This is a genomic window from Stenotrophomonas sp. 3(2025), assembly GCF_052665395.1.
Genome location: NZ_JBQOIF010000015.1, coordinates 1 through 56,429 on the forward strand (window position 1 = coordinate 1; position 56,429 = coordinate 56,429).

Genomic DNA, 56,429 nt, shown 5'->3' on the forward strand with positions numbered 1-56,429 from the left:
CCCCCCCCCCTGACCAGACCACCAAAATTATGCCCACGGATACGGCCCATAGCGCTACATTAACTGCATGACCCAAGTGGAAACCCGTGGTTCATACAGTCGCAGACTCAGCAGGGCAGAGCGCAACCCGGCCAACAAAAAACCCCGCTTGCGCGGGGTTCTCTGTGTACTGCGTGCAGCAGATGCTTACGGACGGCGCGCCAGGGCCTCGACGTCCTTGGCCTTGGGCAGCAGGTCCTGCTTGGTCACGCGCAGGGCACCCACGGTCAACATCGGCACCGCCACCAGGATCGAGGACAGCACCACGATCACCGCACCGATCATGTGCGTCTCGGCCAGGCCTTCCATCGAGCTGCCGCCGTACAGGTACAGGGCCAGTGCGGACAGGAAGAACATCACCGCGGTGATCACCGTACGCGACAGCGTCTGGTTGATCGAACGGTTCAGCACTTCCATCGGCTCCACGCGCAGGCTGCGGAAGTTTTCGCGGACGCGGTCGAACACCACGATGATGTCGTTGATCGCAAAGCCCATCACCGACAGCAGGCCGGCCAGCACGGTCAGGTCGAACTCACGGCCCAGCAGCGACACGTAGGCCACCGTCACGATCAGGTCGAACATCGCCACGATGCTCGCGGTGACCGCGAACTTCCATTCGAAACGCACCGCGATGTAGATCAGGAAGCCGGCCAGCATGAAGATGGTGGCGTACAGGCCATTCATCGCCAGGTCCTTGCCGATCTGCGGGCCAACAAACTCGTTGCGCAGCACGGTGGCCTGGTTGTCAGCCGAAGAGACCGCCTTGACCACGGCTGCGGCAGTCGCCTTGTCCTCGGCCGAAGCGCCGCCGGTACCCGGAGCATGCTCACCGTGCGGGGCCAGGCGGATCAGCAGGTCGGTGTTGCCACCCACGCTCTGTACCTGGGCGCCGTCGAAGCCGTTCTGCTCAAGTTTGCTGCGGACGTCCTCGACATCCACCGCGTGTTCGAAGCGGGCTTCGATCAGGGTGCCGCCGGTGAAGTCCAGAGCGTAGTTGAAGCCCTTGAAGCCGATGATGCCGATCGAGGCCAGGAACACGATGATCGTGACGACCATCGCGACATGGCGCCAGCGCATGAAGTCGATCTTGGTATCGTTCGGGAGGATGTGCAGCGGAAACAGTTTCATGTGCGTGTCGTCCCGTCAGATAGCCACGTTCTGGAGCTTCTTGCGACGGCCGTAGATCAGCGTCGCCAGTGCACGCGATACGGTGATCGCGGTGAACATGGAAGCGAAAATACCGATGATCATGGTCAGCGCGAAGCCCTTCAGCGGACCGGTACCGAATGCGAACAGCGCCACACCGACGATCAGGCCGGTCAGGTTGGCGTCGAGGATGGTGCCCGACGCACGCTCGTAACCGGTCACGATCGCGGTCTTGCCCGGCACGCCGGCACGCAGTTCTTCACGGATACGCTCGTTGATCAGCACGTTGGCGTCGACCGACAGACCGACCGACAAGGCCAGACCAGCGAAGCCCGGCAGGGTCATGGTCGCGCCGAACAGCGACATCACCGCCACCACGATCAGCAGGTTGAACAGCATCGCGATCGAAGTAATGAGGCCGAACATGCGGTAGTAGATGGTGAAGAACACCAGGGTGAACATGAACGCGTAGACCACCGCGGTGATGCCGTTCTTGACGTTCTCAGCGCCCAGGCTCGGGCCGACCACGCGCTCTTCGACGAAGTCCATCGGTGCAGCCAGCGAGCCCGACTTCAGCAGCTTGGCCAGGTCCTCGGCTTCCTTCTTCTGCAGACCGGTGGTCTGGAAGTTCTTGCCGAACACGCCGTTGATGTTGGCCACCGAGATCACTTCCTCGTTGACCTTGAAGCCACGCACTTCCTGGCCGTCGACGACGGTCACGGTCGGCACGCGCTCGGTGTAGACCACTGCCATCGGCTTGTTCACGTTGGCGCTGGTGAAGTCGAACATGCGCTGGCCACCGACGTTGTTCAGCGTCACGCTGACTGCCGGGGTGCCGCTGGTGGAGTCGGTCACCGCCTGCGCGGCCACCATCTGGTCACCGGTGACGATCACGCGCTTGTTCAGCAGCACCGGGCCGCCGTTGTCACGGCGCTGGTAGAGCTTCGCTTCCGGCGGAATACGGCCACTTGCAATTTTGTCCGCGACGCTTGTCGGATTACCGTCCACCACGGCCCGGTATTCCAGGGTGGCGGTGGCACCGATCATGCGTTTGGCTTCGGCCGTGTCCTGCACGCCCGGCAGCTGCACCACCACGCGATCAGCACCCTGGCGCTGGATGATCGGCTCGGACACGCCGAGCTGGTTCACGCGGTTGCGCAGGGTGTTGATGTTCTGCTCGATGGCGCCGTTGGCGATCTGCGCGATCTCCGCTTCCGGAATGGAGACCGTGATGCGGTTGCCACTGACGTCATAGCCGAGCGTCGGCTGCGCCTTGGCCAGCGCGGCGCGGGCTCGGGTACCGGCGTCTTCGCCGGCCGAGGGGCTCAGGTTGGCGACGATGGTGTTGTCGGCACGACGCTCGACCGACTGGTAGGCGATGCGCGCATCACGCAGGGTGCTGCGCACGTCCTCGGTGTAGGCGTCCAGGCGCTTGTCCAGCGCGGCTTTCTGGTCGACCTGCAGCACGAAGTGCACACCGCCCTGCAGGTCCAGGCCCAGCACCATCGGGCGGCCGCCGAGCTTGGCCAGCCAGTCCGGCACGGTCGAGGCCAGGTTCAGGGCAACCGTGTAGTTCTCGCCCACGCTGTCACGCAGCGTATCGCTGGCGGCAGACTGCGACTTCAGGTCCGACAGGCGGACGATCAGGCTATCCCCTTCCTTCTCTGCACCGATCGTGGTGACACCGGCCTTCTTCAGGTCGGCCAGCACACGGTCGCGCAGCGCATCGTCGATCTGCCCGCCACGGTTGGCGGTGATCTGGATGGCCGGGTCCTTCTGGTACATGTTGGGCAGAGCGTACAGCGTGCTGAGCGCCAGTACGATCACGATGACGACGTACTTCCAGCGTGGAAATTCGAGCATTGCTTGGGTCCCGCGCGGCGCCATCCCCGGCGCCGCGGTTGTGCTTCAGAAAGGGAGTGGCTTACTTGGCCGAATCCAGGGTGCCGGTCGGCAGCACGCTGCCGACAGCGCCCTTCTGCACGCGGATGCGCACGTTCTCGGCCACTTCGACGGTGACGAAGTTGTCGCCGATATCGGTGACCTTGCCGGCGATGCCGCCATTGGTCAGCACTTCGTCGCCGCGCTTGATCTTCTCCAGCATGGCCTTGTGCTCCTTCTGCCGCTTCATCTGCGGGCGGATCATCAGGAAGTACATGATGGCGATCAGGATGATCGGGAACAGCAGCGTGGTCAGGCCCATGCCCTGCGGTTGGCCGCCAGCGGCCTGGGCGTGGGCGGCGGGAATCAGGAAGGCAAGCAGGTTCATCGTTGGTCCTTTGGTTGGGCGGCGCTTCGGCCGTTTCACGGGCACGAGGTGTCGACCGCGGATCTGGGTCAGCCTTGAAGTATGCCACGGCCCCGGGCGTTCGTCCTTGGGCCGTTTGGCAGGGGGTGCTGCGGGTTTACAGGGGCGGCGCTACCGCCCCGCGTGCTGCGTAGAAGGACTCGCGGAAGGCCAGGAAGGTTCCCGCCTCGATGGCTGCGCGGATGTCAGCCATCAGTTTTTCGTAATAGAAGAGGTTGTGCTGGGTGCCCAGCATCGGCGCCAGCATCTCGTTGCAGCGGTCCAGATGGCGCAGGTACGAGCGGGTATAGCCGCCGGCACAGGCCACGCAGCCACAGCCCGGCTCGATCGGGTCCATGTCCCGCGCGTACTGCGAATTGCGGATGCGGACGGTGCCGAACGAGGTGAAATAGTGGCCGTTGCGCGCATTGCGGGTCGGCATCACGCAATCGAACATGTCCACGCCGCGGGCGACACCCTCGACCAGGTCTTCAGGGCGGCCAACGCCCATCAGGTAGCGCGGACGGTCGGCCGGCAGCTCCGGGTCCAGATGGTCGAGCATGGCGTTGCGCTCGTCTTCCGGTTCGCCCACGGCCAGGCCGCCAATGGCATAGCCGTCGAAGCCGATCCCCTGCAGGGCCTCGGCCGAACGGCTGCGCAGGTCGGTGTGCACCCCGCCCTGGACAATGCCGAACAGAGCCGCATCGTTGCCCAGTTCGTCATGCGCGTTGCGGCTGCGCTGGGCCCAGCGCAGGCTCAGTTCCATCGATCGGCGGGCGACGTCCTCGGTGGCCGGGTACGGCGTGCACTCGTCGAAGATCATCACCACGTCCGAATCGAGCACCTTCTGGATCTTCATGCTCTCCTCCGGGCCCAGGAACACCCGGGCACCGTCGGTCGGCGAGGCGAAGGTCACGCCCTGCTCGGTGATCTTGCGGCGGTGGGCCAGCGAGAACACCTGGAAGCCACCGGAGTCGGTCAGGATCGGGCCATCCCAGCGGCAGAAGCCGTGCAAGCCGCCGTGGTCGGCGATGATGTCCAGGCCCGGCCGCAGGTACAGGTGGAAGGTGTTGCCGAGAATGATCTCGGCGCCCAGCGCACGCACCTGGTCCGGCAGGATGCCCTTGACCGAGCCATAGGTCCCCACCGGCATGAAGGCCGGCGTTTCCACCGTGCCACGCGGGAAGGTCAGGCGGCCACGGCGGGCGCGGCCATCACGGGTCTGGAGCTGGAACTGCAATCGGGACATGGAGCGGTCGTTCGGGCAAATAGTCGCCCATTGTCTCCCAAAACCGCCTTTCCTGCTCCGGTAGCGCCGGTCCATGCCCGGCGGATGACCCGCAACTGCGCCCCGCCGGGCATGGCCCGGCGCTCCCCACCTCGCCCTACCCCGCCTGCGGGAACAGCAGCATCGCGTCGCCGTAGCTGAAGAAGCGGTAGCGCTGCTCGATCGCGTGCTGATAAGCCTCGAACACGCGCTCCTTGCCGGCAAACGCCGAGATCATCATCAGCAGCGTGCTTTCGGGCAGATGGAAATTGGTCACCATCGCGTCGACGCTGCGGATCCGGTAGCCGGGGGTGATGAAGATCTGCGTTTCACCCGCAAACGGCAGCAACTCCCCCTCACGCATCGCACTTTCCAGCGCGCGCACCACCGTCGTGCCGACGCCAATCACCCGGCCACCGGCCGCACGCGTGCGTCGCACCTGCTGCACCAGCTCGGCACCGACGTTCAGCCACTCGCGGTGCATGACGTGGTCCTTCAGGTCGTCGGCGCGCACCGGCTGGAACGTACCTGCGCCCACGTGCAGGGTGACGTGGCCGAAATCCACACTCTTGTCCTTCAGTGCTGCCAGCAGCGCCTCATCGAAGTGCAGGCCGGCGGTCGGTGCCGCCACGGCGCCCACTTCGCGCGCGAACACGGTCTGGTAGCGCTCGCGGTCGTCCACACCGGGCTCGCGCTGGATGTAGGGCGGCAGCGGCAGCCGCCCGGCGTGCAGCAGCCACTGCTCCAGCGATTCCGGCACATGGAACTGCAGCACGTAGAACTCGCCGTCGCGCCCCAGCACTTCGGCTTCGCCACCGGCATCCAGGGCGATGCGGCTGCCGGCCTTCGGCGACTTGCTGGCACCGACCTGGGCCCGCGCCTGCTGGCCGCCGAGCAGGCGCTCGATGAGGATCTCCACGCGGCCACCGCTGGCCTTCTGCCCGAACAGGCGCGCCGGAATCACCCGGGTGTCGTTGAACACCAGCAGGTCGCCCGGTTGCAGCAGCGATGGCAGGTCGCGCACCTGCAGGTCGGTGAAGGCAGCCGGCGCCGGCGGCACCAGCAGCAGGCGGCTCGCCGAGCGTTCGGCCAAGGGGGCCTGGGCGATCAGTTCGGCCGGCAGTTCGTAATGGAAATCGGACTTCTTCAAGGCAGTGGACGGCAACAGGTCGACAATGGCGCGCATTGTACGTCCAGCGTCTGCGAGCCGGCACGAGCGAGACCGAACGTCGCGCAAAATGCTGCTATGCAGCAGTCTTTTGCGGGGTTATCGCGCAAAAAAACAAGTGCTAGCATCGACGAGGAAGTCCGCTGCACGAGCCCGCCCCAAGCGCGCGTGAAGACGCGCGTTTTGCTTTTGAAGGCCCGTGCGACCCAACGTTTCAGGAGATCTGCAATGAGCTTCATCGAACGCCTCGCCCCCCTCCGCGCCCAGCCCGGCACCCGCCTCACCAACGGCCTGGATGACGCAACCCTGACCGCCCTCGCCGCCAACCACCCGCAGCTGGTCGCCGCGGTCGATGCCGCTGCTGCCGAATTCGCGCGCGTGCAGGCTGAGCTGGGGCCGCTGCTGGCACAGGATGAGCAGGCGCAGATCGATGCCATGCAGGACGGCTTCGTCAATTTCTACGCCGATGATGCGGTGACCCCGTACGTGGCGCTGGCCGCGCGCGGTCCGTGGGTGGTCACCCTGAAAGGCGCGGTGCTGTACGACGCCGGCGGCTACGGCATGCTGGGCTTCGGCCACACCCCGGACGCCGTCATGGAAGCGATGTCACGGCCGCAGGTGATGGCCAACATCATGACCCCCAGCCTGTCCCAGCAGCGCTTCATCACCGCGCTGCGGGCCGAGATCGGCCACCGTCGTGGCGGCTGCCCGTTCACGCGCTTCATGTGCCTGAATTCCGGCTCTGAAGCGGTTGGCCTGGCCGCGCGCATCGCCGACGTCAACGCCAAGCTGCAGACCGACCCGGGTGCCCGCCACGCCGGTGCGGCAATCAAGCGCGTAGTCATCAAGGGCAGCTTCCACGGCCGCACCGACCGACCGGCGCTGTATTCCGATTCCAGCCGCAAAACCTACATGCAGCACCTGGCCAGCTACCGTGGCGAGGAGTCGGTGATCACCGTCGCCCCGTACGACGAGGCCGGCCTGCGCAAGGTGTTCGAGGATGCCGCGCACAACAACTGGTTCATCGAAGCGGTGTTCCTGGAGCCGGTGATGGGCGAAGGTGACCCGGGCCGCTCCGTGCCGCCGGCGTTCTATGCGCTGGCCCGCGAACTGACCCGCGCCCACGGCAGCCTGCTGCTGCTGGACTCGATCCAGGCTGGCCTGCGCGCCCATGGCGTGCTGTCGGTGGTCGACTATCCCGGCTTCGAAGGGCTGGACGCGCCGGACATGGAAACCTACTCCAAGGCACTGAACGCCGCGCAGTATCCGCTGTCGGTGCTGGCCGTGACCGAGCACGCCGCGCAGCTGTACCGCAAGGGCATCTACGGCAACACCATGACCAGCAATCCGCGCGCGCTGGACGTGGCCTGCGCCACCTTGGCCCAGTTGACCCCGCAGGTCCGCGCCAACATCGCCGAGCGCGGTGCCGAGGCCGTGCGCAAGCTGGAGCAGCTGAAGAGCGAGCTGGGCGGCCTGATCACCAAGGTGCAGGGCACCGGCCTGCTGTTCTCCTGCGAACTGGCCCCGCAGTTCAAGTGCTATGGCGCCAATTCCACCGAGGAATGGCTGCGCCAGCACGGCATCAACGTGATCCATGGTGGCGAGAACTCGCTGCGCTTCACCCCGCACTTCGGCATGGACAGCAGCGAGCTGGACCTGCTGGTGGGCATGGTGGGCCGCGCACTGCGTGAAGGGCCGCGCCGCGAACAGGCGGCCGCTGCGTAATCCCAGACCCTCGTAGAGCCGGGCGCTGCCCGGCTGAAGGGCTGGCCGTGATCTGAACGAAATGCCGCCGGGCATGGCCCGGCGCTACAGAGAACAACGGCGAGGCCTCATAATTGCCCGGACACCCCGCCCTGCGACCGGCTTCACTGGTTGACCGCGGGGCGTTTTCGTTTCCGGCCAAGACAGGAAAGATCCATGAAGTCGATCTGTGTGTACTGCGGTTCCAACGCTGGCAGCAAGCCGGTCTACACCGAACGCGCCATCGCGCTGGGCGATCGCATCGCCCGCGACGGCATGCGCCTGGTGTACGGCGGCGGCAATGTCGGCCTGATGGGTACCGTGGCCAATGCCGTACTGGCCGCCGGCGGTGAGGTCACCGGCGTGATTCCGCGCCAGCTGGCCGACTGGGAAGTGGCCCATCGCGGCCTGACCGAACTGGAGATCGTCGGTTCGATGCATGAGCGCAAGTCGCGCATGTTCGATCTGTCCGATGGCTTCGTCGCCCTGCCCGGCGGCTTCGGCACCATGGAAGAGATCTTCGAGATGCTGACCTGGCGCCAGCTCGGCATCGGCAACAAGCCCTGCGCGTTCCTCGATGTGGACGGCTTCTACGCACCGCTGATCGGCATGATCGATCGCATGGTGGAAGAGCGCTTCCTGCACCCCGAGCAGCGCCAGGACCTGTGGTACGGCTCGGACATCGAAGAGATGCTGGCCTGGATGAAAAACTACCAGCCGGCCCAGGCCTCGAAGTGGATCGACGAGAAGCGCCGCGCGGCGCTGCGTTGAAGACTACGTGCGCGGTGGCTCAGGCTGCCGCGCGCGTCCACGGTGCCGGCCGGCCCAGCAGGTAGCCCTGGCCGTAGTCGCAGCCGAGCTCGAACAGCGTGTCACGCTGCGCCTCGGTCTCGATGCCTTCGCCGATCGTCTCGATGCCCAGCGTGCGTGCCAGTGACAGCACGCCTTCGACCAGCGCGCGCGTGCTCTGTGCCTCCGGGCCGTGCAGGCCGGCAATGAAGCTCTGGTCGATCTTCAACGTGCTGATCGGGAAACGGTGCAGGTAGGACAGCGCCGAGAAACCCGTTCCGAAATCATCCAGCTGCACCTGGATGCCACGTTCACGCAGGCCCTTCAGGATGCGCAGCGTGTGTGGACCATCGTCGAGCAGCGCCACCTCGGTGATCTCCAGGCGCAGCCGCCGCGGGTCCGCGTTGCTCGCCTCCAGCAGGCCATACAGGCGCCCGCTGAACTCGGCGGAGCGGAAATGCCGTGGCGACACGTTGACCGACACATAGCCACGCCCGCCGTCGGCAAGGCCGGCAATGACCTGCTCATAGATCAGCCAGTCGACCTGTTCGATCAGGCCACTTTCCTCGCCCAGTTCCAGGAACGCGCCCGGCAGCAGCAGTCCACGGCGCTCGTGCTTCCAGCGCAGCAGGGCCTCGTGGCCGACCACCTCGCCGTCGGAGAGGCGCACGATCGGCTGGTAGAACGGCACGAAATCACGGTTGTTGATCGCCCGCCGCAGGTCGGCCTCCAGATCCAGGCTGCGCAGCGCCTGCTCGCGCATTTCCTCATCGAAGATCGAGCAGCGGTCGTGGCCCTGCGCCTTGGCCCGGTACATCGCCGCATCGGCGTCGCGCAGCAGTTCCTCGCCGGTGCGATAGCGCGGGTTCCACAAGGCGATGCCCAGGCTGCCGGAAGGGAACAGCTCGCGACCGGCGATCCACATCGATTCCTGCAGCGCCAGCAACAGCCGCTGGCCGAAATCCAGAGCCTGCGCCAGGCCCTCCGGACAGTGCAGCAGCACGGCGAACTCATCACCGCCCAGGCGCGCCACCACATCATTGTCGCCGGCCATGGACACGATGCGCTTGGCCACTTCCACCAGCATGCGATCGCCGGCGGCGTGACCGATGCTGTCGTTGACCAGCTTGAAGCGGTCAAGGTCCAGGAACAGCACCGCGAACACCGGGCCACCTTCGCGCCGTGCCAGCGCCAGCGCATCCTGCAGCCTGTCCAGCAGGTGCAGGCGATTGGGCAGTCCGGTCAGCGCGTCGTGCATCGCCTGGTGGGTCAGCCGCTGCTCGGCGCGCAGGCGCTCGGCGATCTGGCCGAGCAGCTTTTCGTTCACCTCGCCCAGCTCGCGGGTGCGCTCCTCCACCCGCTTTTCCAGCTCGGCATGCGCCGAGCGCAGTCGTTGCTGGTCGCGCTGGCGCGCAAGGCCGGTGCCGATGTTCTGCGCAACGAAGATCAGCAGGCGCTGGTCATGCACGCTGAAGGCGATCTGCTCGGTGTAACTCTGCACCACGATCGCACCGACCACTTCGTCGTCGCGCAGCAACGGCACGCCGAGCCAGCACTGCGAACGTGCGCCGGATTCGCGCACCTCGCCGCTTTCCAGCAGCGCATCGATCTGCGCACGCGAGGCCAGCAGGGGCCGACGATGGCGGACCACATACTCGGTGAGGCCGCGACTGAACGCGCGCGGTGCACGGCTCGCGTTGTGCTCGTCGACCGAATAGACGAAATCCAGCCCATCGCCCTCGGCATTGACCAGCGCGATATAGAAATTGCGCGCATCCAGCAGGCGCCCGACCACGCCGTGCACCTGCCCGTAGAACTGCGCCAGGCTGTCGGCCGACATCGCCATTTCGGCGATGTTGTACAGGGCGGTCTGCAACTGCTCGGCGCGGCGGCGCTCGGCTACTTCATCCTGCAGGCTGAGATTGGCGCGCTGCAGTTCCTGCGTGCGCCGTTCCACCTGCTGCTCCAGCCGCACCTGCGCCTGGCGGCGGTCCATGGCGGTCTGCACGTGCTGGGCGACAAAACCCAGCAGGGCCCGTTCGGCCTCGCCGTAGCGGTCGGCATGCTCGTAGCTCTGCACCACGATCGCACCACACACGCGGCCATCGCGCAGCATCGGCACGCCCAGCCAGTCCAGGCTCTCCGGGCCGCGCTGCGGGTCGTGCTCCTGGTCTACCCGCGCCAGCAGTTCGCGCGAAGGCCCGCTCAACGGCCGGCCATGCCGCAGCAGCGCTACTGTCAAGCTGCGCGGCATCTGGTCGATGTCGTAGCCCTGGGCAGGATCGGCGACGAAATCATCGACCTGGTCGGCGAAGTACAGGAAGCGGATCTGCCGGCGGGCATCGTCATACTCGACGATGTAGCAGTTCTGCGCGTACATCAGCGTGCCCAGCACGCCATGCACGTGGCGCAGCATCTCGCTCATTTCCAGGTCGGCACCGGCCAGGTCGGCAATCTGGAACAGCGCCTGCTGCAACCGCTCAGCTTCTTCCAGCGCCTTGATCTGCCCCGCCTGGCGGCCCCGCTGCAGGGCCAGCTCCATGGCCTGCCGGGCCAGCCCCCACCAGGCTGGGGAAGGCGTCGCGCCGCGTACCGACAGCAGCAGCCGGGCGCCGTCGTATTCCCAGCCGTGGCGGCCTTCAGCATGGTCGGCCAGCGGCTGCCAGATGTCTTCCTCGCCACCGCCGATCGGCCAACCGCCCTGCCCGCTGCCGAGCTGCGGATCGTCCCAGCCGACGCGCACGATCGCCGTTTCCGGCAGCAGCGCATGCAGCGCGCGCACCAGCGCAGCGCTCAGCACGGGCTCGTTGTTTGACGCTTCCAGCGCGCGGTCGGCTTCGGTGGACAAATGACGTTCTCTTGGCGCCGCCTGAGCGCCGCCTCCCCTGAATTACCGAGCATAACGCGCCACCCGGGGGGCAATGGAAGCCCGGCAACCCCGAAACGTGCCCTCGAGCGTTTTTCCTGTCGATCCCCTCCCGGTTCCTGCCGTGACTGTCGCCCTGTCCCACCCCATCGCTGGCTATGCGCCACCGCCTGCAGGGCTTACCCTGTACGGCGTGGATGCCAGCGCCCTGCCAACCGATGAAGCCTTGATGCTGGCCTGGGCCGCCGGTGAAGTGCACGCGTTCGAAAGCCTGTATGCCCGTCATCGCAAGCGCCTGTTCGGCTTCCTGCTGCGGCAGCTGCGCGACACCGCGCTGGCCGAGGAGATGTTCCAGGACGTCTGGCAGCGGGTGATCAGCGCGCGTGCAGGCTGGCAGGCCGATGCAGCCTTCAGCACCTGGCTGTTCCGCATCGCCCACAACCGCCTGAACGACCACTGGCGCGCCGCCCGCCATCGCCCCCCTGCACCGGCCGATGCCGATCTGCGCTTGGCCGCGCTGGAAGATGGGCAGACACCGGAAGCGGAATTGTCCGAATTCGAGCAACGTCGCCGCATCCAGCTGGCGATGGAAGAACTGCCCGCAGAACAGCGCGAAGTGCTGCAGCTGCGGCTGGAACAGGAACTGAGCCTGGAGGAGATCGGCCAGATCACCGGCGTTGGCCGGGAAACCGTGAAATCGCGGCTGCGCTATGCGATGGACAAGCTGCGTGCGGGACTGAACGCATGAACCGAGACGATGCACTGACGCCGGAAGAACGCGAACTGGCACGCCTGCTTGGGCGCCGCACCGAACAGGGCCCTCCGCCGGCACTGGACGCGGCGATCCTCGCCGCTGCGCGTGCGGCCGTGGAGACGCCAGCACGCGAGGCAGCCCCAGCGCCGGCGGCACCGCGCACGCCGCGCCCGCGCCGCCGCTGGCCGGCCGTATTCGGCGTGGCCGCATCGACGGTGTTCGCCGTTGGCATCGCCTGGCAGATGCGTCCAGAGCCGCCCTCGGCCCCTGCCGAGGCAGTTGCCACCGCGCCGGCTGCGCAGGAAATGGCGGCCGATGCGAGCGCCGAAGGCACGGCCTACGACAGCGCGGCCGCCGATGTCGCGGCCACCGATGCCGCACAGCTACCTGCACCGGCCGCGGCACCGGCGCCTGCGCCGGCCAAGGCAGCACCGGCGCCGGCACCGGCCATCGCGGAGGTGGTGAAACCCGCGCCTGCCGCACCCCGGCAGGCACCTGCTCCGATGATGGCGCCGGCACCGCCACCTGCGCCTGCAGCCGACACAGCGTTTGCGCCGCCTCCGATGCCAGCGGCAGCGCCCCCCGCGGCCGAGGCCTATTCGGCACCTGCGCCTGCGGCCCCTGCCGCGGCGATGAGGGCCCGCAAGGCCACTGCGGCGACGGCCGAATCCATGCCCTCCGCACAGGCCACGGCCGAAGACCGCGTCGCGCTCACCGCGGCCAAGCAGGACGCGGCCGGCAGAACCGCGCCTGGCGTCATGCGCCGCGCAAGCGACGCGAACCTCAGCGCGGACGCGGTACAGGCCGAAGTGCAGGCCGATGCCGGGCTGCCACGCCGGCAATGGCTGCAGAAGATCCGCGAGCGCCGCGACGCCGGCCAGCGCGACCTGGCCCGGGCGAGCCTGGAGCGTTACCTGCAGACCTATCCAGAGGCGCGCCTGCCAAAGGATGTGCGGCCATTGCTGGACGACTGAAGCACGTCGGCGGCAAGCCCGTAGAATGAAGGGAATGCCCGACACCCTCGCCCAACCGGTCAACCACACCCTGGACGTCAAGCACAGCCGCTTCATCGCGCATGCCGCGCCGATCGAGAGCGCGTCTGCGGCGATGGCATTTCTGCAGGACGTATCGGTAGCCGATGCGACCCACAACTGCTGGGCCTACCGGCACGGCCAGGACTATCGCTCCAGCGATGACGGCGAGCCCGCCGGCACCGCGGGCCGCCCGATCCTGGCTGCCATCGATGGCCAGGGATTCGACCGGGTGATGGTGGTGGTCACCCGCTGGTTCGGCGGCATCAAGCTGGGCGCCGGCGGCCTGGTCCGGGCTTACGGCGGCGCCGCTGCCGAATGCCTGCGCACCGCGCCGCGCCTGCCACTGGTGGCGATGGCGCGGCTGCAGCTGGTGGCTGGATTCGAGGACCTGGGCGCGCTGCATGCGGCCCTGCCGGCCCACGCGGCCGAAAAGCGCGATGAACAGTTCGATGCCAATGGCGTGAGATTGCGGGTGGAATTGCCCGCAGACCAGGTCGACGCATTGAAAATCCGCCTGCGCGACGCCACCCGTGATCGTATCCGTATCCAAGATGACCCCCTCGATGACTGACAAGGACGCACCGGCGACCGACCCGGCCTCCCCGCCGCTGCGCCGCCTCGGCAGCCTGCGCACACTGTGGCCGTTCGTGCGCCGCCACAGCGGATTGTTCAGCGCCTGGCTGCTGGCCCTGGCCGTTTCGTCAGCGGCGACCCTGAGCCTGCCGCCGGCGGTGAAGCAGATGATCGACCACGGCTTCAGCAGCGGGGGCCAGATCAACCGTGCCTTTGCATTGCTGATGCTGGTCGCCGTGGTGCTGGCGTTGGCGACGGCGGCGCGCTTCTACTTTGTTTCGCTGCTCGGCGAGAAGGTCGTGGCGGATCTGCGCAGCCGGCTGTACGCGCACCTGATCCAGCTCGGCGCCGGCTTCCACGACCGCAGCCGCAGCGGCGAGCTGGTTTCGCGCCTGACCGCCGACAGCGAACTGCTGCGCAGCGTGGTCGGCTCGACCATGTCCGTGGCGCTGCGCAGCAGTGTCACCGTGGTCGGCAGCCTGGCGATGCTGTTCGTCACCAGTCCGCGGCTGGCCGCCTGGTCGCTGCTCGGCATCCCGCTGGCAGTGCTGCCGATCATCATCGGCGCGCGCAAGCTGCGTACCATCGCGCGCAGCAGCCAGGACCGCATCGCCGATGCCAACAGCCTGGCCAGCGAAACACTGGGCGCGGTGCGCACTGTGCAGGCGCATGCGCGCGAGCCCTATGAACGCGGCCGTTTCGACCATGCGCTGGGCGATGCGATCCGTGCCGCGCGCCGGCGCATCGGCGCGCAGTCGCTGGTGACCGCCAGCGCCATCCTGCTGGTGTTCGGTGCGATTGTCGGGGTGTTGTGGCTGGGCGCGCACGACGTCATCGACGGGCGGCTCAGCGCCGGTACGTTGGGCCAGTTCGTGCTGTACGCACTGATTGGTGGTGGTTCGGTCGGTGCGCTGGCCGAAGTGTGGAACGAACTGCAGCGCGCCTCCGGCGGCATGGGCCGCATCGGCGAGCTGCTGCAGGAAGACATCGAGATCCGTGCGCCGGCCAAGCCGCGTGCGCTGCCACAGCCGCTGCGTGGCGAGATCCATTTCGACGACGTGGTGTTCAACTACCCGCAGCGACCGGACCAGGCCGCGCTGGATCATTTCAACCTGCACGTGCGGCCGGGTGAAACCGTCGCCCTGGTCGGCCCGTCAGGCGCCGGCAAGAGCACGGTGCTGTCGATGCTGCTGCGCTTCCACGATCCGGCAAGCGGCCGCATCTGCGTGGACGGCATCGATGTGCGCGACGTCGATCCTGCCGAGCTTCGGGCGCACCTGGCGCTGGTGCCGCAGCAGCCGACATTGTTCGCCGCCAGCGCACGCGACAACATCCGCTATGGCCGGCTGGAGGCCAGTGACGCCGAGGTGGAGGACGCAGCCCGTGCCGCCGAGGCCGACGCCTTCCTGCGTGCTCTGCCAGAGGGCTACGACAGCGAACTGGGCGAGCGCGGTGCCCGCCTGTCCGGTGGCCAGCAACAGCGCGTGGCGATCGCCCGTGCCTTGCTGAAGGACGCACCGATCCTGCTGCTCGACGAAGCCACCAGCGCGCTGGATGCACAGAGCGAACATGGCGTGCAGCAGGCGCTGGAACGCTTGATGGCGGGGCGCACCACGGTGGTCATCGCCCATCGGCTGGCGACCGTGCTGAAGGCCGACCGCATCGTGGTAATGGACCATGGCCGTATCGTGGCCGAAGGCACGCATACGCAGCTGCTGGCTGAAGGCGGCCTGTATGCGGAGCTTGCACGCCTGCAGTTCATCGATTGATGACGGCCGGCTAACACCGGCCGGATCACTCTGGTGGCGTAGCGAAGAACCACTGAAGGAGGCCAGGCATGTCGTTCCGTCAGTTCCCTGCTGTCGACAGCAATGGCGAAAGCCACATCATCATCGAGTTCAAGCCCGAGGCCAGCGGCAGTGGGCATGGCTCCGAAGCGACGCCGCGTTATGAGCTTGATGACGGCCGCCAGCTGGTACGCAACGGCCGCGAGTTCACCACCAGCGGCGGCGAGGTCAGGTTGTCGATCTAGCGATGCACCGCAGAGCCGGGCATGCCCCGGCTCTACAGCTGTTACGGACAGAAAAAAGGTTGGTCATTTTTTGACCAACCATCTTGACAGCCTTGCACGCCAAGGCCTGCCGCCGGTTATCCACATGTTTGCGCAGAAGCCATCCACACGCCCTGTGGATGAATGGCGTTACGCCAGCACCCGGCCGATCCCGCTGGCATCCACTGCTGCCGCGGCTGCCGCGATAGCCCCTGGCTCGCTGCCGGCCACGAAACCGATGCGGAAATGCACTTCGCCGGCGGGCGTGCGCGAGGAGTGGATCGAGGCGAGGCTGATGCCATGCTGCTCGAACACGTTCAGCAGCTCACGCAACGAACCGGCGCGGTCTTCAGGCAGATGCACCGACAGTGCGTTGCGCTCGGTCAGGTCGGCCAGCAGATAGCCGACGCGCTCGAAGGTGTAGTTGCCCGCAGCCAGCGCCTGATCGCCGAAGGCACACCTGTTGGCCTCCAGCAGGTGATCGCGGAACGCGCCCCGCGCAGCTTCGTCGCCCTGCCCCACCTGCACCTGCAGCGTCTGCAGCTGGCCGATCAGGCGTTGCAGCATCGGCGCCACATAGGGATTGCCGAACTGGATGTCTTCGTAGATCGCCGGATTCAACGACAGGATGCGCGAGATGATCGCGGTATCCAGTTCGAACGAAGCCGATCGATACGGCAGCATCGCCGCCAACGTGCCCAGCTGCGGTTGGTACTCGCGCAGCACACCTGCCTGGGCCAGGTGGGTCGCATGCACCATCGCCTGCACCAGCGCCATCATCTGGTCATGGTGCTGCGGGGTGGCGCGCACGCATTCGGCCTGCAGTGCCAGGCACAGTGCGTCGACCCACGGCCGCCAATGCTGCAGCCTGGCCTCGCAGACCACCATCACCCGGCCCTTCAGGGTCGGCGCCTTGGGCGGCGCCGTCATCGGATGCAGGCCCACCACCTCGGCGCACGAGGCCAGCATCGCCTGCACCGGCGCTTCCTTAACCGAGGTCACATCCAGCCACAAGCGTTCCTGCTCGCGGCCCGCCGACAGGCGCACGTACTCGGCAATCAACGCGGAGGTGTGCCGGATCGGTGCGGAGAACACCAACACGTCGGCCTGTTCCAGCAACTGCTCCGGCGCATGCGAACCCGCATCGGCCGGATCGTGGCCGATCACGCGCACCTGCATGTGCTGTTCGAAGAACCGGGTCAGCCAGCGTCCATAGGCGCCGGCACTGCCGACGATGCCGACCGTGCGCGGCGTGCGTTCGTGCAGATCGCTCATGCCAGCCGTTCGGCGCGGAAGCGCATGCCATCGGCCAGTGCCGCCGGTGCGGCCGCGATCACGTCGAACTCTTCGAAGCCGTGGGCCAGGGTCGCCTCCAGCGCCGCATGGGTGCCGGCGATGGCCCGCGAGATGGCCATCTGCATCGGCTCACCACGCAACAGGAAGGACACCATCAGCGACATCAGCACATCGCCGGTGCCTGCCACATCCACCGGCAGCAGCGGCGAGGTCCAGCGCCAGGTTTCCTCGCGCCCCACAGCCAGCGTCACCAGCTCGCCCGGATTGCCGCCGACGCTGTGCGCCAGCACCCACTGCGGTCCCCGCGCCAGCAGCGCGCGCGAGGCAGCAATGGCATCGGCTTCGGCCAGCGCCGGCATGCCGGTCAGGCGACCGAGTTCGAAGGCATTCGGGGTAACCAGCCATGCATGCGGCAGCAGGCGCTCAGCGAAGATCGCTTCCAGTCCCGGCTCCACGTAGGGGCCGGTGTGGGTATCACCGATCACCGGGTCCAGGCAGTAGCGCAGCTGCGGGCACGCCGGCAGGATCCCGTCCAGCCAATCAGCAAACGCAGCACCATTGGCAGCGCTGCCGAAGTAGCCGGAGACCAGCATCTTCGCCCGCTGCGGAAGACCCCGTTCATGCGTGCCGAGCAGCAGATCGGCAAACCAGTCGCTGGGCAGCACACGGCCACGGGTGGTCTCGTAGAACGGTGCATTGCTCAGCAGCGTGGTCGGGATCGAGGCCACGCGCACGCCGAGCGCACGCATCGGCGGTAGCGCGGCGCTGTTGCCGGCATGGCCGTAGACCAGTTGTGATTGGACCGAAATGACATCGATCGGCGAAGGGCCGTCGGGCCGCTGGCGGCGGCCGTGGACCAGGTGGTTGTCGAGGGATTCGCTCATGCCCGCATTCTACGCCCAAGGGGGTTTTCGGCAGGGCTGCGCCCTGCACCTGCAGAGGCAACAGCCACAGCCAAGGCAACAGCAACAGCGGCACTCCTAGGGATGGCGGGGCACTGTGGGTTTGCGGGGCCGCCGCAAGTACGTCCATGTAGGCTTGGTCGCCGCATCCATGCGGCTCACACCCCGCAAACCCACAGTGCCCCGCCTTCGACAGTACCCCGCGAGCAGTAGATCCACGCCATGCGTGGATCAATCTCTGTCCAAATCGAATATTCAAATCCAAATCGAAAATCATCCACGCATGGCGTGGATCTACGTGTCGACCAAGGTCGACACCCACCAAGAGCAAGTCATGCCATCCCGACAGATTGCGAAAATCTGTCGAAGGCGGGGTGGGTCCGGTTGCGGGGGCGTGAGCGCCATGGATGGCGCGACCGAGCTTACAGGGACGTACTTGCAGCGTCCCCCGCAACCGGACCCACCCCGCCATCCCACGAAATGCACGCTTTTGCCGTTGCCGTTGCCGTTGCTCTGACCTCTGCAGGTGCAGAGCGCAGCCCTGCCGAAGAACACCCCTCAGTGCGCAACAGGCCTGGACGGCGGCAGCCAGGCCGCGACGATGCCCAGCAACGGCAGGAACGCGGTCAGCTGGTAGACGAATTCGATGCTGGTCTTGTCAGCCAGCAGACCGAGCACCGCTGCGCCGAGGCCGCCCATGCCGAAGGCAAAGCCAAAGAACAGCCCGGACACCATGCCGATGCGGTGCGGCATCATTTCCTGCGCATAGACCACGATCGCCGAGAAGGCCGAAGACAGCACGAAGCCGATCAGCACCGCCAGCACCGTCGTCCACAGGAGGTCGGCATGCGGCAGCATCAGCGCGAACGGTGCCACGCCCAGGATCGAGGCCCAGATGATCGGCTTGCGACCGATACGATCGCCCAGCGGCCCGCCGAAGAATCCACCCGCGGCGGACGCTACCAGGAAGGCGAACAGATGCAGCTGCGCCTGCGCCACCGGAATGCCGAAATGATGCATCAGGTAGAAGGTGAAGTAGCTGCCGATGCTGGCCATGTAGAAGTACTTGCTGAAGATCAGCACCAGCAGGATGGCCAGCACCCGGGCGATCGTGCGCGGCGGATGGCGCGCGGCAGTCACACCATGCGCTGCTGGCCGGGGCGCGCCCAGATGCAGCGAGTACCAGCGACCGACATAGGTCAGCAGGGCAATGCCGATCAACGCTGCACCGGCAAACCACGATGCGGAATGCTGGCCATAGGGCACGATCACCGCTGCGGCGATCAGCGGCCCCAGCGCCGTGCCGAAGTTGCCTCCCACCTGGAATACCGACTGCGCCAAGCCATGACGGCCGCCGGAGGCGAGGCGTGCGATGCGCGAGGCTTCCGGATGGAAGATGGCCGAACCGATACCGACCAGCGCGGCGGCCAGCAGCACCATCGCGTAGTTGGGCGCAAAGCCGAGCAGCAGCATGCCGCACAAGGTCGAGGCCATGCCGATCGGCAGCGAGTACGGGGCCGGCCGGCGGTCGGTGGCAAGGCCGACCAGCGGCTGGAAGATCGAGGCGGTGAGCTGGTAGGTCAGCGTGATCAGGCCGATCTGGGTGAAGCTGAGATTGAAGCCGCCCTTGATCACCGGATAGATGGCCAGGATCAGCGACTGCATCATGTCGTTGACCATGTGGGAGCTGGAGATCGCCGCCAGCACTCCGGGCGATACGGGGCGGGCGGATACGGCGGGAGAAGCCAGAGTCGACATTGCGCACGGTCAGGATGGGGGCGAGCCGTGCATGCTACGGTGGGCATCTACTCCCTTCTGCCGCGTTCTGGTCATGGCCTATCGCAAAAAGGACACCCCCTGCCCCGTCCGCGAAACCGCGCCGTGGAACGAGGTGCCGGTGCATCGCCCGGTCACCTGCCGCGCACGCGACTACCGCGCCGGCACCCACATCGCGGCGCACAAGCACCGGCGGCACCAGCTGGTCTATTCCATGTCCGGGCTGATGGTGGTGCGCTCGGAAGTCGGCCGCTGGGTGGTGCCCTCTACCCGCGCCATCTGGATGCCGGCGGGCATGGCCCATGCGGTGGACTGCATCGCCGAGGTGCACATGCGCAGCCTGTACATCGAACCGTCATTCGCCCCGCAGCTGCCCGCAGAGCCCTTTGCCGTGCAGGTGGCACCGCTGCTGCGCGAACTGCTGCAGGCAGCCATCCTGATCGACGGGCCGCATGAAGAAGACAGCCGCGATGGCCGCGTGGTGCGGCTGATGCTCGACGAACTGCACCGCATGGACGTACTGCCGTTGCACCTGCCCGAGCCCGTCGACCCGCGCCTGCACAGGATCTGCCAGCACATCCAGAAACATCCCGGCGACGAGGCGACCCTGCAGGACTGGGCGCAGGCGTTGGCGATCGACGTGAAAACCATCCAGCGCCACTTCGCCAGCGAGCTGGGCATGACGTTTGGCCAGTGGCGGCAGCAGGCGCGCCTGCTGGCCGCGATGGAACGGCTGGCCCGCGGCGAGAAGGTGATCGATGTTGCGCTGGCGATGGGCTACGACAGCCCCAGTGCATTCACCAGCATGTTCAAGCGCCAGCTGGGGCAGACGCCGGCGGCATTCTTCCGTTGATCCGTCGCACCGCGTCCACGCATGGCACGGATCTGCTGCGCCGGAAACGAAAACGCCGGGCATGGCCCGGCGCTGCCGTTCAACATTTCCCTCAAGGGATCAGGACGTCATCCGATCCCAGAAGCCCTTGACGCCGTCGATGAAGGTCGCCGACTTCGGCGAATGCTTGCGCGCGTCCTCGCCGTTGAAGGTGGCTTCGAACTGCTCCAGCAGTTTGCGCTGGTCGCTGGTGAGGTTGACCGGCGTCTCCACTACCACGCGGCAGTACAGGTCACCCTCGCTGCGGCTGCGCACCGAACGCACGCCCTTGCCACGCAGGCGGAACAGCTTGCCGGTCTGGGTCTCGGCCGGGATACGGATTTCCGCTTCGCCACCGAGGGTGGCCACGCGCACGGTATCGCCCAGTGCGGCCTGCGAAATGCGGATCGGCACTTCGCAGTGCAGGTCGTCGCCGTCGCGCTGGAAGATGTGGTGCTCGCGCACGCGCACTTCCACGTACAGATCGCCCGGTGGCGTCCCCGCAGGGCCGGCCTCGCCCTCACCCGCCAGGCGGATGCGGTCGCCGGTATCCACGCCCGCCGGCACCTTCACCGACAGCACCTTGTCTTCTTCGACACGGCCGTTGCCGTGGCAGGTCTTGCAGGGCTTGGCGATGATCTGGCCACGGCCACCACAGTTGTGGCAGGCCTGCTGCATGGCGAAGATGCCGCGCTGGATGCGCACCTGGCCACGACCATGGCAGACGTTGCAGGTCTCGACCTTGCCGTCTTCCGAGCCGCTGCCATCGCAGTCGCCGCATTCGGCCAGGGTCGGAATCTCGATGCGACGCTCGACGCCACGCACCGCTTCTTCCAGGTCCAGCTCCATCACGTAACCGATGTCGGCGCCGCGACGCGCCTGGCGCGGGCCACCACCGCCGGCACCACCAAAGATGTTGCCGAAGATGTCGCCGAAAATATCGTTCATGTCCGGGCCGCCCGGACCACCGCCACCACCGCCCATGCCGTGTTCGAACGCGGCATGGCCATGGCTGTCGTACATGCGGCGCTTGTTGCCGTCGGACAGGACTTCGTAGGCTTCCTTGCACTCCTTGAAGGAGGCTTCGGCCGCCGCATCACCCGGGTTGCGGTCCGGGTGGAACTTCATCGCGCAACGGCGGTAGGACTTCTTCAGTTCTTCGTCGGTGGCGGTGCGGGCAACGCCCAGCACTTCGTAGTAATCGCGCTTGCTCATATCGTGGATCGCATTCCGGAAAGTCGGGATTCGTCAAAGCGGAAGAGCGGAACCATGTCCGCTCTTGCGTCGGGCGCCCCGACACGCCAGAGGGCGGTCAGGACCCTGGTACGACAACGGGACGCTGGCAACCAGCGTCCCGTGTCGGTCCGGATCAGGACTTCTTGTCGTCCTTGACTTCGGTGAACTCGGCGTCCACCACGTCATCCTGCGCCTTGCCCGCATTGCCGGCGTCGGCACCCGGGGCGGCACCGCCCTGGTCGGCCGAAGCCGCAGCGAACAGCGACTGGCCAGCTTCTTCCAGCACCTTCGACTTGGCTTCGATCTGCGCCTTGTCGTCACCCTTCATCGCGGTTTCCAGATCGGCCAAGGCCGCTTCCACCTTGCCGATCACTTCGCCACCAACCTTGCTGCCGTGCTCGGTGATCGCGCTGCGGGTGCCGTGGATCAGGGCATCGGCCTGGTTGCGGGCCTGCACCAGCTCCTGGAACTTCTTGTCTTCTTCGCGGTTGGCTTCCGCGTCGGCGACCATGCGTGCGATCTCTTCCTCGGACAGACCCGAACCGGCCTTGATCTCGACCTTCTGTTCCTTGTTGGTCTTCTTGTCCTTGGCCGACACGTGCAGGATGCCGTTGGCGTCGATGTCGAAGGACACTTCCACCTGCGGCAGGCCGCGCGGGGCCGGCTCGATGCCGGACAGGTCGAACTTGGCCAGCGACTTGTTGAAGCGGGCCTGTTCGCGCTCACCCTGCAGAACGTGCACGGTCACGGCCGACTGGTTGTCCTCGGCGGTGGAGAACACCTGCGAGGCCTTGGTCGGGATGGTGGTGTTCTTTTCGATGATCTTGGTGAACACACCGCCCATGGTTTCGATGCCCAGCGACAGCGGGGTCACGTCCAGCAGCAGCACGTCCTTGACGTCGCCACCAAGCACGCCGCCCTGGATCGCAGCACCCAGTGCCACCGCTTCGTCCGGGTTGACGTCCTTGCGCGGTTCCTTGCCGAAGAACTCGGTGACAGCCTGCTGCACCTTCGGCATGCGGGTCTGGCCACCGACCAGGATCACTTCGCTGATGTCGCTCGAACGCAGGCCGGCATCGTTCAGGGCGACGCGGCACGGCTCGATCGACTTCCTGATCAGCTCTTCCACCAGCGATTCCAGCTTGGCGCGGGTCAGCTTGATGTTCAGGTGCTTCGGACCCGACGCGTCAGCGGTGACGTACGGCAGGTTCACTTCGGTCTGCTGGGCGCTGGACAGTTCGATCTTGGCGCGCTCGGCAGCATCCTTCAGGCGCTGCAGGGCCAGCGGATCCTTGCGCAGGTCGATGCCCTGGTCCTTGTTGAACTCTTCAACCAGGTACTCGATGACGCGGTTGTCGAAGTCTTCGCCACCCAGGAAGGTGTCGCCGTTGGTGGCCAGCACCTCGAACTGCTTTTCGCCGTCGACATTGGCGATCTCGATCACCGAGACGTCGAAGGTGCCGCCGCCCAGGTCGTAGACAACGATCTTGCGATCCTTGTTGTCGCCCTTGTCCAGGCCATAGGCCAGCGCGGCCGCGGTCGGCTCGTTGATGATGCGCTTGACGTCCAGGCCGGCGATGCGGCCAGCGTCCTTGGTTGCCTGGCGCTGGCTGTCGTTGAAGTAGGCCGGCACGGTGATGACCGCTTCGGTGACCTTCTCACCGAGGAAGTCCTCGGCGGTCTTCTTCATCTTCTCCAGCACCTTGGCCGAGATTTCCTGCGGTGCCATCTTCTTGGCATCGCTGGTGGCCACCCAGGCATCGCCATTGTCATGGGCCAGGATGCTGTACGGGACGTGCGCGATGTCCTTCTGCACTTCGGCGTCGGTGAACTTGCGGCCGATCAGGCGCTTCACCGCGTAGAAGGTGTTCTTCGGATTGGTCACGGCCTGGCGCTTGGCCGAGGCACCGACCAGGACTTCGCCGTCCTTGGTGTAGGCGACGATCGACGGGGTGGTGCGATCGCCTTCCGAATTTTCGATGACGCGGGCCTTGCCGCCGTCCATGATCGCCACGCACGAGTTGGTGGTGCCGAGGTCGATACCAATGATCTTGCCCATGGGGGAGACTCCTGAAGGATGTTGTTTTTGTCAGTCCGGCCGTTCGGCCGGTGGATGAATGGGATGTGGGGGAGGCTCGTGGAACATTCAAGCCATCCCCCGAACGCTGTGTTTCCGTTCGCCCAACACGTTCAGCGTCGGTCGTGCCGATGCCCCGGTCGCGGCGGGAAAACCCGCGCCAGGCCAGGCCCGGCGCCCGCGGTCAGTCGGCGGCAACCACCACCAGCGCCGGCCGCAGCAGGCGCTCGTTGAGCAGGTAGCCCTTCTGGAACACGGTCACCACGCTGCCCGGTGCGGCGCCGGGGGCAGCGACCTGGCTGATCGCCTGGTGGTGTTCGGGGTTGAACGGCTGCCCGGTCGGGTCCAGCAGCACCAGGCCGTTGTCACCAGCGACCTTCAGCAGCTGCTTGTAGGTCAGCTCCAGGCCCTCGCGAAGCGGATGGGCATCGTCGCCGGCGGCCTTGAGGCCGGCATCGAGGCTGTCGAATACCGGCAGCAGTTCGCCCAGCAGCTTCTCGTTGGCGAACTTGCGCGCCTGTTCGATGTCGCGGGCCACGCGCTTGCGCTGGTTGTCGAGGTCGGCGCGCTCACGCAGCGCTTCGGCCTTGACCTGCTCCACTTCGGCACGGAGCTGTTCGATCTGTTCGTTGACGCCCTCGGCGGCAGCTGCGTCGGCGGCGGCCTGCTGGGCGGCGATGTCTGGCTGATCTTGATTCATGTCTGGGTCCCTGGCGGTCACTCTCCGCCTCCACCCACCCTAGTGTGGGCGGGATGCTGCGTTTCAAGCGTCCGATGCACCCGGAGTTCGCCCGCCCGGCGAAAAGGCCGCGCCGAGCACATCGGCGGTGGCCTGGACCAGCGGAATCATCCGGTCGTAGGCCATCCGCTTCGGCCCGATCACGCCCAGCACGCCCAGTACCTGGCCGTTGGCGGTGTACGGCGCGGTGACCAGCGAGACGCCCTGCAGGGGTACCACGCCGGTTTCCTCGCCGATGAAGATGCGCACGCCGGGGGCCTGGATGGTCCGCTCCAGCAGCTGCAGGATCTCGCGCTTGCTGGAAAACAGCTCGAACAGCTCGCGCAGGCGCTCCAGGTCGGACAAGTCCTGCACCCCCATCAGACGCGTCTGGCCGGCCACCAGCATGTCGTCGGCCGGCGGCTGCAGGGCCTGCTCGGCCAGTTCGACGCTGTGCGCCAGCACCTGTTCCAGCTCGGAACGGGCGTCGCGCAGCTCCAGCAGCAGGCGGGTACGGATCTCGGCCAGGGGCAGCCCGGCAAAGTGGGCATTGAGGTAGTTGGCCACCTGCTCCAGCTGCCCCGGTGCGAAGTCCTGGCGGGTCTCGATCACCCGGTTCTGCACTTCATTGTCGGCAAACACCAGGATCGCCAGCACCCGGCGCCCATCCAGCGCCACGAAATCGATCTGGCGGAAGGCGAACTGCTCGCGGCGCGGCGCGCTGACCACGCCAACGAAGTGGCTCATCGCCGACAGCAGCTCCGACGCACTGCCGAGCAGCGCCTGGGTACTGCCGCCTCCGGCCAGCTCCTGACGCAGCCGGGCCAGCTCCCCTTCGCCCGGCGGCTGCATCTGCAACAGGCTGTCGACGAACACCCGGTAGCCATGCGCGGTTGGAATCCGGCCCGCCGACGTATGCGGCGAGGCCAGCAGTCCCAGGTCTTCCAGGTCACCGAGGATGTTGCGGATGGTGGCCGGACTGACCTCCAGACCGGCCACGCGCGCCAGTGTCTGCGAACCCACGGGCTCGCCATCCTGGATGTAGCGCGCGATCAGCGTGCGCAGCAGGTGCCGCGCGCGCGGGGCAAGTTGGTCGGGAGAACCGTGCATGGAATCAACCTGTGAGACAGAGACATTAGATAATGGCGGCGCATCCCCTTGGCAAGTCATTGGACGACCCCGCCGCGCGTGCTAGCGTTGCGCGGCTGCAGACACCCCCTTACCCATGCTCAGACATCTTTCAATCAAGGATTTCGCCGTCGTCCGCGCCACCGAACTGGAGTTCGGGCCGGGCATGACCGTGGTTTCAGGCGAGACCGGCGCGGGCAAGTCGCTGATGGTCGACGCCCTGGGCTTCCTGTCCGGACTGCGCGCCGACAGCGGCGTGGTCCGCCATGGCGCGGCCCGGGCCGAACTGTCGGCCGAATTCGCGCTGGACCAGCTGCAGGCCGCCCGCCAGTGGCTGGCCAGCAATGAGCTGGACGATGAAGACCAATGCCAGCTGCGCCGCGTGATCCGCGCCGACGGCGGCTCGCGCTCGTGGATCAACGGCCGCCCGGTCACCCTGGCGCAGCTGGCCGACCTCGCCGGCCTGCTGGTGGAAATCCATGGCCAGCATGAGCAGCAGGCCCTGCTGACGCGCCCGTCGCAGCTGGCCCTGCTGGACGCCTATGCCCGCAACGAAAGCGAACGCCGCCAGGTGCGCCGCGCTGCCGTCGCCTGGCAGGCGCTGGTCGATGAATCCCTGGCACTTTCGCAACAGGGCGACGTGAGTGACCGCATCGGCTTCCTCGAACACCAGCTGCGCGAACTGGACCGTGAGGATCTGGAGCCGGAGTCGATCACCGCGCTCGGCGCCAGCCATCGCCGTCAGGCGCATGCCAGCGCCCTGTTGGCCGCCTGCCAGGCAGCTTCAGACCAGCTCAACGGCGACGAAGGCCACTCGGCGCTGGACCTGCTGCAGCAGGTGCGGCATGAACTGGCCCGGGTGGCCGAACATGACCCGCGGCTGGGCGATGTCGATGCATTGATCGACAGCGCTTCCATCCAGCTGCACGAGGCCCTCGCCCTGCTCGACCGGGTGCATGACGACCTGGACGCCGATCCGGACCAGTTCGAGGAGAACGAGCGCCGCCTCGGCCGCCTGCACGACCTGGCCCGCAAGCACCGCGTGCCCATGGATGAGCTGGCTGCGCAGCGTGAGCGCATGCACGCCGAAGTGGAACAGCTGCGCGGCGCCGACGAGCGCCTGCAGCGTCTGGCCGGCGAAATTGAGAAGGCCGCAGCGGCCTGGCGTGTCGAGGCCGCAGTACTGACCACCAGCCGCCGTACCGCTGCTGCCGAGCTGTCGGCCACCACCACCGGCATCATTGCCGAGCTGGGCATGGGCGGCGGCCAGTTCCTGATCGAGCTGGAGCCGCAGGACAACGGCAAGCCGGACCCGCAGGGCGCCGAGCGCGTCGAGTTCCTGGTGGCTGCCAATGCCGGCCAGCCACCGCGTGCGCTGCGCAAGGTCGCTTCCGGTGGCGAGCTGTCACGTATTTCGCTGGCCATCGAAGTGGCCGCGCTCGACCTGGATGCAGTGCCGACCATGGTGTTCGACGAAGTCGACTCCGGCATCGGTGGCGCGGTGGCCGATATCGTCGGCCAGAAGCTGCGCGCCCTCGGCGAAAAGCGCCAGGTGCTGTGCGTGACCCATCTGCCGCAGGTTGCCTCCAAGGGCCACGCCCATTACCGGGTCAGCAAGGCACCGGTGGAAGGCATGACCCAGAGCGCGGTGGAGAAGCTCGACGCAAAGGCCCGCGAGGAAGAGCTGGCGCGCATGCTGGGTGGCGTGGAAGTGAGCAAGGAAGCCCGCGCCGCCGCGCGCAAGCTGCTGCAGGTGTAGGATCCTGCACGCCTGTTGGCGCGCGTGAATCGCGGGCATTCATCCACGCATGGCGTGGATCTACTGCAGGCCTGACGCCCGGTAGTGCCGGCCGCTGGCCGGCAACCCGACGCACGTGGACCAATACCTACCCCCGCGGCTGCGTCAGGTCGACGTTCTCCACCAGGAAATCAAGGAACGCGCGCACCCGCAGCGGCAGGTAGCCCCCCTGCCCGAGGAACACCGCGTGCACCTCTTCCAGGTCGCCCGGGTTGGCGTCCTCCAGCACCGGCAGCAACCGGCCTGCCGCGATGTCGGCCTGCACCTGGAACGCCGCCAGCCGGGCCAGGCCCAGCCCACCCAGCACCAGCTGACGCAGCGCGTCGCCATTGCTGGCGCGCGCATTTCCGCTGGGCAGTACCCGCTGCTGCTGGCCATCCTGCAGCAGCGGCCAGCCCTGCACCGACCGTGCATGGCCGATATCCAACCGGTTGTGCACCAGCAGCGCGTCGGCATTGGCCGGCAGTCCGTGTCGTGCCGCATAGGCCGGTGCCGCCACGATCATCATCCGCGTTGCTCCCAGCCGGCGCGCGACCAGACTGGAACTCTTCAACGGGCCGGCCCGCACCGCCACGTCCGTGCGCTGCTCCAGCAGATCGATCACCTCGTCGGTCAGGGTCAGGTCCACACCGACCTGCGGGTGGCGCTGCAGGAAGTCTGGCAGCAGTGGCAGCAGGAAGTGCTGGCCGAACGGCACGTTGGCATTGACCCGCAGCCGCCCGCGCGGCTCGGCGTGGGCGCTGGCACAGCGTTCGGCCTCTTCCAGATCGGCCAGCACCCGCAGGCCGCGCTCATAGAACGAACAACCCTCCGGGGTCAGCTGCAACTGGCGGGTGGAGCGCTGCAGCAGGCGCGTGCCCAGCCGCTGCTCCAGCCGCGCGACCAGCTTGCTGACCGCCGACGGCGTCATCTCAAGGCTGCGGGCGGCAGCGGAAAAGCCGCCGGTTTCGATCACCCGCACGAACACTTCCAGTTCGCCGGATCGGTTGATGTCGGTGCGTGCCATGCGATGAATCAGATTCACAGATGATTATCCATGCGCAGTCTAGTTCACAGATGACCCTGGACGCACCATGGCCGTCACCCCCACCGGGTCATTTCGATGAATCGCCTGAGCCAACTGACCGCCACCGCCCTGCTTGCCCTGTCCGGCGCCGCCACTGCGTCACCCGCCCCGCACTGGGTCGCCAGCTGGCAGGCCAGCCCGCAGCCGGTGTGGGGCAGCGATTTCCTGTTTCCTACCCTCATTCCCGGCCAACTGCAGGACCAGACCTTCCGCCAGAGCGCTCGCATCAGCCTGGGCGGGTCGCGCCTGCGGATCCGCCTGAGCAATGCCTACGGCACCCAACCTTTGCGGATCGGCGCTGCCAGCATCGCCGCCCATGCGGGGGACACGCCGCAGCCGCTGCGCTTCGGCGGCCAGCCCGGGGTCGTGATTGCGCCCGGGCAGGACCGCCTGAGCGATCCGCTGTCCCTTCCCACCGCTGATCGGCAGGCGGTGCAGGTCAGCGTTTACCTGCCCGACCGCACGCCGCTGCAGACCTTCCATTGGGAAGGGCGGCAGACCAGTTGGATTGCGCCGGGCGACCAGCATCAACGGCCCGCGCTGCACGACGCCAGCAGCACCACGGCCCGCCTGCTCCTGTCGGCCATCGACGTCGAGGTCCCGGCCAGCGCGCGCAGCGTGGTGGTGATCGGCGATTCCATCACCGATGGCGCCACCGCCAGCCTCGACCAGGACCAGCGCTGGACCGATCACCTCGCCGCGCGGCTGGCACCCGAAGGTGTAGCGGTGGTCAATGCCGGCATCTCCGGCGGTCGCCTGCTGCGCGATGGCATGGGCGAATCGGCCCGCAAGCGCTTCCAGAGTGACGTGCTCGACCAGCCGGGCGTCGCCAGTGTGATCGTGCTGATCGGCATCAACGACATCAGCTGGCCGGGCACGGCCTTTGCCCGCACGCAGGCCAGGCCCAGCCTGGCCGAGCTGCAGGCCGGCTACCGCGACCTGGCCCAGCGCGCCCATGCACACGGCCTGCGCATCCTCGGCGCGACACTGACACCGTTTGCCGGCGCCCTGCCCGGCACCCCGCTGGACGACTACTACGCCGCGGACAAGGACGCCCTGCGCCAGCAGCTCAACGCCTGGCTGCGCACGGACAGCCCGTTCGACGCGGTGATCGACCTCGATGCGGCCCTGCGTGATCCGGCCGATCCCTCACGGATGGCGGCGGCCTACGACTCCGGCGACCACCTGCACCCGGGCGATGCGGGGAACCGGGCGATGGCCGAGACGGTGGATCTGGACGTCCTGATGGGGCCATCCACGCAGGGCGTGGATCTACCGCGACGCTGAGGCCAGACAAGCAAAAACCCCGGGCAGGCCCGGGGTTTCGTCGCAATCAGCTGGCTGCGGGGCTTACTTGCGCTTCTTGCGCACGTACAGCACCAGCGAGTGCTCTTCGAGCTCGTAGCCGTGATCGGCAGCGATCTTGCGCTGCAGGTCTTCGATCTCGGTGCTTTCGAACTCGATGATCTTGCCGCTGTCCACATCGACCATGTGGTCATGGTGGCCGCCGCGGTCGAGTTCGTAGACGGCCTGGCCGCCTTCGAAATTGTGCTTGAGCACGAGGCCGGCGGCCTCGAACTGGGTCAGCACCCGGTACACCGTGGCCAGGCCGATCTCGTCGCCATGCTCCAGCAGCTGGCGGTAGATGTCTTCGGCGGTCATGTGGTGCTGGGCATTGCGCTGCTCGAGCAGCGCCAGGATCCGCATCCGCGGATGGGTCACCTTCAGGCCGACTTTACGCAGGTCGTGGGTTTCCATAGGTCTCCGTTCATTGGCGATTTAGCGCCAGCTGCCTCGGATTGGGTCGCGGTGGCACGCCGGGAGTGTATCATCGGATTGATTTCCCCAACCGCCAGTCCCGATGCGCAATCTCCTGTTGGTCGCCGCCGTCGCCTTGTCCACCACCGGGTGCGGCATCATCTACAAGCAACCCATCTACCAGGGCAACCTGATCCGGGAAGATGCCGTGGCCAAGCTGCAGGTCGGGCAGAGCAAGCAGCAGGTCAACGCCCTGCTGGGCACCCCCTCTGTGCCGGACCCGTTCCACGCCCAGCGCTGGGACTACACCTCGACCGAGCGCGTGAACCGCCTGGGCCGTACCGACGTGAAGAATTTCGTCGTGTACTTCGAAAATGATGTGGTCACCCGTTGGGAAGGCGATTACTTCCCGGCCAACGACAAGGCCCTTGCCCAGCAGACCGTGCGCCAGTTCGGCCGCAATCTGCCGAAGGACAAGAAGAAGAAGGGCGGCCGCTGAGCCACCCTGCCCGTCCTCCGGGACGGGCCTGGGGATCACCCGCCGCGCGCGCGACGCCGGCGGTTGTCCTTGGGGTCGGCCTGCAGCACGCGCAGCAGCTCGACACGATCGCCATCCAGCAGCACCTGCTGCGGCCGCGCCAGTACGCCATGCACGGCGGCGGCCGGACAGTCGGTACTGCCTTCGAGCCCGGCCGCTGCTATCGCATCAGCCACGGTCGTCCCTTCGTCCAGCTGCAACCGGCGCGACAGCACCCGCTGTGGCCAGGCCAGCACGACCTCGACCTCGATCATCGTTCAGTCCTCGTCGGCGACGCGGACGAAATCGTTGACCATGCGATCGGCCAATCCCTGGAAGCCGATGGCCAGCGCTGGACCCAGCAGGCGTGAACTCGGCTCGAAGTCCAGGGTGAGGGTGACCTTGCAGGCATCTTCGGCCAGGGCATGGAATTCCCAGCGGCCATGCAGTTGCTTGAACGGCCCCTCGCGCAGCTGCATGTCGATGCTGTGCGGGCGTTGCAGGGTGTTTTCGGTCTGGAACCAGGTGCTGAACGAACCCAGGCCCAGGTCCAGGCGAGCGACCAGCCGGTCTTCGCCCTGCTCGACGATGCGGGCATCGGAGCACCAGCGGAAGCGGCGCGGATAGGCCTGGACGTCGTTGACCAGATCGAACATGCGCGCGGCCGAATGTTCGACCAAGGCACTGCGGCGGATAGTAGGCATGAATACAGGACGCTTCGGCAATCGACCGGGCGGGCCCGAATCGGAGACAATACGGAAATGAGCAAGAACACCGGCAAGGATAAAGCAAAGAGCGCGACGGCCAACAAGACCATCGCGTTGAACAAGCGTGCCCGTCACGAGTACCACATCGAAGACCGCTTCGAAGCCGGCCTGGCCCTGCAGGGCTGGGAAGTGAAGTCGATCCGCGCTGGCCGCGGCAACATCGTCGACGCCTACGCCTATGTGAAGGACGGCGAGATCTTCCTGATCGGCGCGCAGATCACCCCGCTGATCCAGGCCTCCACCCACGTGGTGGCCAACGACCGGCGCGAGCGCAAGCTGCTGCTGCACCGGAGCGAGATCGACAAGCTGGTTGGCAAGGTCGAGCGTGATGGCTACACGATCGTGCCCACCGCCATGTACTGGAGCAAGAACAAGATCAAGCTGGAAGTGGCGCTGGCCAAGGGCAAGCAGACCCACGACAAGCGCGATGCCGCCAAGGATCGTGACTGGGCGATCGAGAAGCAGCGGGTGATGCGTCGCGGCAACCGCGACGCCTGATGGAGCGCGCCGACGCTCCTGCGGCGGCCAATGCTGAAGACGCGCGCGAGCTGTGTGCGCGGTTGTCTGCGTTCAATCGCGCCAGCAGCGGTTTCAACTTCGAAGACGTGCCGGTCCGGCTGGCCTGGCGCGATGAACAAGGTGAACTGCGGGGCGGACTGCTTGCCGATGTCTGCGCAGGCTGGCTGCAGGTGCATGTCCTGTGGGTCGACCCGGAACTTCGCGGGCGTGGCATCGGCCAGCGCCTGTTGGCGGATGCCGAGATCCAGGCCCGTCACGTTGGTGCGTGCGGGGTGATGCTCGACACCTTCGACTGGCAGGCCGAACACTTCTACCTGCGACAGGGCTATGAAGTGTTCGGGCGGCTCCCCGACTGCCCGCCGGGCCACGAGCGGATCTATCTGCGCAAGGTGCTGCCAGGCCTTTAGCCCACGGCACCTCCGTCGGCTTTCGAAGGATTGCGCCAGACTGCCCCAGCGCGGGGCATCGCCCACCGTTACGGGCAACGACTCAACCCGCCAGCATGCCCTGCCCGCGCAGACGCGGTGACAGCGCCGCGTGCATCACCGCCAGGTGCATCACCACCGACAGCTCCGGGGCATGGCGATCATCGCCGGCACGCCACTGCTGCGCCAGCCGCGCGGCGTCGACGGGCAGCAGGGCCAGCAACTGGGCGTCGTCCAGCGCGTCGGCGGATGCCTGCAGCTGCCGCGCCAGTTGCCGCGACTGCCACACGTGCACGCCAATGCTGAGGCTGGCCAGCGACATCAGGGTCAGGGCCAGGCCATGTTCGAACCACTGTGACAGCACATCCGGACCCCACAGCAGTGCGGCCAGTACCGCCAGGGCCGGCAGCCGCCAGCCCAGCCAATGGAAGCGGCCACGCCGAGGCCAATGCACCACCACCGCACTGGCGATCAGCGCGGCTGCAGCCGTGGCCGGCAACTCGGTTGCCCAGGTTGCAGCCAACAACACCGCCAGCACCGCCCAGACCCAGCCGGGCGGCAGTGCCCGCCGCTGGTAATCGGCCCCTACCGGGCCAACCAGCTGACGCAGGCTGCGTTGTTGCATTGCTTCGGTCACCGGCCGTCTCCGTCTCTGTTCTGGCTGGAATGGTCGTAGCCAGTGTGTCGCAAATTCGTGCCCGCGACGTTAGCAATCCGCTATGACGGACGCTCTACAACATGTTGCGGATTGACGTGGCGACGGTTGGGCGAGCCGGGTGACTGTTCAGGCTTTTTGGCGTAGCATGTGCGGTGTTAGGCAGGTACTGATCGTGGCAACACGGAACAGACCTCGCACCTTGCAGAACTTGAAGAAACCGGGGGTGCATTGGTTTCGACGGGGGTTGTGAAGTCGCCTGGCGCATGCCGAGGGGGTAGCTTTCCTCGTAAATCCAGCTGCAAAACTCTAGTTGCCAACGACGACAACTACGCTCCGGTCGCTCTCGCAGCCTAAAAACTGCGGTGCGTGACCTTCTGCCGACTTAGGCGGAGCCTCGAAACTGCTTGTGTCCATGCTCGCAGCGTAGAGTCATTATCATGGAATCGCGCTGGGCGGCTGCCTGTCAGTCCGGCACAAGAACACAACAGGCTGGTTCCCGGGTGCGCTTTGCACACCGTGCTGCTCGGGGATGAGATTCAACGGTGAGCTAAGCATGTAGTGCTGGGGATGGAGTGCCTTCGGACGGCGGTTCAATTCCGCCCACCTCCACCATTTGTACCGCCCTTCGGGGCACGAAAAGCCAGATCTCCCGTCGATTGGGGTCTGGCTTTTTTGTTTCCAGCGATCAGCTTACGCCCCCACTACGAGGCGCGTTGCCGCCGGATCCCGCCGCCCTCAAGTGAAGGCCCCAGTGCAGCCAGGCAAAGGCCTGCCGCACCGGTCCCGCTGCTTCCCGCCAAGCCCCCTCAACGCGCCGGGCGTATCTGCCAGAGTTCGTACGCGCCTTCTTTCATGAGGGGTGTTGCTCGCCCATCGGCACGGAGGGTTGCAATCGCAGTACGCAGGATATGGTCTCTTTCCTGGCCCCCCGCGGCGCCGGGAGAGCGGACGATGAGGTATTCAGTACCGATGAGTTCGAGGAACGTGAGCGTGTGTTCAGGGCTATCCACCAGTCCCGGGCGCGTCAGGGCGATAATATCGACCGGCTCATATCGGATCGGCAGCCAGAAACCTTCGCCGCCGACATCGCCTACGACCCGCGTACTCGGGGCCTCCCGCGCAAGACGCTGTGCCGTCCTTTCCAGGCCGATGTCCCGCCAGGCAGCAGCACGTCGCGAGGCGGTATCGAACATGGGACGGTCAAGGCGGGTATCGAACGCGCGGGTGCCGGGTCCCCAAGCACCCGTCACCAGACACATCAAAGCCGAAGCTGCCGCGATGCAGAAGATCAAGCCACACATTACCCGGCCCACACTGGGGAGCAGCTGCCACTTCCACAGCGATTGCTGGACAAGGAAACCCGCGAACATCATCAGGCTCAGCACAGGCGTGATGAAATAGTTTCCATCCGCACCTGATGCTTCGATGTAGCGATTACCCAACAGCATCGGGAAGAACAGCAACCCGATGAAAAGCACGGGTAAAGCGCGCTTCCAGGCAATGGGTCTTCTGCACCCCAGCACCAGAGCCGCCAGAGGCAGACCCAGCCACGCATTACCTGTCCACAGAATCTGCAGCAGAGGGTACTGGCGTGGATCGAACAGATACGCCAACAGCGCCTGTCCCGGGGGGAGATAGACAAGCAGATCACTGGTCGGAAGGTGACCGACCGGCGAGCGCAACGGCAAGCCCCACGCCGCGAAAAGGTCCAAGGCTGCATTGGGGGCGACAATGGGCACTCCGGCCAACCACCAGGTTCGCGCAGTGATGAGCCACACCAGCAGAATCACCGCGAAGAACACGCCGCTCGCGACCATGGCACTCAGCTGCCCACGGCGATGACACTGGCGGCGCCATCGAACAAGGGCGGTGATCGCCAGCACACCGATGGCCATCGTGTACGGAATGTTGGACAGCCTGGCCTGGCTGGCCAGCAGGGCCGCGGCCGCTGCAATCCAGAACCACCCTGCCCCTCCTCTGTTGCCAAGTCGAAGCACTGCCAGCAGCGATATGGCAAGCAACAACGCTGCCAAGGCGTCGCCCTTGGCAGTGATTGAGATGTTGGCGAACGCTGGCAGCGTTGCAAGCAGTGCGACAACGTAGGGCCGCAACGAACGTCCCACACGCAACTCGCGCAGGATCTGTGAAGCAACAGCAAGGGTGGCCAGCCAGCAGCCGATGCTCAAGCCGATGATGGCCGAAATGCTCCCGATTGCCGCCAGTGGCACCTGGAGCATCTCGATCAGCTTTGGATAGTAATGGACCGGCGCGACAAGGCCTTCACTGAAGAAAATGTTGCCGCTGGCGATCAATGCACGGTCAGCCGACAGGCCGTACCAGTTCGAATCGAAATCCGATGAAACCGATGCCTTTGCAAACAGCACGAAGGTCAGGGTCGCGATCAAGGCGGTGACCGCAGGCGTTCGCTTACCGCCTCGTCGCACGCTGGACAGCAACATCCCTCCAAGCCACGGTCCGCGCCGCAGGACGAGCACGCCTCCCAGTACCACCAATGCCAGCCAGGCGAGTGCCTGCATGCTGCCGAGGCCAAGCAGCGAAGCCGTCCAAAGCAGAAGCGAGCAGGACACGATGCCAGCCAAGCCGACAATGACCTGCTGGCCCGGATCACGTCGGGATACACCACCGGCCAAGGCAACCAGGCATCCGCCCAGGGCGAAAATGCCTTCCAGATAGAGATAGCTGGCCAGCATCGCCACATCCACACCATGATGCCGGGCATACAGCACGGAAACGGCTGCAACACTCCCCCACAGGGCCGGGCCACGCAGCAGCTTCAGGGCCCCATACAGCACCAGAAACAGAAATAACGATTCCAGAGCCCCCTGCCATGCCGCCGGCTGCCTTACGTGCCACCCCCATACGCCTGGCCCGACCAGGGACCAAATCGGGACCGCAATGAAGACCAGTACCATCGCACTCACGAGTGCAAGTCTGGCGACGGGTGATTTCATGGATCCGCTCAATGGTATGCATGGGATGGCGCAGATTACTGTCTGGTACTGCGCTCGTCATCCTCGGGCCGCATGCGTGCGTGGGCAACCGATCCGTGCGGGATCGAGCGACGTGCCAGTGGCCGGCAGCCCCGCACTACCCCACACTGTGGCCATCTCTCCCGTCGTCCACGACGTCCAGAAGGATCTGCGATGAACACGCCTCTGCTCGCCCTGCTGTTGGGTGTGACCGTATCGACCGCCGCTGTTGCCGCACCTCCGGCAACCAGCACCACCGCACTGGAAGCCCTGCTGGCCTGCAAGGCGGGTTCCGATTTCACCGAAGCGCAGGTGGAGCAGGCATTCCAGTCCGCCGGCCTGAGCCGCGACCCCGGCAGCGTGTTCGAGCCCAAGGGCAAGCCGGTGGCGCTGTTCGGAGGCACCGTAGCCAGCGCGGATGTGAGCATTTCCAAGCCCTACAAGAGCCTGCACGTGTATCTGCAGGGCGTCGATCACCAGCGTTTGGCCCGATCCTGGGGAGTGACGACGGTCAACGACGCGGCCGAGACCGAAGCGCCTTCCTACCTCAAGAAGATTGATGCCACGCACACGCTGCATGTGGGTGCCGGTGACGACTACGAAGGTTATTCGGCTGCGGTGACCTGCCTGATCGAAGGATGATCTGCGGGGAGACCGGCTGACAGGCGGGTTCGCCGGGCACGGTCCGGCGCTGCCGCAGGCCTGCTTCCGCGTTGACACGCCTGCCGCTAGAGTGGCGCCAGCGCAGGGAGTCCACATGCAAAGAACAGGCATCGGCGTCATCCGCACCACCTTCGTCCTCGTTGCCCTGCTCGCCCTGAGCGGATGCGCGACGCTGCGCCAGTTCGGCCCATCGGTGCAGGTGGGCACGGTCACGCCAGGACAGTACATCGCGCTCAAGCGCGGTGACATTCTCACCAGCGGCAAGCTCAGCGCGGCCACCATGGAGACCCTGCGCGTGGCCGGCCTGGACGAGGGCGCCTGTGCCAAGCCCGGCCTGCCCTGCATCGAGGCGATGGAGGGCAGCATCGTCGTCCGCGAGGAAGACAAGCGCTCGGCGCTGGCCGAACTGTGGGTGCAGTATGCGATGACGATGCCGGCGCCAAAGCGCGAGTCGGCGTCGGTGGCCCGCAGCAAGGCCGCGACCACCCCGCCCGACCCGACCTTCCAGCCGCGCCTGGATGCGTGGATGCAGATCGCGCGGCAGTCCTACGCATATCTGTTCTTCACCGAACGCACCGCCAACCAGCGTGGCTTCGAAGACCGCCAGACCCAGGTGCGGGACTACTACAACCTGGCCGTGCAGGAATCAGCCGTGCTGCTGTTCGAAGCCTATTCGAGCAAGCAGGTGCGCAACGACAACGGGCGGTTCCAGCTGGGACGCTGGACCTTCGTACTCGCGCCTGCCGACGATGGCCCGGCAGCGGGCACGCGCGAGCCGATCGAACTGGTACCGGCCGCATCGATGTCCTTCACCGGCACCCTGCGCAGCGTGCATCGCCGCGACGGCTTTGGTGCCGAACTGGTGGCGGTGATGGCCGACCCGGCCAGCACCGGGCCGGCGGCCGCCGCCGCTGGTACCGCAACGACGGCCGAGCGCGACTGGAGCGAGATGCCGTCGCCGTCGATGACCGTGCTGCTGCGTTTTTCCGGCAACAACCTGTGGGAAGTGCTGCACGACGACGAGCCGGAACTGGAGATCCACGACCCCTACCAGGTGGCGGTGGTGGAACTGCACGGCGAGCAGGTGCCACTGGCGGCGAACTTCACCGCTGGTTACGCGCTGTGGCTGGCCCGCTCCAACTTCAGCCGGCAATCGCTGCGTACGCTGTTCGGCGGCAAGGGCGGTATCGACAAGCCACATCTGTTCATGATGCAGCCGTACGATCCGGACCGCCGCGTGCTGCTGATGATCCATGGCCTGGCCAGCAGCCCGGAGGCGTGGGTCAACGTGGCCAACGAGCTGATGCGTGACGATGAGATCCGCGGCGACTTCCAGATCTGGCAGTTCTACTACCCGACCAACATGCCGATCGCCCTCAGCCACGATGAGATCCGGCGGATCCTGCACGAGGCACTGCAGCACTTCGACCCAACCGGCAAGGCGCTGGCATCGCACAACATGGTGGTGGTCGCGCACAGCATGGGCGGGGTGATTTCGCGGCTGATGGTGTCCTCCTCCGGCGACCATCTGGTCGACACCCTGCTGGCGACCGCGCAGATGACCCCGGCGCAGCGCGAACTGCTGCGTACGAAGGGCGCGCCAGTGCTCACATTCCAGCCGGAACCGGAAATCTCACGGGTGGTGTTCATCGCTACCCCCCATCGCGGCACCGATGTTGCCGGCACGCGCCTGGGGCGCTGGCTCGGCCGCTTCGTGCGCCTGCCGCTGACCGTGCTGGAGGATGTCGCGACATTGGCAAACGACGGCAAGGTCGAGCGCAACGACGACAAGCACGGCTACCAGATGAACAGCATCCAGAACCTGGACAAGGACGATGCCTTCGTCAAGGCCGTGGCCGATCTGCCGATATCGCCGAAGGTGCGTTACCACTCGATCATCGCGCGGACCCAGGCCGAAGGTCCGCTGGAAAAGACCGACGATGGACTGGTTCCCTACTGGAGCTCGCACCTGCCGAAGGCCGTCTCGGAAAAGGTGATCGTGTCCGGTCACAGCGTGCAGGAAGCCACGCCGGCCATCGTCGAACTCCGCCGCATCCTGCATGAGGACATGGAGGCTCATCCTCTGCCGGCGAAGTAGCGCACGACTTAAAGCAACCATGGCCCGCGCTTTCCCGTCCGGGCCACCGACAACGAGGCAATGGAATGCATATCTCAACACTGGTCGAGCTGCTCGGCAGCAAGGGCTCGGATGCTCGTCTGCAGGCATGGTTCGCGCAGCACGGTATCGGCAAGCCCCCGACCACGATCAGCGCGAACCAGGGGCAGAAATCGGTCAAGGACAAGCTCCACGACATGGAGTTCTACTTTGCCTTCGACATCATCAATGATCGCTTCTATCCGCCCACCGTCGGAGCGCGTGGCAGCCTGCTGAGCCACTTCAAGTCCGCCACCCTGTTCAGTCGCCGGCCCAAGGGCAATCCGCCAAAGCCCGAAGGCTTCTGGGACGGATACGTGCAGCCATCAGCCACATTCCAGGACTGCCTGGCGTACTTCAACGGCCGGTTGGAAGAATTCGGCGACACCGCCTACTTTGAAAAGCCGCTTACCGGGGACGTCGACATCAAGCTCTGGTTCTGCAAGCGCAGGCAGCGCGTGGACACCATCCAGCTCAATCTGCATGAGGACCGCGAGTTCATCGGCCATCATGATTTCGACCCTGGCAATGAACACAACACCACCCCGCAGGCGGCAACGCTGGTACTGAAGTGGCTGTTCGATCGCCGGCACCTGCGGGTGCCGCAGGCACTCTACGAGGCCGGGTTGGAGGATGATCACCAAGCGATCCTGCGCTTTGCCGAGCAACATCTTGGCAACCACGTCTGGGCAGGCCAGCTTCACGATTCACCTGCGCTGCGCAGCGTGCTGGCCCACACCAGGACCACCCGCCCCCTGCGAATGGACAACGGCAGCCCGCTGCACCTGTTCGACAAGTGGCTGTACCTGAAGGCAGGCGGAGCATGGGAACGGCATCAGGCCCTCTACAACGACGACACACTGGCGGACTGGAGTGCGAGCGTGGATGCGTTCGAACGCGCGGTGGTGCTTGATGCCGCGCAGCGACAGGCCTTCCTGGCAATGCTGGACGACGCCTACCAGCGGGTTCAGCAAGCGCACCCTGCCTGATCGCATTGAGGGAAATCCCTCATCGTGCGTACGCATCGCTCTGGCTAAGGTGACCACTCTCTTCCGCAGGAGGTCCGCATGAACACGTCAGAGCCCAGCCGTCAGCCCAGCCCCGACCCGGCCGAGCGCAATGCGTTTTTCCCGTCGCCGTACTCGCTGTCCCAGTTCACTTCGGCAACCACCGATCTGTCCGGCGCGGACTATCCCGATGCCCGTCGTGATGGACGCTGGAAAGTGCTGATGATCGCCGCCGACGAACGTTATCTGCCGACCGCCAACGGCCGCCTGTTCTCGACCGGCAACCATCCGGTGGAGACGCTGCTGCCGATGTATCACCTGCACAAGGCCGGTTTCGGGATCGACGTGGCGACGCTGTCGGGCAACCCGGTGAAGTTTGAGTGGTGGGCGTTCCCACGCGAAGACCGCGAGATCGGCGACCTGTACGAACGCTACGAATCCCGCTTCCGCCAGCCTCTGCACCTGGACGAGGTGGCGAGGGCACTCGATACCGGTTCGGACTATGCCGCGGTGTTCATTCCCGGCGGTCACGGTGCGTTGATCGGCCTACCGGAAAGCCGCGCAGTGAAGGCCATCCTGCAGTGGGCGGTGGACAATCAACGTCACATCATCACCCTCTGCCACGGCCCTGCCGCGCTGCTGGCAGCCGGCGTGGATGAGCCCAATGGCGGTTCATTGTTCCGCGGTCATCGGATCTGCGCCTTCCCCGATGCGATGGACCGGCAGACCCCGGATATCGGCTACATGCCTGGTCAACTGCCGTGGTTCTTCGGCGAGCGCCTGGCCCAGCAGGGCGTGCAGATCGTCAACGAGGGCATCGATGGCAGCGTGATGCAGGACCGCCTGCTGTTGACCGGCGACAGCCCGCTGGCGGGCAATGCGCTGGGCAAGCTGGCTGCGCGCACCCTGCTGGATGCGTTAGCCGGTCGCTGAGAGGACAGGCACTTCCTGCCGGCGCAGGCTGCGTGCTACACAGGACCGCGCCTGTGTTCTGCTGCAGGTGTGGCGCCGGCACGCTGTTGCCAGCGGCGGTCGGCAGTTATCGCATCAATGGAGTCTGGTAGCACCCACGACAACAAGGAGTGTGATCAATGACGTTGCACAATCGAATGACCGCTTTTTCCTTCGCTGCAGTAGTTGCGCTTGCCGCGCTGGTGCCTTCAGCACCGGCAAATGCCGCCGAAGAGGTCGGCCTGCAGGAAGAGTGCGTGCCCTTCCGGGCCGGCTTCGGCATCCACCAGCGTTGCACGCTGTACGTGGTCTATGACGATGGCACCCGCGTGGCCAGCGACCACTACAACCGCGACGAGAACGGGATGATGTACGACCCCTGATCGCCTGTGGCATCTGCCGGGCGGCCGCACGCCGTCCGCCCGGCCCTTGCAGCCGCCCATCCCGGCATACCACTGCCCTTGCCTTCCATGGCATCCTCCATGAAACCGCTTTCATGGAATGGAGGGATTCCACGATGTTGTCTCGCTTCCGCACGTCCGCGCTCTGCGCACTCCTGGCTTTCGCAGTGCCCGCCGTCACCTGGGCAGCCTCGCCCGCGCCGTTGAAGGTGATGTCCTTCAACGTACGCACCCCTGCCGACACCGACCCCGGCAAGCGCTGGGAGGACCGCCGCGACGCCATGGTCAAGGTGATCCAGCAGGCACACCCAGCCGTGATCGGCACCCAGGAGCTGGTGCTGGAGCAGGCCAATTACCTGGCCGAGCACCTGCCCGACTATCGCTGGTTCGGCGAAGGCCGCCGCGGTGGCAGTGGCGACGAACACATGGGCGTGTTCTACGACAGCAAGGTGCTGGCGATGGAAGAGTCAGGCAACTTCTGGCTGTCCGATACGCCCGAGGTCGCAGGCAGCATCAGCTGGGGCAACCTGTTCCCGCGCATGGTCACCTGGGCCGTGTTCCGCCGCCTGGATGATGGCCGTCGCTTCTACTTCATGAACACCCACCTGCCCTACCGCGACGAGGACGAACCGCGCCGGATCAAGGGAGCCGAACTGATTGCCACGCGCGTGGCCGCGCTGCCTTCCGACCTGCCGGTGGTGCTGACCGGTGATTTCAACAGCGAGCCCGGCGGCGGCACCTATCAGGCCTTCACCCGGGTGCTTCAGGACACCCGTCGCCAGGTCAAGTCGCCGCAGGGTCCGCGCCTGACCTTCCACAACTTCACAGGAACGGCGACCGCCGAGCTGGACTGGGTGCTGGTGCGTGGCTTCCACGCGCGCAGCTTCCTCACCGATGACCGCCGCATCGACGGCGTACTGCCCTCCGACCACTTCCCGCTGGTGGTTGAGCTGGACTGGCCGAAACACTGAGCAATGCGGCGACCCTCGCTACGGCGACGGTCGCTTGCCCAGCAGGCGGTACAGCGCCTGGTGCTGGTCGCGCGCCTGGCAGATGCGCGCGCCGACGGCAAGGAACACCGCAATGCCGACAAGGCCAGCACCCAGCATTGAATCGGGCAGGCGCACGAAGCCGATCACTGCGGCCATCGCGGCCAGTACCAGCAACACCACCACGCCGACCGACAGCCCGGCCCCCGGCAGGCCGGGATCACCGAGCAGCGTCCGTTGCGCCGATTGCTTCTGTTCGCCCATGTCCTGTCCTCCCGTGGTTTTCTCCACTAGTTACACGGCGGGCGGCACTTCCGGCAGAGTCAGAAACGTCACAGCGGCGAGAACGTCCACGGCGGCCCGCGCGCTACCCTGCCAGCATCATCGTTGAGCGGAGACAACGCATGACCCATCGCAGCCGACTGGCCGGGTTCATCATCGATTGCCAGGACACGCCCGCCGCAGACAGCGCGCGCTTCTGGGCCGCAGCGCTGGGCCTGCAGGCCGAGCCTGCCCGTGCTGAAGGCGACGCAGAGTATGCCGATCTGACAGGCGCGCCGGCGGGATTGAACGTGGAGGTGCAGCGGGTCGATCACCCGTCGCGGGTGCATCTGGATATCGAAAGCGACGACATCGACGCCGAAGCCGAAAGGCTGGAAAAACTCGGTGCCCGCCGGGTCGGTTTCGTCAAACGCTGGTGGGTGATGGAAGCGCCCACCGGTCATCGATTCTGCATCGTGCGCATGCGTGATCACGATGCTCCGGCCAACCACTGGCCATGATGGAAAAAGGGACGGAAGCAGATGCTTCCGTCCCCTGTCGATCAGCGCGCCTGCGCCACGCTCGGCGCCTGCGGTGACTGGCCCCAGCCACCGAGTGCCTTGTACACACCCACGACACTGACATTGACCTCTGATTCGGCGGCCGCCAGTGCATCATCGGCCACCAGCTGCGTGCGCTGCGCGTCCAGCAGGGTCAGGAAGTCCTCCGACCCTTCGCGGTAGCGGATCTGCGCCAGCGATTCGGCACGCCGTGCCGCCTGCGCCTGCTCGACAACGATGGCCAACCGCGCCTGCTGCTTGGAGTAGCGGGTCAACGCGTTTTCGGTGTCCTCCAGCGCCAGCAGCACCGCCTGTTCGTACTGCGCGGCCACGCCCTCGGCCTCAGCCTTGCTGGCACGCAGGCGTGCCTTGACCGTGCCGAAGTCGAATGCCGCCCAGCTCAACGATGGGGTCAGCGACCAGGCCTTGTTGTTGCCGTTGACCAGGCCACTGGCATCGCCGCCGAGGAAGCCGACGAAACCGGACAGCGACAGCCGCGGGAACAGATCGGCCGTGGCCACGCCGACACGCGCGGTGGCGGCAGCCAGGCGACGCTCGGCCACGCGCACGTCGGCACGCTGGCGCAGCAGTTCGCGGGTATCACCCAGCGGCAGTGCCTTGGCAAACGCCGGCACTTCGTGCGGTGCCAGCATGGCGGTCAGCACCTCCGGGCGCTGGCCAAGCAGGACAGCCAACCGGTTGCGCGACTGCGTCTCGGCCACTTCCAGCAGCGGGATGTCGGCCTCGATGGCTTTCAACCGTGCGCGGCTGCTCTGCACGTCCAGCTCGCTGCCGGCACCCAGTTCCCAGCGCGCCTCGGTCAGCCGCTGCGTATCGCGCAGGTTGACCAGGGTGCGCTGGGCCACCGCGATGCGCTTCTGGGTGCCACGCAGTTCGAAGTAGTTGCGTGCCACTTCGGCAGCGATCAGCACCTGCGCGTCGGCAAGGTTGGCCTGCTCGGCGTCCAGATCGGCACGCGCAGCCTCTGCAGCACGGCGCTTGCGGCCGAACAGATCCAGCTCCCAGCCCGCATCGAAGCCGAGCTGGTAGCTTTCACTGAACACCCGCTGCCCACCCAGCTGCGGATCGGGTTGCTTGCGGCGGTCGTAGCTGCCGCCAGCGGTAACGTGTGGCGCCTGGTCGAAGCGGCTCTCGACAAACACGGCACGGGCCTGGCTGACACGGGCGACAGCCACGCGCAGGTCCAGGTTGTCCGACAGCGCGCCGTGCACCAGTTCTTCAAGCACGGGGTCATCGAACTGCGCCCACCAGCTGGCCACCGGCGAGGTGGTGCTGAAGACCGGCTGCTGTGCACCCTGCAGGACGACGGGCTCCTGCACCGGTGCCTTGTAGTTGGGGCCGACGCTGACACAGCCCGCCAGCACCAGGCTGGAGACGGCCATCGCCAGGGTGCGGATCACCATGGCAGCACCTCGCCCAGGTAGGTGAAGCTGCCGCTGGCGCCGGACTCGCCGATCAGCGCCATCTGCACGCTGGAACGCGCGCCCTCGGCGATTTCGATCTCGCCGTTGCCACCGTTCATATCGGTTTTCACGTAACCGGGGTGCACGGTGTTGACCTTGATCGGCGTACTGCGCAGTTCATGGGCCAGGGCCAGGGTCCAGCTGTTCACCGCGGCCTTGGACGCGTTGTAGGCCGGGATCTTGAAGTCGTAGATGCCCGAGGTCGGATCGGCATGCAGGGTCTGCGAGCCGAGCATGCTGGAGACGTTGACGATGCGGCCGGACTTGGCCTGCTTGATCAGCGGCAGGAAGGCCTGGGTCACCGCCACCAGCGCATACACGTTGGTCTCGAACGTGCGACGCCAGGTGTCCAGCGACTGCTCCGACGGCAGTTGCGCTGGGTTCTCGATCATGATGCCGGCGTTGTTGACGAGGATGTCCAGACGACCATGGCGCTGACGCACCTGCTCGACCGCCTCGGCGATGCTGGCGCCATCATTGACGTCCAGCTGCAGCGCTTCCACCGGCAGGCGCTCGGCCTGCAGCTTCAACGCCAGTTCCACTGCGGTTTCGCGCTTGCGCCCGGCCAGCAGCGTGTGCACGCCGGCCTGTGCCAGCTGGCGCACGGTTTCCAGGCCGATGCCGCGGGTTGCGCCGGTGACCAGCGCGATCTTGTTCTGATGGGTGTTCATGGATTCATTGCCTTGGTAGGGGGAAGCGGGCGCCGGTGATTGCCGGCGCCGATGTTTTCCATGTCAGTGATGGATGGTCGGCTCGCCGTGCTGCACCAGCTGGCCACCACCGTTGCGGGTGACGAACTTGCGCAGTGCCACGTAGAACACCGGGGTCAGGAACAGGCCGAACAGGGTCACGCCCAGCATGCCGGCGAACACCGTGATGCCGGTCACCGAGCGCACTTCGGCGCCAGCGCCATGCGACAGCACCAGCGGCACCGTGCCGGCGATGAAGGCGATGGAGGTCATCACGATCGGGCGCAGACGCAGGCGGCAGGCTTCCAGTGCCGCTTCGACGATGCCCTTGCCGCCCATCTCCAGCTCTCTGGCGAACTCGACGATCAGGATCGCGTTCTTGCACGCCAAGCCCATCAGCACCACCAGGCCGACCTGCACGAACACGTTGTTGTCGCCGCCGGTCATCCACACGCCGAACAGCGCGGACAGCAGGGTCATCGGCACGATCAGGATCACCGCCAGCGGCAGCGACCAGCTTTCGTACAGCGCGGCCAGCACCAGGAACGCCAGCATGATCGCCACCGGGAACACGATGAAGGCCGCCTTGCCCTGGGTCGCCTGCTGGTAGCTCAGGTCGGTCCATTCGGTAGCCATGCCCACCGGCAGCACCTTGGCGGCGATGGCGGTGAGGTTGTTCATCGCTTCGGCCGAGGACAGCACACGCGGGTCGGCTTCACCGGCCAGGTCAGCGGCCGGGTAGCCGTTGAAGCGCAGCACCGGGTCCGGACCGTAGGTTTCCTTGACGGTGACCATCGAGCCGATCGGCACCATCTCGCCACGGTCGTTGCGGGTCCGCAGCTTGCCGATGTCTTCGACGCTGTCACGGAACTGGCCATCGGCCTGCGCGATCACCTGCCAGGTACGTCCGAACTGGTTGAAGTCATTGACGTAGGCCGAACCCAGGTAGGTCTGCAGCGTATCGAACAACTCGGTCAGCTGTACGCCCTGGGCCTTCGCCTTGACCCGGTCCACCTCGGCATCCAGCTGCGGCACGTTGGCCTGGTAGCTGGTGATCGGGAAGGCCATGCCCGGGGTCTGCGCAACCGCGCCCTGCATCGACTGCACCGCGTTCTGCAACGCGCCATAGCCGAGGTTGCCACGGTCCTGGATGAACATCTGGTAGCCGTTGCCGTTACCGAGGCCGAGGATCGGCGGCGGCATCATGGCGAAGGCGAACCCTTCCTGCAGGCCTGCGATCTTCTGGTTGATCTCCGCATTGATCTGCGCCGCGGTGCGGCCATGGCGCTCGCTGAACGGCTTGAGCGGAATGAACGCAACACCGGTGTTGGGCGTGTTGGTGAACTGCAGGGCATTCAGACCGGGGAACGAGATGGTGTGAGCCACACCGTCGGTTTCCTGGGCGATCTTGGCGACCTTGCGCAGCATTTCATCGGTACGCGCGATCGACGAACCCTCCGGCAGCTTCACGCCGGCGATCAGGTACAGCTTGTCCTGGGTCGGAATGAAGCCCGGCGGCACCAGCTTGAAGATGAAGCCGGTACCCACCAGCAGCACCGCATACACCACGAACACCGCACCACGACGACCGAGGATCTTCGACACGCCACGCTCGTACTTTTCCGAGCTGGACTTGAAGAAGCGGTTGAACGGACGGAACACCCAGCCGAACAGACGGTCGATGATGCGGGTCGGGGCATCCTTCGGCGCGCCATGCGGCTTGAGCAGGCGGGCCGCCAGGGCCGGCGACAGGGTCAGCGAGTTGATCGCCGAGATCACCGTGGAGATGGCGATGGTGACCGCGAACTGCTTGTAGAACTGACCGGTGACGCCCGACAGGAACGCCATCGGCACGAACACCGCACACAGCACCAGGGCGATGGCGATGATCGGCCCGGACACTTCGCGCATCGCCTGATGCGCAGCGGCCAGCGGGGTCAGGCCTTCTTCGATGTTGCGCTCAACGTTTTCCACCACCACGATCGCGTCATCGACCACGATGCCGATCGCCAGCACCAGGCCGAACAGGCTCAGCGTGTTGATCGAGAAGCCCAGCAGGTACAGCGCGCCGAACGTACCGACGATCGACACCGGCACGGCGATGAGCGGGATGATCGACGCACGCCAGGTCTGCAGGAACAGGATCACCACCAGCACCACCAGCGCGATGGCTTCGAGCAGGGTGGAGACCACGGCCTTGATCGAGTCGCGCACGAAGATGGTGGTGTCATACACCGCTTCGTACTTCACGTCGGCCGGCATGGTCTTCTGCATCTCGTCCATGCTGGCCATCACCGCATCGCGGATCTCCAGCGCATTGGCGCCGGGGGCCTGGAAGATACCGATACCCACCGCGTTCTTGCCGTCCAGCTGCGAGCGCAGCGTGTAGTCACCGGCACCCAGTTCGACACGGGCCACGTCCGCCAGCCGCACCACTTCACCGTCGGTGCCGCTCTTGAGCACGATGTCGCCGAACTCCTGCTCGCTGCGCAGGCGGCCCTGGGCATTGATCAGGGTCAGGAACTGGCTGTTGGGCATCGGTTCGGCGCCGAGCTGGCCGGCCGAGACCTGCACGTTCTGCTCGCGCATGGCGCGCACCACGTCGCTGGCGGTCAGGCCGCGCGCGGCCACCTTGTCCGGGTCCAGCCAGGCGCGCATGGCATAGTCACCACCGCCGAAGATCTGTGCGTCGCCGACGCCCTGGATACGTGCCAGCGCATCCTTGACGTGCAGGCGGGCGTAGTTGCGCAGGTACAGGGTGTCGTACTTGCCGTTGGGCGAGGTCAGGTGCACCACCATCAGGAAGGTGGGTGACTGCTTCTGGGTGGTCACGCCTTGCCGGCGCACGTCCTCGGGCAATCGCGCCTGGGCCTGGGCAACGCGGTTCTGTACCTTCACCGCCGCTTCGTCCGGGTCGGTGCCCGGGCGGAAGGTGATGGTCATCTGCAGCACGCCGTCGGAACCGGCCACCGACTTGAGGTAGATCATGCCCTCAACGCCGTTGATGGCCTCCTCCAGCGGGGTGGCCACGGTTTCGGCGATCACCTTCGGGTTGGCGCCCGGGTAGACCGTGCGTACGACCACCGACGGCGGCACCACTTCGGGGTACTCACCGATGGGCAGCATCGGAATCGAGATCAGGCCTGCGGCGAAGATCACGATCGACAGCACCGCCGCGAAGATCGGCCTGTCGATGAAGAAACGGGAAAAGTCCATGGAAGAATTCCTGGAAAAGGCCGTCGGCGGGCAACAGCCGCCCTGCCCCTCGCCAATCTGGCGAAGGCAGTGACGGCTGCCGCTGGCACCGGCAGCTAAGCGGGGACGCGGATCAGGAGCCGGCGGATCAGTGGTTCAGTGCGGCAGTTGCATCGCGACCCGGCGCCGGCGCAGCGGTGGGCTGCATCGCCACCGCCTTCGCCTGCACCGGCATGCCGGGCATGAAGACCTTCTGCACGCCATCGATGATCACCTTGTCACCGGCGGCCAGGCCCTGCTCGACGATGCGCAGGCCTTCGGCGGTGCGGCCGAGGCGGATGTCACGGCGCTGGGCCTTGCCATCCTTGTCGACCACATAGACGTACTTGCGGTCCTGGTCGGTCAGCACGGCCTTGTCGTCGATCAGCATGGCCTGGAACTGGCCGCTGCCGAGCAGCTGCACGCGGGCGAACAGGCCCGGGGTGAACTGGCGATCGGCGTTGTCCAGCAGTGCGCGGACGCGGATGGTGCCGGTGCTGCGGGTCACCTGGTTGTCGAGGAAGTCGACCTTGCCCGAGTGCGGGTAGCCTTCTTCACCGGACAGGCCGATCTTCACCGGCAGCTCGCTGTCGCGCTCGCTCGGGCGCTCGCCCTTGCGTGCCATCTGCGCGTAGCGCAGGAAGGTGCTTTCGTCGGCATCGAAGTACACGAACACCGTATCCAGCGAGACCAGCGTGGTCAGCACGCTGGCGCTGTCGCCGGCGGTCACCAGGTTGCCGGCGGTGACCATCGCCCGGCCGGCACGGCCGTCGATCGGCGCACGCACCTTGGTGAACTCCAGGTTGAGGCGGGCGGCATCCACCGCGGCCTGCGCAGCCTGCACCGCCGCACCGGACTGGTCGGCAGCCGCACGACGCTGTTCGGCGGTCTCGGTGGAAATCGCCTGCTGTTCGGCCAGGCGCTTGGCACGCTCGGACTCGCTGCGGGCCAGCACCGCCTGGGTACGCGCACGGGCCAGTTCGGCGTTGGCGCGGTCGTACTCGGCCTGGTAGCTGCGGGCATCGATGGTGAACAGGACGGCGCCCTTCTTCACTTCTTCGCCTTCAACGTAGCTGACCTTGTCGATGTAGCCGGACACGCGCGGGCGCAGCTCGACGCTCTGCACGGCCTCGACGCGACCGCTGAATTCATCCCACTGGCTGACCTGCTTGAGCAGCACGGGGGCAGCTGAGACCTGCGGCGGGGGCGGCGCGCCGGCTTCTTCGGCATGGCCACCGCTGCAGGCCGCCAGGACGGCGGCGGCGAGGATCGACACGCCAGCCATCGCGATGCGATGACCGAAACGATGTGGAGTGGTATTGGGGGAAGTCATGGCATGCATCCGTACGGAGGGGTGGTACAGCTATTTGAGAATTGCTATCAACTTTCGGCGGCGTATCCTGCGACCTCAACCAAAGTCGAGGTCAAGCAACGCCTGCGGTGTCGCGCCACAGCGGCGGTATTTCCAGGTGCAGCAGGCCGCGTGGCAGTTCGGCATCACTGCTGTCGCAACGGACGATTGCGCGGTTGTCGCGGCACCCGTCGAGCAGGGACACCACGCGGCGACCGACCAGCAGTGAACTCGGCCATTCAATACAGGCGTTGGCAGCGTTGGCCGGCGTGCAGACCGGACTGCACACTTCCAGCATCTGCGCGCGTACGCCTACGGCCTGCGCTTCCTGGTGCACCACCTGCGCGTACATGCGCAGCGCGGCGGTGGTGATCGAGGTCTCGCCATAGCCTGCCCAGGGCTTGAGCCCGGCCGGGCTGCCGATCATCACGTAGCGGCGGGCGTGCACGTTGTCCTGCAGCAGCGGCAGCAGGTGGTGCACTGCGTGCACATGCGGCATCAGGTCCGCCTGCAATGCCGCCGACAGGGCGTCACCGCCACGCTCGACCACGCGGCCACGGTTGTACGGGCCGCCCATCGCGGCAACCACCGCTGCCAGCGGGCGCGGGCGCTGCGCCACGCGTTCGGCCAGCACACGTGCCGAACCGTCGTCGCTGAGCGAGCCCAGCATCGTCTGCAGGCCCGGCTCATCAGCGAACTGCTCGTGCAACGCCGCCAGGCGGCCGGGATCGCGGCCGACCACCAGCACGGGGCTGCCGGCCTCCAGCAATGCGCCGACCACCCCCTGGCCCACGGCACCGGTGCCGCCGAGAACCAGGACCTCGGGCGTCAGAATCCCATTCACGGGACATTTCCTCCCAAATCCGGGATAGTCCCGATTCGGCGCAGCCGGTCACCCTTGTGCGAGGCAAGGTGCAAGGCACCGCCACGCTGCTGACGCATGGGTGCGGTAAACTCCCGAAAATCCTTGTTAACCAAGGAGCTGGGACGGGATTCAACGGTCATTGCCAGGTCCAGGGCGTTCTGGCCGGCAATCCGGAAGCGGGCAAGAATGTTGCGCAGGCTCATGGCGGACGGGCTCCAATTAGCGAATGGCGCCACGATAGACCTCAAACCCCTACTTGATTAGTCCTGATTAAGGGGAATAATCATCCCGTCCCCGGTCCAATCGTTCTGTCACGATTGCCCCATCCCCGACGTCCAGGATCCCTGACCATGTCCCACGATCTCAACGAGACGCTGATCTTCGTCAAAGTGGTCGAGCAAGGCAGCTTCATCGCGGCTGCCAAATCGCTCGGCCTGCCCAAGACCACGGTCAGCCGCAAAGTGCAGGAACTTGAGACGCGCCTGGGTGCGCGCCTGCTGCACCGGACCACGCGCCGCCTCGGCCTCACCGAAGCCGGTTCTATCTATCACGAGCATTGCCAGCGCATCGCGCGCGAACTTGAAGAAGCCGAAAGCGCGGTCAGCCAGCTGCAGTCTGGTCCACGCGGATGGTTGCGCTTCACCGTGCCCTATTCGATCGGCATCACCTGGATCGCACCGCTGCTGGGCCAGTTCCATGCGCAGTACCCGGAAATCCGCCTGGACATGCACATGGGCAACGAGAAGCTGGACCTGATCGCCGGTGAGGCCGATCTTGCCCTGCGCGTGGGTGCCCTGCCCGATTCCAACCTGGTGGCGCGCAAGCTCGGCAGCCTGCGCACGCAGGTATTCGCCAGCCCGGCCTACATCGAGCGCTACGGCGAGCCGCTGCATCCGGAAGAGCTGCAGTTCCACCGCATCCTGGCCATGCGCAAGCCGTACCACACCGGCAATTCGCCACGCTTCACCTGGCAGCTGGGCGAGAACGGTGGCGAGCTGCGCGACTTCCCGGTGACGCCGCTGATGACGGCCAACGACATGTCTGCGCTGAATGGCGCGCTGGTGTGTGGCGAAGGTCTGCTGCTGACCGGCGACGTGATGGCCAAGCCGTTCGTCGAGTCGGGCATGGTGCGCCGCGTTCTGGCCGGCTGGACCGGTCCGGAAGTGGATTTCAACGCGGTGTTCGCCGGTGGCCGGCTGGTCTCGCCGAAGGTACGCGCGTTCGTCGATTTCCTGGTGGAGAAGCTCAACTTCGACGCCAACTACATGCTGGCGCAGTGCCCCGGTGCGAAGCTGGCGCGGCAGCAGCAGGAACAGGAAGAAGCGGCGCTGGCGAGCAGCGGCAAGCGGATCCTGGAGAAGGTGGCTGCTTCGGCGGCGTAAGCTGCAGCGATGCCGCCTGTACCCTGCTCCTGGATCGCCTCCGGTCGATGCCGACCTTGGTCGGCACGGCTCTCCACATGGGCTATCGGCGTGCCGAGCACACTCGGCACCTACAGAAAATGCCGCCTGCCAGGGCGGCATTTTCGTTCCGGCTGCGGCGGAACAGCAATAACGCTATGCGTTATTGTTTGAGAGGAATCACGCGGATTTCGACGCGACGGTTCTTGGCACGGCCGGCATCGGTGCTGTTGTCAGCGATCGGGTAGGCCTTGCCAGCACCCAGGGTTTCGATGCGCACGCTCTGCACGCCCTGGCCGATCAGGTACTGCGCCACCGAATCAGCACGTTCCTTGGACAGGCGGTTGTTGACCGCGTCGCTGCCGATGCTGTCGGTGTGGCCAACCACTTCGATCATGGTCTGGTTGTACTCGCGCAGGGTGCCGGCAACGCCATTGAGCGAACCGTAGAACTGCGGCTTCAGTGCCGACTTGCCGAAGTCGAAGGTGATCCCGTCGGGCAGGTTCAGCATGATGTTGTCGCCCTGGCGCTCGACGTCGATGCCGGTGTTGGCGGTGCGCTCGCGCAGCGCGCGCTCCTGGCGATCCTGGTACTGGCCCACCGCGGCGCCACTGAGCGCCCCGATACCGGCACCGATCAACGCATGCTGGCGACGTTCGGTCGCGCTGTCGCCGGCCAGCAGGCCGGCGGCCACGCCGATGGCGGTACCGATCAGGGCGTTGCGGCCGGTGCGGTTCTGCTGCTCGGTCGGGTTGCCATACGGGTCACTCTGCACATAAGAGCCGCCGGTGGCGCAGGCCGACAGGACAGCCGCACTCATCAGGGCCAGTGCGACGTTGCGGGTGGTGTTGCGGATCATGGTGTTCTCCTTGGTTTCCGGTCGGGCCGGCGGCTTACGGGCGGCAACGAGGATAAACAGCCGGACGCGATGTCGGGATGATGATCGTACCGGTCGACAAGGACGTGTTCAGCTAGCTGTCTGGACCGCTCAGCCAGCGCTTTACCCCGCCGCCGACTGGCGGTAGGCGGCCAGCGCCGCATCCCGGCCAGCCGCCAGGTCCACCAGCGGCGTGCGCGGGTAGCCGGGCGCCAGCTCGGCCAACAGGAGCGGATGCTGCCATGGAGCGAACCGCGCTTTCACCGGCAGCGCCGCCAGCTCAGGCACCCAGCGGCTGATGTAGCGCGCCTGCGGATCGAACTTCTCGGCCTGTGTGACGGGATTGAACACGCGGAAATACGGAGCCGCATCGGCACCGGTGCCGGCCACCCACTGCCAGCCCATCGTGTTGTTGGCCAGGTCGGCATCCACCAGCGTGTCCCAGAACCAGCGCGCACCGTGCAGCCAATGCGCGCGCAGGTGTTTGCACAGGTAGCTGGCAACGATCATCCGCACCCGGTTGTGCATGTAGCCGGTATGCCAGAGCTCGCGCAGGCCAGCATCGACGATGGGGACGCCGGTATTGCCGCGCTGCCAGTCGTGCAGCTGGGCGACACTGGGGCTGGCCCACGGGAAGCGATCGAAGCGTGGATTGAGGTTGTCGGTCGGCGTCTTCGGGAAGTGGTGCAGCAGGTGATGGGCGAAGTCACGCCAGCCAAGCTGGCGCAGGTAGCCGTCGATATCGGCATCGGTACCGGCACTGCGCAGGCCTTCCAGCGCCTGGGCGATGCGCCACGGCGCGATTTCGCCGAAATGCAGGTGCGGCGACAGCCGCGAGGTACCGACCCGATCCGGCAGGTCGCGCTGCTCGCGATAGCCGCGCAGCGCACCATCCTCGAACACGGACAACGCCTCGAGCGCACCGGTCTCGCCCGGCTGCCAGTGTTCCCAGAACCCGGTATCCCAGTGAAGCGTGGGCGCCAGCTGCAGCGTATCCAGCGCGAGGCTGTCGACCGTATGCGCCGGCAGCGTCTCCGGTGCGGCCTGCAAGGCGGGCAAACGCCAGTGGCTGAGTACGTTGCGCCAGTACGGAGTGAATACCTTGTAGGGCTGCCCCTGCTGGGTGGCGATGTCCCAGGGCTCGAACAGCAGGCTGCCGTTGCAGCTCTGCGCATCGATGCCCTGCTCGCGCAGCGCGCGTTTGATGGCGGCATCGCGCGGTTGCGTCGCCGGTTCGTACTTGCGGTTCCAGTACACCGCTTCAGCGCCGGTCTGCTGCACCAGCTCCAGCAGGGTCGGCAGGCTGTCACCGGCACGCAGCACCAGCGATGAACCCCGTGCATGCAGGTCGGCATCCAATGCCGCCAGCGAACGATGGCGCCACGCATTGGAGGCCGCGCCCGGCGCCCACTCGCCCTCTTCGTGCGGCGCGTGGATGTACACCGGCACCACAGCGTGGCCCGCTTCCAGCGCCGCCTGCAGCGCCGGATTGTCCTGCAACCGCAGGTCCCGACGGAACCATACCAACGCTACCGACACGTGCACTGCCTCTCAGTTGCTGGGCGGCCATGATAGCCAGTGACGGTGAAGGCGATGCGTGCGACCGGCTCTGCTAGGCTGCGCGCTCTTCCGCTTCCGCCCGGCCCACGTCATGGATGATCTTCGCGCCACGTTTGCCCGCTTCGGCTCCCTGCAACCGCAATCCCCCGACGCGTGGCAAGGGCCGTTCCCGCTGCCGGACGTGCTGGCCGGATTCTATGCGCGCGTCGGCCCGTTCGGCGAGGTATTCAATCCTGCAAAAGGCCCCTGCGGCATCACCATTCCAGGCCTTGAGGTGTGGATACCGCCCCTGCAGCGCCTGTGGGCCTATCAGGCAGGCTATCGCTGGAACGGCAACGATGGCGAACCGATCAGCGACTGGCCGGCGCAGTGGCTGGTGATCGCCGACCGCGGCGCCGATCCCCTCATCCTCGACATCGACGACGGCCGCGTACTGTTCGCCCGTCATGGTGCGGGCCACTGGGACGCCGGCGGGTTCGCCGCCGACGTGCCGACCCTGATGGCCGCGTTGGCTGCGGCCGGCAGCGTTTACCTAGATGCCGATGAGGATCTGTACAGCGATGACGATGATGGCGGGATCCGTCCGGTTCATCGCGACGCGGCGCTGCGCGCTGTCGCTGTGGTGTTGGGCAGCACGGATGAAGCGGATCTGTTCCTGGACGCGATGCAGTAGAGCCACGCCTTGCGTGGATGGTGCACGGAAAGGTTCAATCCACGCGTGGCGTGGATCCACTTCTGGACTGCTGCATCGCTTCGTTGATCACCCGTCCGTCGTTCTTTCCTGCGGCACCTGCTCCGGCTGAGCGGCCAGGAGCGGGTGCAGTACGGTATCGGCAGCAGCCACCGCGCCCACCACCAACAGCAGGGCAACGGCGATGGCGGCCATCGGAACGAGGTGCGGGCGTGTGCTCATCGGTCGTTCCTCACTCCCAGCACCGGTCGGTGCGGCCCTTGGCGGTCTGCGCACGCGTGCAGTCACGCGGCGCGATCCGTCCCTCCTGCTGCTCCAGCCGTTGCTTGCCGCCATTGTCATCGCGCTTCAGCTCGAAGGCGTCGTACAGGCGCCCGGTCACCGTGCGGGCCTCGTAGCGAAGGCGCTGCGGATCGATGCGCAACACCTGGAACAGCTGGGTGTCTTCGCCCACAGGGTCCATCGTCCTGCGTGCTTCGTCCGACAGGCGGTACTGCTTCGGTCCGGCCACCGTCACCACGTACTGCGGTGTTGCCGCCTGCCCTTCGCCGCGACGGCCGTAGGTATGGTCATGCCCCTGCAGTACCAGATCCACCTTGTGACGGCGCACCACCGGCAGCAGCACCTTGCGCAGGGCAGCATTCTCGCGGCCCTCGCGCGGCGAATAGAACGGCTGGTGCAGCAGCACGATCGTCCACGGCTGCCGGTTGCCGGCCAGCACCTTGTCCAACCACTGTGCCTGCGCCTTGGCGGTACCCAGATCCAGCGCCGAGGTGCCATCGACCACGGCCACGCGCACGCCCTGTGCGTCGAACCAGTAGCTGGTACCCGCCGCCGCGCTGGCACCGTTGCCCGGCAGGGCGAAGGTCACCGGCCAATGGCGGCCCAGCACACGGCGCTCCTGTGGCGTGTCCTCGAACTCCTCGAAGTACTCGTGGTTGCCGATCGCCGGCGCCACCAGCGTCTCCTGTGCCAGCCAGCTGGTGGCGGCGAACCATTCGCCCCATTCGCTGTCGTCCATGTTGTCGCCACCGCTGACCAGGTCGCCGGCAAACAGGCTGATCCGTGCATCC

The 56,429-nt window shown here is 66.2% G+C and carries 52 protein-coding genes and 1 other RNA gene (1 of these 53 running past the window's edge); 23 read left to right on the plus strand and 30 right to left on the minus strand.

Annotated elements, in window-relative coordinates:
* Positions 1-186 precede the first annotated feature (186 nt).
* The 5 genes from secF to queA form a co-directional block, all read right to left on the minus strand.
* Entirely contained in the window at positions 187-1,167 is a 981-nt protein-coding gene (secF, locus tag ACUXVE_RS12525) for a protein translocase subunit SecF (protein ID WP_025875120.1), read from the minus strand.
* Positions 1,168-1,182: 15 nt separating this feature from the next.
* Entirely contained in the window at positions 1,183-3,048 is a 1,866-nt protein-coding gene (secD, locus tag ACUXVE_RS12530) for a protein translocase subunit SecD (protein ID WP_445514503.1), read from the minus strand.
* Positions 3,049-3,109: 61 nt separating this feature from the next.
* On the minus strand, positions 3,110-3,454 hold the full coding sequence (yajC, locus tag ACUXVE_RS12535) for a preprotein translocase subunit YajC (RefSeq protein ID WP_025875124.1): 345 nt from the start codon (positions 3,452-3,454) through the stop codon (positions 3,110-3,112).
* Between the two features lie 136 nt (positions 3,455-3,590).
* Positions 3,591-4,721, minus strand: a complete 1,131-nt coding sequence (gene tgt, locus ACUXVE_RS12540; protein WP_025875126.1) for a tRNA guanosine(34) transglycosylase Tgt — start codon at positions 4,719-4,721, stop codon at positions 3,591-3,593.
* A gap of 136 nt (positions 4,722-4,857) precedes the next feature.
* On the minus strand, positions 4,858-5,925 hold the full coding sequence (gene queA, locus ACUXVE_RS12545) for a tRNA preQ1(34) S-adenosylmethionine ribosyltransferase-isomerase QueA (protein WP_445514504.1): 1,068 nt from the start codon (positions 5,923-5,925) through the stop codon (positions 4,858-4,860).
* 210 nt (positions 5,926-6,135) lie between these two features.
* Between queA and ACUXVE_RS12550 the strand changes: the two genes are divergently transcribed.
* The gene (locus ACUXVE_RS12550) at positions 6,136-7,632 is read left to right on the plus strand and encodes an aminotransferase class III-fold pyridoxal phosphate-dependent enzyme (protein ID WP_222389905.1); all 1,497 of its coding nucleotides are present in this window, start codon (positions 6,136-6,138) and stop codon (positions 7,630-7,632) included.
* Positions 7,633-7,827: 195 nt separating this feature from the next.
* Positions 7,828-8,421, plus strand: coding sequence for an LOG family protein (locus tag ACUXVE_RS12555; protein WP_025875132.1), 594 nt, complete (start codon positions 7,828-7,830; stop codon positions 8,419-8,421).
* 19 nt (positions 8,422-8,440) lie between these two features.
* On the opposite strand, the gene ACUXVE_RS12560 is transcribed toward ACUXVE_RS12555, so the two are convergent.
* Positions 8,441-11,287: a bifunctional diguanylate cyclase/phosphodiesterase gene (locus tag ACUXVE_RS12560; RefSeq protein ID WP_445514505.1), complete on the minus strand. Its 2,847-nt coding sequence runs from the start codon at positions 11,285-11,287 to the stop codon at positions 8,441-8,443.
* Positions 11,288-11,534: 247 nt separating this feature from the next.
* Between ACUXVE_RS12560 and ACUXVE_RS12565 the strand changes: the two genes are divergently transcribed.
* From ACUXVE_RS12565 to ACUXVE_RS12585, 5 genes are all read left to right on the plus strand, one after another.
* Positions 11,535-12,053 (plus strand): RNA polymerase sigma factor, encoded by a 519-nt coding sequence (locus ACUXVE_RS12565; RefSeq protein WP_229291374.1) that lies wholly within the window; start codon positions 11,535-11,537, stop codon positions 12,051-12,053.
* The gene (locus ACUXVE_RS12570) at positions 12,050-13,033 is read left to right on the plus strand and encodes a hypothetical protein (protein ID WP_222389908.1); all 984 of its coding nucleotides are present in this window, start codon (positions 12,050-12,052) and stop codon (positions 13,031-13,033) included. Before ACUXVE_RS12565 ends, ACUXVE_RS12570 begins: the two co-directional genes overlap by 4 nt.
* Positions 13,034-13,067: 34 nt before the next feature.
* Positions 13,068-13,664 carry an IMPACT family protein gene (locus tag ACUXVE_RS12575; RefSeq protein WP_033830875.1) on the plus strand — a complete coding sequence of 199 codons (597 nt, stop codon included), beginning with the start codon at positions 13,068-13,070 and terminating at the stop codon, positions 13,662-13,664.
* Positions 13,657-15,435: an ABC transporter transmembrane domain-containing protein gene (locus ACUXVE_RS12580; RefSeq protein ID WP_222389909.1), complete on the plus strand. Its 1,779-nt coding sequence runs from the start codon at positions 13,657-13,659 to the stop codon at positions 15,433-15,435. The genes ACUXVE_RS12575 and ACUXVE_RS12580 overlap by 8 nt, the downstream gene beginning before the upstream one ends.
* A 68-nt stretch (positions 15,436-15,503) precedes the next feature.
* On the plus strand, positions 15,504-15,698 hold the full coding sequence (locus ACUXVE_RS12585) for a hypothetical protein (protein WP_025875144.1): 195 nt from the start codon (positions 15,504-15,506) through the stop codon (positions 15,696-15,698).
* A gap of 168 nt (positions 15,699-15,866) precedes the next feature.
* On the opposite strand, the gene ACUXVE_RS12590 is transcribed toward ACUXVE_RS12585, so the two are convergent.
* From ACUXVE_RS12590 to ACUXVE_RS12600, 3 genes are all read right to left on the minus strand, one after another.
* The gene (locus ACUXVE_RS12590) at positions 15,867-16,991 is read right to left on the minus strand and encodes a prephenate dehydrogenase (RefSeq protein ID WP_222389910.1); all 1,125 of its coding nucleotides are present in this window, start codon (positions 16,989-16,991) and stop codon (positions 15,867-15,869) included.
* Positions 16,988-17,896, minus strand: coding sequence for a pyridoxal kinase (gene pdxY / locus ACUXVE_RS12595; protein ID WP_208081411.1), 909 nt, complete (start codon positions 17,894-17,896; stop codon positions 16,988-16,990). Before pdxY ends, ACUXVE_RS12590 begins: the two co-directional genes overlap by 4 nt.
* A gap of 576 nt (positions 17,897-18,472) precedes the next feature.
* Positions 18,473-19,672 (minus strand): MFS transporter, encoded by a 1,200-nt coding sequence (locus ACUXVE_RS12600; protein WP_222389911.1) that lies wholly within the window; start codon positions 19,670-19,672, stop codon positions 18,473-18,475.
* Between the two features lie 73 nt (positions 19,673-19,745).
* Here ACUXVE_RS12600 and ACUXVE_RS12605 point away from each other — a divergent pair, with 73 nt between their 5' ends.
* Positions 19,746-20,543, plus strand: a complete 798-nt coding sequence (locus tag ACUXVE_RS12605) for an AraC family transcriptional regulator (protein WP_093819924.1) — start codon at positions 19,746-19,748, stop codon at positions 20,541-20,543.
* Positions 20,544-20,642: 99 nt separating this feature from the next.
* On the opposite strand, the gene dnaJ is transcribed toward ACUXVE_RS12605, so the two are convergent.
* The 4 genes from dnaJ to hrcA all read right to left on the minus strand — a co-directional run bounded on the left by dnaJ (position 20,643) and on the right by hrcA (position 25,702).
* A complete protein-coding gene (dnaJ, locus tag ACUXVE_RS12610; RefSeq protein WP_025878872.1) occupies positions 20,643-21,776 on the minus strand; it encodes a molecular chaperone DnaJ in 1,134 nt (377 codons plus the stop codon).
* A gap of 154 nt (positions 21,777-21,930) precedes the next feature.
* Positions 21,931-23,856, minus strand: coding sequence for a molecular chaperone DnaK (gene dnaK, locus ACUXVE_RS12615; protein WP_025878871.1), 1,926 nt, complete (start codon positions 23,854-23,856; stop codon positions 21,931-21,933).
* A 202-nt stretch (positions 23,857-24,058) separates the two neighbouring features.
* Positions 24,059-24,574, minus strand: coding sequence for a nucleotide exchange factor GrpE (grpE, locus tag ACUXVE_RS12620; protein WP_025878870.1), 516 nt, complete (start codon positions 24,572-24,574; stop codon positions 24,059-24,061).
* Between the two features lie 63 nt (positions 24,575-24,637).
* A complete protein-coding gene (gene hrcA, locus ACUXVE_RS12625) occupies positions 24,638-25,702 on the minus strand; it encodes a heat-inducible transcriptional repressor HrcA (protein ID WP_025878869.1) in 1,065 nt (354 codons plus the stop codon).
* A 115-nt stretch (positions 25,703-25,817) separates the two neighbouring features.
* Here hrcA and recN point away from each other — a divergent pair, with 115 nt between their 5' ends.
* Positions 25,818-27,479: a DNA repair protein RecN gene (gene recN, locus ACUXVE_RS12630; protein WP_445514506.1), complete on the plus strand. Its 1,662-nt coding sequence runs from the start codon at positions 25,818-25,820 to the stop codon at positions 27,477-27,479.
* 127 nt (positions 27,480-27,606) lie between these two features.
* Here the strand turns inward: recN and ACUXVE_RS12635 are convergent, their stop codons facing one another.
* The gene (locus tag ACUXVE_RS12635) at positions 27,607-28,524 is read right to left on the minus strand and encodes a LysR family transcriptional regulator (protein WP_222389915.1); all 918 of its coding nucleotides are present in this window, start codon (positions 28,522-28,524) and stop codon (positions 27,607-27,609) included.
* A 96-nt stretch (positions 28,525-28,620) separates the two neighbouring features.
* Between ACUXVE_RS12635 and ACUXVE_RS12640 the strand changes: the two genes are divergently transcribed.
* Complete coding sequence (locus ACUXVE_RS12640; protein WP_445514507.1) at positions 28,621-29,871, plus strand: SGNH/GDSL hydrolase family protein; 1,251 nt, start codon at positions 28,621-28,623, stop codon at positions 29,869-29,871.
* Positions 29,872-29,934: 63 nt separating this feature from the next.
* Here the strand turns inward: ACUXVE_RS12640 and fur are convergent, their stop codons facing one another.
* Positions 29,935-30,342, minus strand: coding sequence for a ferric iron uptake transcriptional regulator (fur, locus tag ACUXVE_RS12645; protein ID WP_025878865.1), 408 nt, complete (start codon positions 30,340-30,342; stop codon positions 29,935-29,937).
* Positions 30,343-30,445: 103 nt separating this feature from the next.
* Here fur and ACUXVE_RS12650 point away from each other — a divergent pair, with 103 nt between their 5' ends.
* On the plus strand, positions 30,446-30,841 hold the full coding sequence (locus ACUXVE_RS12650; protein WP_049468453.1) for an outer membrane protein assembly factor BamE: 396 nt from the start codon (positions 30,446-30,448) through the stop codon (positions 30,839-30,841).
* 35 nt (positions 30,842-30,876) lie between these two features.
* On the opposite strand, the gene ACUXVE_RS12655 is transcribed toward ACUXVE_RS12650, so the two are convergent.
* Positions 30,877-31,134, minus strand: coding sequence for an RnfH family protein (locus ACUXVE_RS12655; RefSeq protein ID WP_222389917.1), 258 nt, complete (start codon positions 31,132-31,134; stop codon positions 30,877-30,879).
* A gap of 3 nt (positions 31,135-31,137) precedes the next feature.
* Complete coding sequence (locus ACUXVE_RS12660; protein WP_093819936.1) at positions 31,138-31,563, minus strand: type II toxin-antitoxin system RatA family toxin; 426 nt, start codon at positions 31,561-31,563, stop codon at positions 31,138-31,140.
* A gap of 57 nt (positions 31,564-31,620) precedes the next feature.
* On the opposite strand from ACUXVE_RS12660, the gene smpB reads away from it, so the two are divergent.
* Together smpB and ACUXVE_RS12670 are read left to right on the plus strand one after the other, a co-directional pair.
* Positions 31,621-32,124, plus strand: coding sequence for an SsrA-binding protein SmpB (smpB, locus tag ACUXVE_RS12665; RefSeq protein WP_025878861.1), 504 nt, complete (start codon positions 31,621-31,623; stop codon positions 32,122-32,124).
* Positions 32,124-32,552, plus strand: coding sequence for a GNAT family N-acetyltransferase (locus ACUXVE_RS12670; RefSeq protein ID WP_445514508.1), 429 nt, complete (start codon positions 32,124-32,126; stop codon positions 32,550-32,552). Before smpB ends, ACUXVE_RS12670 begins: the two co-directional genes overlap by 1 nt.
* Before the next feature lie 82 nt (positions 32,553-32,634).
* Here the strand turns inward: ACUXVE_RS12670 and ACUXVE_RS12675 are convergent, their stop codons facing one another.
* Positions 32,635-33,207, minus strand: a complete 573-nt coding sequence (locus ACUXVE_RS12675) for a hypothetical protein (RefSeq protein ID WP_025878859.1) — start codon at positions 33,205-33,207, stop codon at positions 32,635-32,637.
* Positions 33,208-33,447: 240 nt separating this feature from the next.
* Here ACUXVE_RS12675 and ssrA point away from each other — a divergent pair.
* Positions 33,448-33,840: a transfer-messenger RNA gene (gene ssrA, locus ACUXVE_RS12680) on the plus strand.
* Between the two features lie 194 nt (positions 33,841-34,034).
* On the opposite strand, the gene ACUXVE_RS12685 is transcribed toward ssrA, so the two are convergent.
* Complete coding sequence (locus ACUXVE_RS12685; protein WP_445514509.1) at positions 34,035-36,200, minus strand: hypothetical protein; 2,166 nt, start codon at positions 36,198-36,200, stop codon at positions 34,035-34,037.
* 192 nt (positions 36,201-36,392) lie between these two features.
* Here ACUXVE_RS12685 and ACUXVE_RS12690 point away from each other — a divergent pair, with 192 nt between their 5' ends.
* From ACUXVE_RS12690 to ACUXVE_RS12715, 6 genes are all read left to right on the plus strand, one after another.
* On the plus strand, positions 36,393-36,860 hold the full coding sequence (locus tag ACUXVE_RS12690; RefSeq protein WP_445514510.1) for a hypothetical protein: 468 nt from the start codon (positions 36,393-36,395) through the stop codon (positions 36,858-36,860).
* A 115-nt stretch (positions 36,861-36,975) separates the two neighbouring features.
* A complete protein-coding gene (locus tag ACUXVE_RS12695; RefSeq protein WP_445514511.1) occupies positions 36,976-38,979 on the plus strand; it encodes an esterase/lipase family protein in 2,004 nt (667 codons plus the stop codon).
* Between the two features lie 65 nt (positions 38,980-39,044).
* Positions 39,045-40,025 carry a hypothetical protein gene (locus ACUXVE_RS12700; RefSeq protein WP_445514512.1) on the plus strand — a complete coding sequence of 327 codons (981 nt, stop codon included), beginning with the start codon at positions 39,045-39,047 and terminating at the stop codon, positions 40,023-40,025.
* Positions 40,026-40,103: 78 nt separating this feature from the next.
* Complete coding sequence (hchA, locus tag ACUXVE_RS12705) at positions 40,104-40,976, plus strand: glyoxalase III HchA (RefSeq protein WP_445514513.1); 873 nt, start codon at positions 40,104-40,106, stop codon at positions 40,974-40,976.
* 176 nt (positions 40,977-41,152) lie between these two features.
* Positions 41,153-41,377 carry a hypothetical protein gene (locus tag ACUXVE_RS12710; RefSeq protein WP_261311927.1) on the plus strand — a complete coding sequence of 75 codons (225 nt, stop codon included), beginning with the start codon at positions 41,153-41,155 and terminating at the stop codon, positions 41,375-41,377.
* 134 nt (positions 41,378-41,511) lie between these two features.
* Positions 41,512-42,366, plus strand: a complete 855-nt coding sequence (locus tag ACUXVE_RS12715; protein WP_140225928.1) for an endonuclease/exonuclease/phosphatase family protein — start codon at positions 41,512-41,514, stop codon at positions 42,364-42,366.
* An 18-nt stretch (positions 42,367-42,384) separates the two neighbouring features.
* Here ACUXVE_RS12715 and ACUXVE_RS12720 read toward each other — a convergent pair whose 3' ends face one another.
* On the minus strand, positions 42,385-42,648 hold the full coding sequence (locus ACUXVE_RS12720) for a hypothetical protein (RefSeq protein WP_222389947.1): 264 nt from the start codon (positions 42,646-42,648) through the stop codon (positions 42,385-42,387).
* A gap of 140 nt (positions 42,649-42,788) precedes the next feature.
* Between ACUXVE_RS12720 and ACUXVE_RS12725 the strand changes: the two genes are divergently transcribed.
* The gene (locus tag ACUXVE_RS12725) at positions 42,789-43,166 is read left to right on the plus strand and encodes a VOC family protein (RefSeq protein ID WP_033830848.1); all 378 of its coding nucleotides are present in this window, start codon (positions 42,789-42,791) and stop codon (positions 43,164-43,166) included.
* A 41-nt stretch (positions 43,167-43,207) separates the two neighbouring features.
* On the opposite strand, the gene ACUXVE_RS12730 is transcribed toward ACUXVE_RS12725, so the two are convergent.
* From ACUXVE_RS12730 to ACUXVE_RS12755, 6 genes are all read right to left on the minus strand, one after another.
* Positions 43,208-44,629: an efflux transporter outer membrane subunit gene (locus ACUXVE_RS12730; protein ID WP_025878845.1), complete on the minus strand. Its 1,422-nt coding sequence runs from the start codon at positions 44,627-44,629 to the stop codon at positions 43,208-43,210.
* The gene (locus ACUXVE_RS12735; protein WP_222389948.1) at positions 44,623-45,360 is read right to left on the minus strand and encodes an SDR family oxidoreductase; all 738 of its coding nucleotides are present in this window, start codon (positions 45,358-45,360) and stop codon (positions 44,623-44,625) included. The genes ACUXVE_RS12730 and ACUXVE_RS12735 overlap by 7 nt, the downstream gene beginning before the upstream one ends.
* Positions 45,361-45,423: 63 nt before the next feature.
* Positions 45,424-48,594, minus strand: a complete 3,171-nt coding sequence (locus ACUXVE_RS12740; RefSeq protein WP_025878843.1) for an efflux RND transporter permease subunit — start codon at positions 48,592-48,594, stop codon at positions 45,424-45,426.
* A 127-nt stretch (positions 48,595-48,721) separates the two neighbouring features.
* Complete coding sequence (locus ACUXVE_RS12745) at positions 48,722-49,945, minus strand: efflux RND transporter periplasmic adaptor subunit (protein ID WP_445514514.1); 1,224 nt, start codon at positions 49,943-49,945, stop codon at positions 48,722-48,724.
* Between the two features lie 91 nt (positions 49,946-50,036).
* The gene (locus tag ACUXVE_RS12750) at positions 50,037-50,807 is read right to left on the minus strand and encodes an SDR family NAD(P)-dependent oxidoreductase (protein ID WP_445514515.1); all 771 of its coding nucleotides are present in this window, start codon (positions 50,805-50,807) and stop codon (positions 50,037-50,039) included.
* On the minus strand, positions 50,804-51,031 hold the full coding sequence (locus ACUXVE_RS12755) for a hypothetical protein (protein WP_025878840.1): 228 nt from the start codon (positions 51,029-51,031) through the stop codon (positions 50,804-50,806). The genes ACUXVE_RS12750 and ACUXVE_RS12755 overlap by 4 nt, the downstream gene beginning before the upstream one ends.
* 147 nt (positions 51,032-51,178) lie before the next feature.
* Between ACUXVE_RS12755 and ACUXVE_RS12760 the strand changes: the two genes are divergently transcribed.
* Complete coding sequence (locus tag ACUXVE_RS12760) at positions 51,179-52,210, plus strand: LysR family transcriptional regulator (protein ID WP_025878839.1); 1,032 nt, start codon at positions 51,179-51,181, stop codon at positions 52,208-52,210.
* 181 nt (positions 52,211-52,391) lie between these two features.
* On the opposite strand, the gene ACUXVE_RS12765 is transcribed toward ACUXVE_RS12760, so the two are convergent.
* Both ACUXVE_RS12765 and ACUXVE_RS12770 read right to left on the minus strand, forming a co-directional pair.
* A complete protein-coding gene (locus ACUXVE_RS12765; protein WP_445514516.1) occupies positions 52,392-53,087 on the minus strand; it encodes an OmpA family protein in 696 nt (231 codons plus the stop codon).
* Positions 53,088-53,228: 141 nt separating this feature from the next.
* The gene (locus tag ACUXVE_RS12770) at positions 53,229-54,644 is read right to left on the minus strand and encodes a cryptochrome/photolyase family protein (protein ID WP_445514517.1); all 1,416 of its coding nucleotides are present in this window, start codon (positions 54,642-54,644) and stop codon (positions 53,229-53,231) included.
* Positions 54,645-54,702: 58 nt separating this feature from the next.
* Between ACUXVE_RS12770 and ACUXVE_RS12775 the strand changes: the two genes are divergently transcribed.
* On the plus strand, positions 54,703-55,338 hold the full coding sequence (locus ACUXVE_RS12775) for a hypothetical protein (protein ID WP_445514518.1): 636 nt from the start codon (positions 54,703-54,705) through the stop codon (positions 55,336-55,338).
* 87 nt (positions 55,339-55,425) lie between these two features.
* Here ACUXVE_RS12775 and ACUXVE_RS12780 read toward each other — a convergent pair whose 3' ends face one another.
* Together ACUXVE_RS12780 and ACUXVE_RS12785 are read right to left on the minus strand one after the other, a co-directional pair.
* Positions 55,426-55,578: a hypothetical protein gene (locus ACUXVE_RS12780; protein WP_425513232.1), complete on the minus strand. Its 153-nt coding sequence runs from the start codon at positions 55,576-55,578 to the stop codon at positions 55,426-55,428.
* A 10-nt stretch (positions 55,579-55,588) separates the two neighbouring features.
* Positions 55,589-56,429 carry the 3' portion of a purple acid phosphatase family protein gene (locus ACUXVE_RS12785; protein ID WP_093820186.1) on the minus strand. It continues 467 nt past the right edge of the window, so 841 of the gene's 1,308 nt are visible here — the last part of the coding sequence; the start codon falls outside the window, past its right edge; it ends in the stop codon at positions 55,589-55,591.

Coding starts and splice junctions, on each gene's coding strand:
- secF (WP_025875120.1), bottom strand. CDS start 1,167: ATGAAACTGTTTCCGCTGCACATCCTCCCGAACGATACCAAGATCGAC.
- secD (WP_445514503.1), bottom strand. CDS start 3,048: ATGCTCGAATTTCCACGCTGGAAGTACGTCGTCATCGTGATCGTACTG.
- yajC (WP_025875124.1), bottom strand. CDS start 3,454: ATGAACCTGCTTGCCTTCCTGATTCCCGCCGCCCACGCCCAGGCCGCT.
- tgt (WP_025875126.1), bottom strand. CDS start 4,721: ATGTCCCGATTGCAGTTCCAGCTCCAGACCCGTGATGGCCGCGCCCGC.
- queA (WP_445514504.1), bottom strand. CDS start 5,925: ATGCGCGCCATTGTCGACCTGTTGCCGTCCACTGCCTTGAAGAAGTCC.
- ACUXVE_RS12550 (WP_222389905.1), top strand. CDS start 6,136: ATGAGCTTCATCGAACGCCTCGCCCCCCTCCGCGCCCAGCCCGGCACC.
- ACUXVE_RS12555 (WP_025875132.1), top strand. CDS start 7,828: ATGAAGTCGATCTGTGTGTACTGCGGTTCCAACGCTGGCAGCAAGCCG.
- ACUXVE_RS12565 (WP_229291374.1), top strand. CDS start 11,535: ATGCTGGCCTGGGCCGCCGGTGAAGTGCACGCGTTCGAAAGCCTGTAT.
- ACUXVE_RS12570 (WP_222389908.1), top strand. CDS start 12,050: ATGAACCGAGACGATGCACTGACGCCGGAAGAACGCGAACTGGCACGC.
- ACUXVE_RS12575 (WP_033830875.1), top strand. CDS start 13,068: ATGCCCGACACCCTCGCCCAACCGGTCAACCACACCCTGGACGTCAAG.
- ACUXVE_RS12580 (WP_222389909.1), top strand. CDS start 13,657: ATGACTGACAAGGACGCACCGGCGACCGACCCGGCCTCCCCGCCGCTG.
- ACUXVE_RS12585 (WP_025875144.1), top strand. CDS start 15,504: ATGTCGTTCCGTCAGTTCCCTGCTGTCGACAGCAATGGCGAAAGCCAC.
- ACUXVE_RS12590 (WP_222389910.1), bottom strand. CDS start 16,991: ATGAGCGATCTGCACGAACGCACGCCGCGCACGGTCGGCATCGTCGGC.
- pdxY (WP_208081411.1), bottom strand. CDS start 17,896: ATGAGCGAATCCCTCGACAACCACCTGGTCCACGGCCGCCGCCAGCGG.
- ACUXVE_RS12600 (WP_222389911.1), bottom strand. CDS start 19,672: ATGTCGACTCTGGCTTCTCCCGCCGTATCCGCCCGCCCCGTATCGCCC.
- ACUXVE_RS12605 (WP_093819924.1), top strand. CDS start 19,746: ATGGCCTATCGCAAAAAGGACACCCCCTGCCCCGTCCGCGAAACCGCG.
- dnaJ (WP_025878872.1), bottom strand. CDS start 21,776: ATGAGCAAGCGCGATTACTACGAAGTGCTGGGCGTTGCCCGCACCGCC.
- dnaK (WP_025878871.1), bottom strand. CDS start 23,856: ATGGGCAAGATCATTGGTATCGACCTCGGCACCACCAACTCGTGCGTG.
- grpE (WP_025878870.1), bottom strand. CDS start 24,574: ATGAATCAAGATCAGCCAGACATCGCCGCCCAGCAGGCCGCCGCCGAC.
- hrcA (WP_025878869.1), bottom strand. CDS start 25,702: ATGCACGGTTCTCCCGACCAACTTGCCCCGCGCGCGCGGCACCTGCTG.
- recN (WP_445514506.1), top strand. CDS start 25,818: ATGCTCAGACATCTTTCAATCAAGGATTTCGCCGTCGTCCGCGCCACC.
- ACUXVE_RS12635 (WP_222389915.1), bottom strand. CDS start 28,524: ATGGCACGCACCGACATCAACCGATCCGGCGAACTGGAAGTGTTCGTG.
- ACUXVE_RS12640 (WP_445514507.1), top strand. CDS start 28,621: ATGAATCGCCTGAGCCAACTGACCGCCACCGCCCTGCTTGCCCTGTCC.
- fur (WP_025878865.1), bottom strand. CDS start 30,342: ATGGAAACCCACGACCTGCGTAAAGTCGGCCTGAAGGTGACCCATCCG.
- ACUXVE_RS12650 (WP_049468453.1), top strand. CDS start 30,446: ATGCGCAATCTCCTGTTGGTCGCCGCCGTCGCCTTGTCCACCACCGGG.
- ACUXVE_RS12655 (WP_222389917.1), bottom strand. CDS start 31,134: ATGATCGAGGTCGAGGTCGTGCTGGCCTGGCCACAGCGGGTGCTGTCG.
- ACUXVE_RS12660 (WP_093819936.1), bottom strand. CDS start 31,563: ATGCCTACTATCCGCCGCAGTGCCTTGGTCGAACATTCGGCCGCGCGC.
- smpB (WP_025878861.1), top strand. CDS start 31,621: ATGAGCAAGAACACCGGCAAGGATAAAGCAAAGAGCGCGACGGCCAAC.
- ACUXVE_RS12670 (WP_445514508.1), top strand. CDS start 32,124: ATGGAGCGCGCCGACGCTCCTGCGGCGGCCAATGCTGAAGACGCGCGC.
- ACUXVE_RS12685 (WP_445514509.1), bottom strand. CDS start 36,200: ATGAAATCACCCGTCGCCAGACTTGCACTCGTGAGTGCGATGGTACTG.
- ACUXVE_RS12690 (WP_445514510.1), top strand. CDS start 36,393: ATGAACACGCCTCTGCTCGCCCTGCTGTTGGGTGTGACCGTATCGACC.
- ACUXVE_RS12695 (WP_445514511.1), top strand. CDS start 36,976: ATGCAAAGAACAGGCATCGGCGTCATCCGCACCACCTTCGTCCTCGTT.
- ACUXVE_RS12700 (WP_445514512.1), top strand. CDS start 39,045: ATGCATATCTCAACACTGGTCGAGCTGCTCGGCAGCAAGGGCTCGGAT.
- hchA (WP_445514513.1), top strand. CDS start 40,104: ATGAACACGTCAGAGCCCAGCCGTCAGCCCAGCCCCGACCCGGCCGAG.
- ACUXVE_RS12710 (WP_261311927.1), top strand. CDS start 41,153: ATGACCGCTTTTTCCTTCGCTGCAGTAGTTGCGCTTGCCGCGCTGGTG.
- ACUXVE_RS12715 (WP_140225928.1), top strand. CDS start 41,512: ATGTTGTCTCGCTTCCGCACGTCCGCGCTCTGCGCACTCCTGGCTTTC.
- ACUXVE_RS12720 (WP_222389947.1), bottom strand. CDS start 42,648: ATGGGCGAACAGAAGCAATCGGCGCAACGGACGCTGCTCGGTGATCCC.
- ACUXVE_RS12725 (WP_033830848.1), top strand. CDS start 42,789: ATGACCCATCGCAGCCGACTGGCCGGGTTCATCATCGATTGCCAGGAC.
- ACUXVE_RS12730 (WP_025878845.1), bottom strand. CDS start 44,629: ATGGTGATCCGCACCCTGGCGATGGCCGTCTCCAGCCTGGTGCTGGCG.
- ACUXVE_RS12735 (WP_222389948.1), bottom strand. CDS start 45,360: ATGAACACCCATCAGAACAAGATCGCGCTGGTCACCGGCGCAACCCGC.
- ACUXVE_RS12740 (WP_025878843.1), bottom strand. CDS start 48,594: ATGGACTTTTCCCGTTTCTTCATCGACAGGCCGATCTTCGCGGCGGTG.
- ACUXVE_RS12745 (WP_445514514.1), bottom strand. CDS start 49,945: ATGACTTCCCCCAATACCACTCCACATCGTTTCGGTCATCGCATCGCG.
- ACUXVE_RS12755 (WP_025878840.1), bottom strand. CDS start 51,031: ATGAGCCTGCGCAACATTCTTGCCCGCTTCCGGATTGCCGGCCAGAAC.
- ACUXVE_RS12760 (WP_025878839.1), top strand. CDS start 51,179: ATGTCCCACGATCTCAACGAGACGCTGATCTTCGTCAAAGTGGTCGAG.
- ACUXVE_RS12765 (WP_445514516.1), bottom strand. CDS start 53,087: ATGATCCGCAACACCACCCGCAACGTCGCACTGGCCCTGATGAGTGCG.
- ACUXVE_RS12780 (WP_425513232.1), bottom strand. CDS start 55,578: ATGAGCACACGCCCGCACCTCGTTCCGATGGCCGCCATCGCCGTTGCC.